Below are 55371 nucleotides of genomic sequence, written 5' to 3'. Positions count from 1 at the left end.
GCACTACGGAGCCATCGCCACCGACGACTATTACCTGGGCATCTTCTGGCGCACCTTCTGGATCTCCGCCCTGGTGACGCTGATATGCGTGGTGATCGGCGCGCCGGAGGCCTATGTCCTGAGCCGCATGCGCGCGCCATGGCGCTCCATCCTGCTGCTGGTCGTGCTGGCCCCACTGCTCGTGTCGGTGGTCGTTCGCGCCTTTGGCTGGAGCATGCTGCTGGGACCGCAGGGAATCGTGAACAACGCGTTCCGCTGGCTTGGGCTGCCGGCGATGCGCATCCTGTACACGGAGGCGGCCGTCGTCATCGCGCTGGTGCACATCATGCTGCCGTTCATGATCATCCCGGTCTGGACTTCGCTGCAAAAACTTGATCCGGGCGTGGAGGACGCGGCGCTGTCGCTGCGCGCGTCGCCGTTCACGATCGTGCGCCGGATCATCTTTCCCCAGGTGCTGCCCGGCATTCTCTCGGGCAGCCTCATCGTGTTCGGGTTGAGCGCCAGCGCGTTCGCGATTCCCGGCCTGCTCGGCGGGCGAAGGCTCAAGATGGTGGCGACGCTGGTGTACGACGAATACCTGCACGAGCTGAACTGGCCGCTTGGCGCCGCGCTGGCGCTGACGCTGCTGGCGGCCAACCTCATCGTGATGCTCAGCTACAACCGCGTGGTGGAGCGCTCCTACAAGAAGGCGATGGGCTAGCCATGTCGAGAAACGGTCCCCTGGCCCTGCTGTTCAACGCGCTCGTCGTGAGCTTCATGCTCGCGCCGCTGGTCGTGGTGTGCGTCGTCGCATTCACCCCGGAAAACACGCTGACGATTCCGACCACGCATTTGTCCCTGCGCTGGTTCAAGGCGGTGTTCGCCCACCCGGATTTCGTCCAGTCGTTCAAGAACAGCCTGGGGCTGGCCGCAGTAGCCGCCACGCTGTCCACCGCGCTGGCGGTGCCGGCCGGCATCGCCATCGCGCGTTACAGCTTTCCCGGCCGGGACTTCCTCAATGCGCTCTTCCTGTCGCCGCTGATCATTCCGCACCTGGTGCTCGGGGTTGCCTTGCTGCGCACCTTCACGCTGATCAACGCCACCGGGAGCTTCTTCTGGTTGACGCTGGCGCACGTGGTGATCATCACGCCCTACGTGCTGCGGCTCGTCATCGCCGCCGTGGAAGGTACCGACCGCAGCGCCGAGCAGGCGGCGCTGTCGCTCGGGGCGAGCCATGCCACCGTGTTCCGCCGCGTGACGCTGCCGATGATCCTGCCCGGAGTGACGGGCGGCTGGCTGTTGGCTTTCATCAACAGCTTCGACGAAGTGACCATGTCGATCTTCGTCACCTCGCCCGCAACCGTCACGCTGCCGGTGCGCATGTACATGTACGCCACCGAGTCGATCGATCCGCTCATGGCGGCGGTGTCGGCACTGATGGTGGCGCTCACGGCTGTCGCGATGCTGGCGCTCGACCGCGTGTACGGCCTCGACAAGATCCTGGTGGGGCAGCGGTGAGCCAGCGCAATGCAAGGGAATCCATGAGCTTGTTCAAACGCCTGGCCGAGCGCAGCCGGCCGGCGGTTCACTTCACCCTGGACGGCCAGCCGCGTACCGCGCTGCTCGGAGACACCGTCCTGACCGCGATGCTGACGGGCGGCGAGCAGGTGCGCCGCAGCGAATTCAGCGGCCAGCCGCGCGCCGGCTTCTGCCTCATGGGCGCCTGCCAGGACTGCTGGGTCGACACCGAGGCCGGCGAGCGCCTCCGGGCCTGCTCCACGCTCATCCAGGACGGCATGCGGCTGCTCAGCGGGGGAGCGCCGGCATGACGCCTGCGCTGCCGCCGGTCATCATCGGAGCCGGGCCTGCCGGCGTGCGGGCCGCCCAGACGCTGCTCGCGCACGGCCTGCGCCCGGTACTGCTGGACGAGGCGCCGCGCCCCGGCGGCCAGATCTACCGGCAGCCGCCGATCGGCTTCGACCGCCCGCGCTCTTCGCTGTACGGGTTCGAGGCGGCGCGCGCCGCCTCGGTTCACCAGGCGGCCGAGAGGTTCATCGAGCAGATCGACTATCGGCCGGACACGCTGGTGTGGAATGCCGCGCACGGGCGGCTCGATCTGCTGCGCGGCGGCAGCACCGACAGTCTCGCGTACGGCCAAGTGATCGTCGCCACTGGCGCCACCGACCGCGTCCTGCCGTTTCCGGGCTGGACGAAGCCGGGCGTCTACGCCCTGGGCGGCGCCCAGGTGGCGCTGAAATACCAGGGCTGCGCAATCGGCGAGCGGGTGGTGTTCGCCGGCACCGGCCCGCTGCTCTATCTGGTGGCCTACCAGTACGCCAAGGCTGGAGCCACCGTAGTGGCCGTGCTGGATACGGCACCCTGGGGCGCGAAGGTGGCGGCGCTGCCGGCGATGGCGCGCAATCTGCCGGTGCTCGCCAAGGGCCTTTACTACCGCGGCTGGCTGCGCCTGCACGGCGTGCCAGTCCACGAAGGCGTGACGCTCGAGGGCGCGCGTGGCGGCGGCCGGGTTGAATCGATGCACTGGCGCCGTGGCGGCAGCGCTCATTCAGCAGGCTGCGACGCCGTCGCCTTCGGCCATGCGCTGCGGCCGGAGACGCAACTGGCCGACCTGCTTGGCTGTGAATTCGCGTACGACGAACTCCAGCGGGCGGCCGTCCCGCACCGCGACGCCGCCGGACGCACAACCGTTGCGGGCGTATACGTCGCCGGTGATGGTGCCGGCATCATGGGGGCGGACGCTGCGGAGTGGGCGGGCGAGCGCGCGGCACTGGCTCTGCTGGCAGACAGAGGCACCGCCGTTGACGCGGCGCGGGCTGCAACGCTCGAGGCGAAGCTGGCCCACGCGGGGGCGTTCCGGCGCGGGATCGAGCGCGCGTTCCCGTTTCCCGAGCAGTGGGCGGCACAGGCCGCCGACGACCTGGTGGTCTGCCGCTGTGAGGAAGTCACGGCAGCCGAGCTGCGCCACTGCGTGCGCGAGACGGGCACCTCGGAGATCAACCGGCTCAAGGCGCTGACTCGGGTGGGCATGGGCCGCTGCCAGGGGCGCATGTGCGGCACCGCGGCAGCCGAGATCCTGGCGCAGGCCTGCGGCCGCCCCGCCGGCCAGGTGGGGTTCCTGCGGGCCCAGATGCCGATCAAGCCGCTGCCGTTTGCCGCGCTGCGGCCGCGCGGGGGAGACGTCGAATGAAGGAGCGCATCAGCACCGACGTCGTGGTGGTCGGCGGCGGCATCGTCGGAGCTTCCGCGGCACTGTTCCTGCGCCGCCTGGGCGTTGCCGTGGTGCTGCTGGAACGTGATTTGTGCGGCTCGCGATCCAGCGGCGTGAACTACGGCGGCGTGCGGCGACAGGGCCGGCCGGTCGCGCAGCTGCCGCTTTCACAACGGGCGCACATGATCTGGGCCCAGCTGCCTGAGCTCGTCGGCGGCGACGGCGAGTACCTGCGAACCGGTCACCTGAAGATCGCGCGCAGCGAGTCCGACATGACGGTGCTGGAGCGTTACCGCGACAGTACGCGCGATTTCGACATGGGGCTGCAGCTGGTGACCGGGCGCGCGCTGCGCGAGCGATGCCCGTGGCTCGGCGCAGCCGCAATCGGCGGTTCGCTGTGCCCCGAGGACGGGCAGGCCAACCCGCGCCTGGTCTCGCCGGCATTCGCGCAGGCGGCGCGCCGGCTGGGGGCCGACATCCGCGAGGGAATGCGGGTCGACGAGGTGGGCCACGACGGGAGCGGTTTCGTGACGCGCTGCGGGGCCGCGCTCGAGGTGCGCAGCCAGTTCCTTCTCAATTGCGGTGGTGCCTGGGCCGGGGCGATCGCAGCGCAGTTCGCCGAGCCGGTGCCGATGCAGAGCGGACATCCGCAGATGGCCGTGACCGAGCCGCTGCCGTTTTTCATGGATGTCAGCCTCGGCGTGGAGGGCGGGGGCGTCTATGCGCGGCAGATCGCGCGCGGCAACTGCGTATTCGGCGGTGGCCGCGGGTATGCGCTGGACGAGCTGCGGGCTCGCACCAGCAGCGCCGAGCTGAGCCACCTGATGCAGCAGGCAGTGGCCTTGGTGCCTCGATTGCGGGAAGCCTGCGTCATTCGCACCTGGAGCGGGACCGAAGGCTACCTGCCCGACCGGCTTCCGGTGATCGGCCCGAGCGACAACACCCCGGGCCTGCTGCACGCCTTCGGCTTCGCCGGCGGCGGATTCCAGCTCGGTCCGGCCGTGGGAGCCGTTCTTGCCGACCTGGTGCGCTACGGCAGCACGGAAACGCCGATCGGCGCCTTCTCGATCTCACGATTCTTTCCGGGCAGCGGCACGATCCCGGTCGGGCCAGCCCATTTCGCAACGGCCGCAACTCAGGAGACTCCATGAACACCGGCATCCGCTTCCCGTCCGCTCGCATCACCTCCACCTCCCTGGCCCTGCTGGCGGCCACGCTGGTCGGCGCCGCCCATGCCCAGCCCAGGACGCTCTACATCGGAATGAACGGGGGCACGATGGAGAAGACCTACACGGAGCACGTGTTCGGCCCGTTCGAGAAGGCCAACGGCGTGAAGGTCGTGGTGGTCCCCGGCACGTCTTCGGACATCCTCGCCAAGGCCCAGGCCAACAAGGACAAGCCGCAGATGCACGTGATGTTCCTGGACGACGGCGTGATGTACCGCGCCATCGGCATGGGCCTGTGCGAGAAGATGCAGCCCAACCCGGCGCTGTCGGACCTGTACCCGACCGCCCGCTTCAAGGGCGACATGGCAGCCGGCGTGAACGTAGGCATGACCGGGATTGCCTACAACACCAAGATGTTTGCCGAGAAGGGCTGGGCCGCGCCCACTTCGTGGATGGACTTCGCCGATACCAGGTACAAGGGCAAGGTGGTGTTCCAGTCGCTGTCCTCGTCCACCTTCGGGCTGCACGGCTTCCTGCTGTTCAATCGCATCCAGGGCGGCAATGACAAGAACGTCGAACCGGGCTTCAAGGCCTGGCAGAACACCATAGGCCGCAACGTGCTGGAGTACATCCCGAGTTCGGCCAAGATCGCCGAGATGGTGCAAACCGGTGAGGCGGCAATGTTCCCGCTGACGCCGACGGCCGTGGGCGTGCTCAAGGGCAAGGGCCTGCCGGTCGAGTACGTCCAGCCCAAGGAAGGCTCGGCCGTGCTCACGGTGGCCGAGTGCGTCATCGCCGGCAACAGCGAGCCGGCACTGGCCCAGAAGCTCGCGCAGTACCTGCTCACGCCGGAAGCTCAGGCGCTGGCCCTGCAGCACGGAGACCAGATTCCGTCGAATGCAAAGACCAAGGCCACTGGCGCCGCCGCGGCGCTCGTGGCGAAGATGACCGAGTACATGAAGACCGCGAACACCGTCGACTGGGATTCGATCAACGAGAACCGTCCCGCCTGGAACGCTCGCTGGAACAAGACGGTCGAACGCTGAAGCCAGTGGCACGCGCGGCGACCCGGTTCGCCGCGCTCTTTGAGTCCGGGAGGTCAACATGAGCTACGCCGCCGAGATCGCGCGCATCCTTCAACAACTTGGCGTCGCGCCTGGTGCCAGCCATGGCAGCGGCGAGTCGCTCAGCGTGCGCACGCCGATTGATGCCAGCGTGCTGGCTGTCCTGCCCGCAAGCACTGCGGCGGACCTGGAGCTGGCGATCTCTCGCGCCGCCGCGCACTACGCGACCTGGCGCGACGTTCCGGCGCCTCGCAGAGGCGCGGTGGTGCGTCGCTTCGGCGAGCTGGTACGCGCCCACAAAGCACCGCTGGGTCGTCTCATCTCGCTGGAGACCGGCAAGATCGCGCAGGAAGGGCTCGGGGAGGTGCAGGAGGTGGTCGACGTCTGCGAATTTGCCGTCGGCCTGTCGCGCCAGCTCTACGGCCTGACGATCGCCAGCGAACGTCCCGATCACAAGCTGCTCGAGACATGGCATCCGCTGGGCGTGGTCGCTGTCATTTCGGCGTTCAACTTCCCCATGGCGGTGTACGCATGGAACGCGGCGCTCGCACTGGTCTGCGGCAACACGCTGGTGTGGAAACCATCCGAGAAGACGCCGCTCTGCGCGCTGGCGCTCAATGGGCTGCTGCAGACTGCCTTGATGGAGGAGGGTTTCGACGGCGCAATCGCCGAGGTGGTCTTTGGTGACCGGACCGCCGGCGAGGCGCTCGTGGCGCACCCGGCCGTCAGGTTGGTCAGTGCCACCGGCTCCACTCGCATGGGACGTGACGTTGCCATGGCCTGCGCTGCGCGGTTCAAGCGTTCCCTGCTGGAACTCGGCGGCAACAATGCTGCCATCGTCTGCCCCTCGGCCGACCTCGAACTCGTTGTCCGCGGCGCCGCCTTCGCTGCAGTGGGCACGGCGGGGCAGCGCTGCACCACGCTGCGGCGCCTGATCGTGCACCGATCCGTCCATGCCGAGCTGGTGCAGCGGCTGGCCGCCGTGTACGCCCGCTTGCCCATCGGGAATCCGCTGGAGGACTCGACGCTCGTCGGACCGCTGATCGACGGCCATGCGTTCGAATCGATGCAGGCGGCGCTGGCCGCCGCTCGCGCGCTCGGCGCCACCGTTCACTTCGGCGAGCGGCTGGCTGGACTGGCGCCGGCCTGGTATGTCAGGCCGGCCCTGGTGGAGATGCCGCGCCAGGCCGGCCCGATGCTGGAGGAAACCTTCGCGCCGATCCTGTACGTTACGGCGTACGACTCCTTCGAGGAAGCGATCGCCATGAACAACGCCGTGCCGCATGGCCTGTCGTCCGCCGTCTTCACGCGTGACCTGCGAGAGGCGGAGCTGTTCACGTCGGCGCGCGGCTCCGATTGCGGCATCGCCAACGTCAACATCGGCACCAGCGGCGCCGAGATCGGCGGAGCGTTCGGCGGCGAGAAGGAGACTGGAGGCGGGCGCGAATCGGGCTCCGACGCCTGGAAGGCCTACATGCGCCGTGCCACCAACACGATCAACTACGGATCGAGCCTGCCACTTGCCCAAGGCATCCGCTTCGACGTGACTGGCTGACGAGAACTGCGCGCCGCCCGAACCGGCGGCGCCGCATGCCGGGGGGTCGGCCCGGCGCGGGGAACCGGCGTTCCGCGATTGCGGGCATCATGGCGCATCACAGGGAGAAAGCCATGGACGAGGAAGAGCTGAACAGCAGCATCCGCAAGTTCCTGAAGATGGTGGGCGTCAGCTCACAGCGCGAGATCGAACACGCCGTCGCGCGGGCCGTGCAGCAGGCGGCGATCTCGGGCACGGAAACCTTTCCCGCCCGCATGACGCTGGAGATCGATGGGCTGCGCCTGAAGGCCGAATTCGATGGAGAGATCCGACTGGGGGCGCCCGGCGCCGCGCCCTGAAGTCGTTCAGCGCTGCACCAGCACGCCAAGGACCACCGCGCCATTCAGCAGGATCCAGCCGATGCAGGCGACGTAGATCGCCTTGTCGCGCCGGGCCAGCCCGTGGATGAACCAGAGGCAGGCTCCCAGCAGGTACGTGCCCCAGGACAGCAGCGACACGCCGGCGACCTGCCCGTCAACCCACACCGTCCAGATCTGCGGCAGTGTCATCACCATCGTCGCAACGGACACGAAGGGCAGGATCTTCGCGACCGGGCTGGCCGGTGCGTCCGCTGTCTGCGGGGCGCCAGGTCCGTGAGCCATGTGACGCTCCTTGATACCGAAATGGCGACATCATGCCGCGGCCTCCGATTGGCTGGGAGCAGCGGGCAGCGGCAGCTTCGGGTCCGGCAACCGTGGAGGACGGGCCACTCTCCGACTGGCAGAAAGTGTTCGACATCAACGTCCTGGTTATGTGCGCGTCATCCGCGCGGCCCTGCCATGGCTGCGCAGATCGCAGAATGCGGCCATCGTGAACATGTCATCCTGCACCGCCGGTACGGGCCTGCGCCGGCGGGTGCTCTACCCGGCGACCAAGGGCGTCATTCCGCGCGGTTCGCCCGTCGGGCGCGCTCGGACAGCACTCGCGGCAAGCTCTCCTCGATCCAGTCGGAAAGGCTGCGCACCCGCGCGGCGGCCTCGCGGCCGAGGGCGGTCAGGCTGTATTCGACGTGCGGGGGCACGACCTCGTAGGCGATGCGGTCGAGCAGGCCATCGCTCTCCAGGCGCTGCAGCGTCTGCGCCAGCATGCGCTCATTGATACCGCCGATGGCCCGTTTCAGTTCGCTGAAACGCAGGGTTCCGGTTTCCAGCACGAGAAGGACCAGCACACCCCAGCGGCTGGTGATGTGCATGAGGATCTCCCGCGAGGGGCACGCGTCGGCCAGCACATCGCCCTTGCGGAGCAGGCGCGCGCCCGACCGCGGCGGTCTCTTCGCTGCGGCCGTGAATCGGAGTTCCTGACTTACCTTCATGTAAGTACTTCCGTAAAGTAAGCGTTGATTCTACAGTGGTGTCATCATTCACGAAGGAACAAGACATGACTACAGGGATCACCGGCGCCACCGGGCAACTCGGCCGCATCGTCGTGGACAAGCTGAAGATGAAGCTTCCGCCGTCGGACATCGTCGCCCTGGTCCGCTCGCCGGAGAAGGCGGCAGATCTGGGCGTGCAGGCCAGGGCGGCGGACTACACGCAGCCCGGAGCGCTGGCGGCGGCCTTCGCCGGCATCGACACCCTGCTGCTCATCTCCTCGAGCGAAGTGGGTCAGCGCACGAGCCAGCACCGCAACGTGATCGAAGCCGCGAAGAGGGCGCACGTGAAGCGGATCGTGTACACGAGCCTGCTGCACGCGGACACCTCGCCCCTGAGTCTCGCGGGCGAGCATCGCGAGACGGAGAGCATGATCCGCGGCTGCGGAATCCCGTTCACGGTGCTGCGCAATGGTTGGTACATGGAGAACCACACGGCATCCGCAAAGGCCGCGTTGTCCGCGGGCGCCCTCATCGGAGCGGCGGCGGACGGCCGGATCGCCGGTGCAGCTCGCGAGGACTACGCCGAGGCGGCAGTCGTCGTGCTGACGACCCTCGGTCATCAAGGCAGGACGTACGAGCTGGCCGGCGATGCTCCCTACACGCTGGCCGACCTCGCTGGGGAGATCGGGCGGCAGGCAGGCAGGAACATTCCGTATCGCGATCTCGGGGAGGCCGGCTACGCATCGGCCCTGGAAGCCGCCGGGCTGCCGGGATGGCTGGCGCAGGCACTGGCCGCGTGGGATGCGGACGCATCGCGTGGCGCCCTTGACGAACGCGGCCATGCGCTGTCCCGGTTGATCGGGAGACCGACTACGCCGCTTTCTGCCGCAGTGGCACGCGCGCTCGCGTAGCGCCGCAAGCTCGCGCCCGTGCGAGCGCGACGTGGGCGCGAGCTCCGACGGTCTTCCGAAAGCGCTGGCTCAGGAGGAACGCGCCAGGTTGGTCTTGCGACCGGAGCCACCAAGGGGGCCGGAGGGGAGTTTGTTCCTCGAGGCAAATTTCTTGCCTCCGCTGTGGAGCTTGTTGGCAGCCGCCCATGCGCGCGTCCCAACCTCGGGAAGGGCTACGCCCTTCTTCTCGCGGCCTTTCCTGATGGCGCCCGCTTGGCGCTCTTGCTGGTCGGTGTCGACGGACTTGATCCCTCGCGACATGTCGGTCTCCTCAGGTTGACTTTCCGCAGTGCCGCACATCGCGGGTCGCGCAAGCCCCGGCAGCGCTCCAGCGTCGGTGCCATTTGCGCCCTCAGATGTTGGTCTGCTCGGGTGGTGTGTTCGGCGGCATGGATGGCACGTCCTCGGCTCCCGCGCTGCTCGACACAGGCGGCGCCATTCCCAGCAGGTAGCTTGTCATGCTGAGCGAGCCAAGCGTGCGACCCTCGGCGAAGGGGCTGGCCGTCTCGCCGCAGGCGACGCACAGCCCGGCCAGGTACGCCAGCGGCAGGAAGTGTTCGGGGGTGGGAACGGCCAGCGCGTAGTCGGCGTGCCGCTGCGTATCCGCCAGCGCGGCAGGCCGCGTCGTCATCGCCTCGCGCACATGGGCGTCGAATCGGTCCGCCCACTCGAAGCCGCGGTCGCCGTGACTCCAGGCGATACGCCGCAGGTTGTGGACCACGTTGCCGCTGCCGACGATGAAGACGCCCTTGTCCCGCAGCGGGTCCAGACGGGCCGCCAGGTCCATGTGGTATCCAAACGGCGCGGCGGCATGGATGGAGAGTTGCACGACCGGTATGTCGGCCTGCGGAAACACGTGCGCGAGCACGGACCAGGTACCGTGGTCAATCCCCCAGCTGTCCTGGTCGAGCCCGACATGCGAAGGCTTGAGCAGGTCGACGATTTCCTGCGCGACTTCCGGGCTGCCGGGCGCGGGGTAGTCGAAAGCGAACAGCTCCGGCGGGAAACCATAGAAGTCGTGGATCACGCGCGGCTGCGGCATCGCGGTGACAGCGGTGCCATTGATGAACCAGTGGGCCGAGACGGCAAGGACGGCGCGCGGGCGCGGCAGCGCCGCGCCGAGGTCGCGCCAAGCCTGTGTGAAAGCGTTCAGCTCGAGCGTGTTCATCGGCGACCCGTGGCCGATGAACGCGGCCGGCATGCGGGCGGGGAGCGATGCGTTCATGGTCGTCCCACTGTAGCTGGATCATCGCCGGCGTGGGGCTCAAACGCCTGCGGCCCTTGCAGCCACCCCGTTGCACCGCCCAGGTCGTTATGGAAGACCCGGTAACGCGGGCCCAGGCCAGCCCCAGCTGCGTTTGCCAGCGCGCTCGCCCTCGGGGGTGCTTAGCGACTGATGCGCGACGCGACGGTCGCGGAAGCGAACGTCTCGCCGGCGGCGGCCGCACGGCCGGACAGGTAGCCGGAGCCGCTGTCTTCGCCGGTAAAGGCGCTGACCAGTTTGCGGTCTTCGAGGTACTCGGAGCGAACCTGCTCGCGTCCACGGTCGCTGCGGAACTGCAGCAGCGGGTTGTAGCTGGTGGACGAGGGATTCGTCACGGACGAGATCGCGGGGATGTCCCGCGCGAAAGAGGGAGGCACAGCAACGCGCAGGCTGCCCGAGAGCGCTTCGGGCGCCCCGGCGCCGAATCCCTGCGCTTGTTCAATGGCCGCGACGGAAAGCGAGCAGGCCGCCGGCGACGGCGCTGTGCTTGTTGAAGCTGACCTGCTGCATCATCTGCTGCGCCTCAGGAATGGCCCAGCAGTTGTGGAACAAGAGCGCGGCCACCAACGTGAACTACATTTTTTAGCCGAACAGCTTCGTCGCGATGGTCGCGACGTGTTTGCCCTGGTAGCGCGCCATCCCCAGTTCCTGCTGGCTCGGCATGCGCTCGCCCTGGCCGCCGGCGATGGTGGACGCGCCGTAGGGGCTGCCGCCCTTGATCTCGTCGAGCCCCATCTGGCTCTGCTCCGAATACGGCAGCCCGACCAGGATCATCCCGTGGTGCAGCAGGGTCACGTGCGTGGTGAGGATCGTGCTCTCCTGGCCGCCGTGCTGCGTGGCGCTGGAGGTGAAGACCGAGCCGACCTTGCCGATCAGCTTGCCCTGCGCCCACAGGCCGCCGGTCTGGTCGAGGAAGTTGCGCATCTGGCCGCTCATGTTGCCGAAGCGCGTGGGCGTGCCGATGATGATCGCGTCGTAATTGGGCAGTTCCGCCGGCTGGGCCTCTGGCGCCGCCTGGTTCTGCTTGCCGCCCGACGACTTGAAGACGTCCGCTGGAACGGTTTCCGGCACGCGTTTGACGTCGACCTGGGCGCCGCTGACCTGCCGGGCGCCTTCCGCGATCGCGTTTGCCATTGCTTCGATGTGGCCGTAATAGCTGTGGTACAGGACAAGAATCTTTGCCATGCTGTTCTCCGCTTCGATGGGTCGAAAGAGGCAGTCTATGGGGTTCGGCACACGCGGTGGTCACCGCCACGCGCATGACATTGCTACGATCCGCGTACGAATGACGCGCGCTCGGCGGCGCCGGTTTCGAGAGGATGCGTATGGCATTCCGCTCCACACCGATTTTTCGCCCAATCTCGAGTGAGCGGTCTTTGTCGTGACTGACGCCCCATGAACGAAGCCTCCGTGATTGTCTCGCGACCCGTGCGCCCGGAAGCGCTCGTACTGCTGTTCCATGGGGTCGGGTCGACAGCCGACAACCTGGTGCCGCTTGGCGAACTCGCCGCCCGCGAGCGGGCGCACGCGATGGTCGTCAGCGTCTCTGCGCCACACCCGTCAACGCCGGGTGCGGGCCGGGAATGGTTCTCCGTGATCGGCGTGACCGAACAGGGCAGGCCGGATCGCGTCCGCGACGCCATGCCGTCGTTCCTGGAGGTCGTTTCCATGTGGCAGGCCGAGGCCGGCGTCGACGCGTCGCGCACCACGCTCGTGGGATTCTCGCAAGGCGCCATCATGGCGCTGGAGGCAACGCAGGTCGCTGACTTGTCGGGTCGTGTCGTGAGCCTCTCCGGACGGTTTGCGCAGCTGCCGCGGCGCGCCCCTGACGGAGTCGTCTTCCGCTTCGTCCATGGCGCCGTGGACCCTGTCATCGACCCGCGGTTCAGCGTGCAATCTGCGCAGACTCTGCGGGCGCTGGGCGCGGACGCGACGGTCCAGCTGCTGCCCGGCCTTGCCCACGGCATCGACGCGCGGGCGGCGCGGCTTGCGATGGAGGCTTTGGCATGAAGCTCGAATTGCGCGTTGATGCCCAAGGCTATCGGCTGTCGCTGGATGGTCAGCTGCTGGCACACCTGGGCGGTGGAGCCGCGGCGCTGCTTGCGGGTGCGGGTCCGCGGCTGCGCGAGGCCGACCTCGAAGCCGCCATCGAGCGGGCGGAAGATTGGCTCATGCCCAGTAGCAGGTCCTGGCAGGGCATGGAAATTTGGGTGAGGGACGACGCTGGACGCCTGCGGGCCGGCATGGGCGGGGCGCAGTCGCTCACGTCGGACGAGGTGGAGCGCGCCTTCTCGTGCGCCGTCGATGATGCCACCCGGGGTCGCGCCATCTCCGCGGAGTTCGTGGCAGACCTCCTGCTGTTGCGCGAGTTGGTCCACCACGGCAAGGTCACGCGCGTGCATCTGGAATGACTCGCGCCGTAGGTGAACCGTGGGCGCCGCGCGTGCCCGCGGTGCGGCTGCAAAAGGCTCAAGCTCCGCCGCCGCCGCCGTACGCCGGGTCAGGCTTCGAGCCCTAGTCCCACCCCAGCGCAGACTTGAAAGTTCGCCATCCCTGTGGCGCCAGTTGCGGATGTGACAGTCACCTTGGCGGCGACTGCGACACATGGAGCGGGGGGTTCAACAGCGAGCGATGGCGGCAGTTCAAACACATACTTCAGCTGCGCGGTGTCCCTGGGCTGGAAGTTGGGCGCATCCAGTCGCTGCGCTGGAAAACCGGCGAGTTCGAGCTCCGCGCGCACAGGGCCGTCGTCTGAAATGGACCTGCGGCCATCTGGCGGAGAAATGACGATGGATCCTGCCGGATAGGAGGGCGACTGCGGCATTGCGTATCCGAGGATGAATGCGAGGGGGGACGCGGGCGGCGCTGCGGCAGCGGACGATTCGCCGCCCCCACCGCACGCCGTGATCAGCACGAGACCAAGCGTCGCGGTGCCCAGTGCCCTCGCAAGGTCGGAACGTCTGCAGCCTCTCATATCGACCCTTCAATGCATGAACAAATCTACAGCCAGCGCGTTGGCGAACATTGTTCAGACTCAAACACCGGCCGCTCACCGTGTGCGGTTGTTGTGATCTTCCTTCCCTGCGCCTTTTCTTGATGCGGCTGTCATCCATTCGGCGCACCGGGAGCCGCGCCAGTCTTGCTCCCCGGTCAGATCGTCGTCGCAGGTTGGGTGGCGTTGCCTTGCGGCGAGGGATTGAGCCAGGTGAACGACAGAGCCAGGGCGCTGGAAGCGAGCAGTGCGCCCAGGAAAGGTGCGAGCGTGGGTACGCCATTCGGAAACGTTGCGGCGAGCACGCCGGCCGCCAGGCTGCCCGCGCTCACCCATCCGGGCAGCACCGCGCCCACCAGGCCGGCCACCATGCCTGCCACGGCCGCCGTCGGGGTCATGCGTTGCCACAGCCCGAGCAGCACCGGCACCACCGCTGTGGCGCACAGCAAGTCGGCAATCAGGAACAGGCGCAGCACCGAATGGCCTTGCAGCGACACCGCCGCCACCGGCACCATGAGCAGCACGGTGACCCAGCGCGCCGCCGAAAGCGACACCTTCGGCCGGGCCGTGACCACCAGCGAGGCGATGGCGCTTTGCAAAGTGTCCACCGAGGACGCGACCAGCGCCACGGCCAGCAGGAGCACGGGCAGCGCCAGCCAACCCGGTGCGCCGGACAGCAGCGCGAAGAACGGGATGGGCGGGGTACCCGGGTTCTTGCCCAGGGCGATGCACAGCATGCCGAGCGCGCCCATGGCGAGCATCACCGGAACGATCAGCAGCGCGCCAAGGCCGGCGCCGCGCCGCAGTTCAGCGTCGCTTCGGGCGGACCACACGCGCTGCCAGTAGCCCTGGTGAAAAATGTTGGCCGCCGTGACCGCGATCACCAGGGTCAGGGCCACGCTCAGCGAAGCCTCCAGGGGTGCCGCAGGCCAGGGCTGGACCAAGCCACTTTTTGGCAGATGGAACAGCAGCACGGCCAGCACCACGATCAGCAGGCCCAGCAACAGGCCGCCTTGCCAGCGGTCGGTGGTGAGGCTGGCGCGCAGGCCTCCCCAGGTGGTGTAGGTCAGCGTGGTGACAGCCACCGCGACGATGACGGCGCTGCCCGGGAGCTCCGACAGCATCGCCGTGATCGCGCCGATGGCGGTGAGTTCGGCCGTGATGAAGCAAAGCATGTACAGGACCGATAGCGCGGTGACCCACAGGCGCAGCGCCGCGCCGAAACGTTCCTGCGCGTATTCGGCAATGGTGCGACCTTGCGGCAGGCGCCGTCGGATGGCCGGGCCGCAGGCCGCCAGCACCAGCAAGGGCAATGCCGCCGCCAGTGCGTAGCCGACCACGGCCACGGGCCCGACGAAGGCACCGATCTCGGGCGGCACGAACAGGATCCAGCCGCCCATGCCAGAGGCCAGGAAGGACAGTCCCAGCGTGAGCGCCCCCTGGGAGCCGCGCGCAGTCAGGTAATCGTCCACGCTGCCGACGGGTGTGCGGTCACGCACGGCGATCCAGACGAAAAACAGGAGAGACGCGGCTAGGGCCGCAATGGTGGCGTACAGCATGTCGCTCTTCCTCCGCCGGTATGAGCCGGATCAGGTTCCAGGGTCAGCGTCGAATCAGACGCAGTCTCAGCCTCTTTCGAGGCTCCCCTGGCGACGGGTTGATGATGATGTTGGATGCTTCGGTGCTTGCGAAGCCACGCCATTCTAGGCTGCCGCGGAGACACAGCGCGAGGCACCGTTCAGACGACTGGGCGCGCCAATCAGCAAGTCCCCTTCCGGCCAGGAGCAACCCCACCGTCAGCGCCCAGCGCCGTCAGGCCAAAGGCGGGCGACGCCGATGCCAGTCCGACCTGGACTGGACTGCCGCCGCGATCTCGAGGATCTTCCGCTCCGCGTACGGCGCGCCGAGCAACTGCATGCCGATCGGCAGGCCCGCTTCGAACCCGCCCGGCAGCGACACCCCGCAGGCACCGAGGTAGTTGGCCGCCCGCGTGAAGGCCGCCAGCGGCGTGGCGGTCTCGTCGACCTCCGCGACCGGCGCCGCCGCCATCGGCAGCGTCGGGGTGAGCAGCGCATCGCGCGACTGCATCCAGTCGCTCCACAGCGCGCGCTGGTGCTGGTGGTGCGCGAGCGCATCGATGTAGTCCGCGGCGCCGATGGCCCGGCCCGCCTGGATGCGCCGGCGCACATGGGGGCCGAAGGGCCGTGCCTCGTCGTCGATGTACGAACGATGGATCGCGAATGCTTCCGCGGCAATCAGTGAACCGTTCCTCAGCATCAGGTCATGGAAGTCGAAGGGGAACTCAACTTCCTCGACGATGGCCCCGAGCTCCCCGAGCAGTCCCTGGAATTCGCGGTACGCGCGCAGCACGCCCTGGGCCACCTCGATGGGAAAGCGCTCGACCGGCAGCACGGAGATGCGCGCGCCCCGCAGATCGCCCGCGCTTTCGCGGGCGGCATGGAACGCCGGAACTCCGCGGGTGCGCGGATCGTTCTCGTCTTCCCCGGACAGAACCTGGGTCAGCAAGCCGGCGTCCAGCGCATCGCGGGTCATCGGCCCGATCGAGTCGAGCGTGCCCGACAGCGGAAAGGCGCCATGCAGGCTGATCAGGCCCGTCGTCGTCTTCAGGCCGGTGATGCCGTTCAGGGACGCCGGGATGCGGACTGACCCGCCGGTGTCGGACCCGAGCGCCGCAGGCGCCAGGCCGGCAGCCACGGCCACGCCCGAACCGCTGGAGGAGCCTCCCGGGATCCGCGCCACGGCGGCATCCCACGGATTCACCGGCGTGCCGAGCACCGGGTTGGTTCCCCAGCCGCCGAACGCGAACTCCACCATCTGCGTCTTGCCGAGCACCACCATGCCGGCGCCGAGCAGCCGGCGCACGGCCGTGGCCGTCACGGTGCTGCGGCGGTCCGCGAACGCCGCGGAGCCGGCGCCGGTGAACTGGCCCTCGACCTCGAACAGATCCTTGACGGCGATCGGCACCCCGTCGAGCGGCCCCAGGCCATAGCCGGCACGCCGGCGGCAGTCCGCCGCCTGCGCCTGCTGCATCACCGACTCCTCGTCCACCCGGACGAACGCATTCAGGCGTGGATCGAGACGGTGAATGCGGTCTACGAAATACCGCGCGAGCTCCGTGGACGAAAGCTCGCCGCGGGCCAGGGCCTGCGACAGGTCGCGCAGCGTGGCGTACGCAAGCTCCGTCACTGTCAGCGCTTGCTCCACTCGGGGATCGGGTACACCGGCTTGCTGTTAGCCACGTCGAAGGGGTACACGGCCATCATCCCCTTGCCGGGCTGGTTCTGCACGACCGGGAAGGGCATCTGCAGCTGCTTGCCGGTCTCGTCGATCTGGTAGGGACCGGCCATCACCACCAGCTTGCCCGAGAGGTCCATGGCCGCCTTCTTGAGCGCCACGGCTTCCGTGGATCCCGCGGTGGCAATGAGCCGCTCCACGACGACCCCGGCGCCATAGGCGAGCGCCGTCTGGAAGTCGGGCGGGAACTCCGCCTTGGGAAAGAGCGCCTCGTAGGCTTTGGCAAACTGCTCGCGCGTGAGACCGGCGTTCACCTTCCAGTTGATCGACGGGTGGTAGTTGGTGTGGCTGTAGATGAAGTCCGCGTCCTTGCCGATCTCCTGGAACTGCGGCGTGGACGCGTAGACCATGAATGCGAAGGGGAAGCTCAGGTTCAGCTGCTTCATCTGCCGGACCATGCTGATCAGGTCGCCTTCGTACGAGGTCGGGAAGAAGACGTCCGCGCCCGATGCCTTGGCCTTCTGCAGCAGGGTGCTGAAGTCCTTCTGGCCCTTCGGGTACTTCTCGAACATCACCACCTGCATGCCGTTCTTCTCGGCCTGCACCTTCGCGCCGTCCGCCAGGCCGGCGGGGAACGGCTCATCGGAGAAGACGATGGCCGCCTTCTTGCCGCCAAGCTTGCCGGCCAGCTCCATGCCGGCGCGCGGCATCGCCGAAACGGGCATCTGCGTGGCCGAGACGACGTACTTGAAACCCTGCTGGTACAGCGCGTCGGAAGCCGCCGACCAGACGCCCATGAACTTGCCGAACCGCTCGGTCACCGTCGCGGCTGCCGACGTCAGCGTCGAACCAAACGGCGCCATGAGCAGGTCGACCTTGTCGTCGACGATCAGTTTTTCGTAGACCCGGGTGACCATCTGCTTGTCGCTGCGGTCGTCGAGCTTGACCAGTTCGACCTTGAGCTTGCGGCCCTTGACGTCGATGCCGCCGCGGCGGTTCACGTCGTCGACCCACACCTCCACGCCCCGCACGCCCGATTGCGATGCCAGCGCGAAGCTGCCGGTGGACGACACCGTCATCCCGATGCGGATCTTGTCCTGCGACTGCGCCAGCACACCGGCGGGGGACGCCAGCATCGCGACGCTGCCCGACGCCAGCAGCCGCTGAATGAAGTCGCGCTTGGTGATCATGCCCATGGTCCTTGTCTCCTGTGTTGAGGTGCGCGGCCATCGTAGCGACACCCGCCACCGGTGTCGAGCATGAGCTTTTCTGATAAAACCATGCCCTCGTGTTATACCGTCCCCGAGGAACCGCCATGCCGTTGAACTTGCGCCAGATGGACGTGATCCGCACGGTGATGTCGGCCGGCACCATCAGCAGCGCGGCCAGGGAGCTTTCGGTCACCCAGCCAGCCATCAGCCGGATGATCTCGCTGACCGAGCAGCAGCTGCGGCTGCGGCTGTTCCAGCGCGTGCGCGGCCGGCTGCACCCGACGCCGGAGGCGCACGAGCTGCTGGCCGAGATCGAGCGGGCGCGCGACGGGGTGCAGCGGGTAAACGAGCTGGCCCAGGCATTGGCCGAGCAGCGCGCGGGCGACCTGAGGGTGGCGTGCAGTCCCAGCCTGGCCCAGTCCCTGGTGCCGCGGGCACTTGCACGCTTCGGCAGCGAGCATCCCCAGGTGACCATCCGCCTGCGTTCCTCGCTGGTCGAGCGGCTGGTGCCCGAGGTGCTGAACGACGAGGTTGAGGTCGGCGTCTGTTCGGTGCCGGCGGAGCACCCGAACCTCAGCGTGGCCTCGCTGTGCGTCGGCCGCATGGTTGCCATCGTGCCGCGCGACAGCCCGCTGGCGGCCAAGCAGCGGCTGTCCCTGCGCGACCTGTCCTCCCATCCGATGATCATCGTGGGCCGGCAAATGCATTTCGGACGACTGGTCGCCGACGCCTTCCACCGCGCCGGGCACCCGTTCCGGCTCTGGGCCGACGTCCCGGCCGCCCACCTGGCCTGCGCGCTCGTCAACGCGGGGGCCGGCGTGGCCGTCGTCGATCCCTATTCGGTGCTGGGAGCGCCATGGCACAACGTGGCGGCGCGGCCGCTGCGGGAGGCCATCCCGATCTACGTCACGGCGCTCACCTCGCGCACGCGCCCGCGGTCGCTGGTCGGTGCGACGTTCTCCCGTCTCCTGCACGAGGTGGCGGCGGCGCACGGGTTCCGGCGCGGCAGCCCGGCCGCCGAGTTTTCGCCGATGGATTAATTTCGGGTTATGGGTTAATCTGCGCCGCCATACGTCATCCAGGACGCCGCACGGGCGTCGACCAGCGTGAGCACAACCACGGCCCTCATCCCGGATACGCAAGCCGCCACGCGCGCGCAGGACCGGCGCATCGAATCGCTGCGCACGCGCATCGCCGGCGGCGTGTTCGCCCTGTTCCTGGCGGGCGCGCTGGCGGTGCCGCTCGTGACCAGCAACATCTCGCTGGCTTTCTACCTGCTGCTGTGGGTCACGATGGCGAGCGCGCTGAACATCTCGGCCGGTTTCACCGGGTACCTGCCGTTCGGATTCGTCGTCTTCTACGGCATCGGCGCGTACACGACCGGGATCCTCTACAGGATCGCCGGCTGGCCGATCGGCCTGGCGCTCGCCGCCGCCGGCGCGGCGGGCATCCTGCTTTCGCTGCTGCTGGCACCGACCCTGCGGCTCAAGGGCGTGTACTTCGGCATCGTCAGCCTCGCTCTGGCCAGCATCGTGCGGCTGGTGCTGGCCAACCTGCCCGACAGGATCACGGGCGGCAGCAACGGGATCATCCTCTCGGGGGCCAACAACCCGATCCTCAGCTACTACGCCATGTGGGCCGTGGCCGCGATGACGCTGGCGACCGTCCTGTGGATCTCCGCGTCGGCCCTGGGCAAGGCCCTGAAGGCGATCCGCGACGACGACGAGGCAGCGGCCGTGGTCGGCATCCGGGTGGCCCGGACCCGGCTGCGGGCATGGGTGCTGGCCGCCTTCTTCCCGGCGCTCGCCGGCGGGGTCGAGGCCTGGTACACGAACGTCGTCGATCCGGAGGCGGCTTTCAGCGTGCTGATCACGGCCAAGAGCATCATCTATGCGATGGCCGGCGGCTTCGGCACCGTCCTCGGCCCGTTGGTGGGCACCGGCGTGCTGCTGGGCATCGACCACGTCATCTGGCAGCGCTTCCCCCTCGTGAACCTGCTGCTGCTCGGCCTCTTCATCGTGCTGCTGATGCTCTTCCTGCCCCGCGGCATTCTCGGCAGCCTGGTGCAACGCAAGCCCTGGCTGCGCCGCTACATCGCCTGAGGACGACGACGATGACCCAACTCGCCGTCCAGGCCCTCGTCAACGGGATCATCCTGGGCGCCATCTACGGGCTGATCGGCCTCGGCCTGAACGTCATCTTCGGCGTGCTGCGCGTGGTGAATTTCGCGCACGGCGAGTTCCTGGTGCTCGGTGCCTACTTCGCATTCCTGGCGCTGCACTTTCTCGGGCTGAATCCGTTCGTCGCGCTACCCCTGGTGTTCGCGGTCTTCTTCGGCATCGGGTACCTCCTCTACTTCGTCCTCATTCCCCGCCTGGGCCGGTCCGATGACCCCGAGACCGCCTCGCTGCTGGTGATGTTCGGCGTGTCGATCATGCTCGGCGCCGGGATGCTGCTGGCGTTCGAGGCGGACGCGCGTTCCCTCAACTACAGCATCGAGCCGGTGTTCCTGAAGCTCGGACCGATCCTGATCCCGACGGTTCGCCTGATCGCGCTCGGCGTCGTGCTGGTGCTGGTCGGGCTGCTGGCCTTCTTCCTCTATCGCACGACCGTCGGCAAGGCACTGCGCGCCATCACCATGAACCGCGACGCGGTGCAGATCGTCGGCATCAACGCCTCGCTCCTGTCGGCCGTTGCGTTCGGTATCGGCATCGCGCTGGCCGGGGTGGCAGGCGTGCTGGTGGCCATGATCTTCCCGGCCTTCTCGCCGTTCTCGGGGAGTGACTACACGCTGATCGGCTTCATCGTCATCGTGCTCGGGGGGCTCGGCCATCCGGTCGGCGCGCTGCTCGGCGCCCTCCTGTTCGGCGTGACGGAGCAGGTCTCCGCGGTGTACTTCAGCCAGTCCATCGCCCTGATCATCGGTTTCGCGCTGCTGGTGCTCACCATCTTCATCCGGCCGGAAGGCATTCTCGGCCGGCGCGCCGCACGGTGACGCGATGACCAAGGAACTCCGCATCCAGGGCCTGCAAAAGCGCTTCGGCGGCCTCACGGCGCTCAACGGGATCGACATCGTGGTGCCGCCCAGGAGCGTGCTGGGCGTGATCGGCATGAACGGCTCCGGCAAGACGACCATGCTCAACTGCATCGGCGGCCTGTACCGGGCCGACGCGGGCAGCATCAAGCTCGATGGCAGGGAACTGGTGGGGCTCGCCCCCGAGCGGGTGGCGCTGCTGGGCGTCGGGCGCACCTTCCAGGTGCCCCGCGTGTTCCCGCGCCTGACGTTGCTGGACAACCTGGAGGTGCCGCAGATTCCGCTGGGCCGTTCCGCCGACGAGGTCGCGGACCAGACCGAGCACTGGCTGCGCGAAGTGGAGCTCTTCGACCTGCGGCACAACTACGGCGAGGAACTCTCCGGCGGCCAGCAGAAGCTGCTGGAGCTGGCCCGCATCATGGTGACCCGGCCGCACCTGATCCTGCTGGACGAACCGTTCGCTGGCGTCAATCCGCGCCTGGCGCAACTCCTCATCACCGTGATCCGCAAGATTCCGGCCGAACACGACTGCTCGGTGGTGCTGGTGTCGCACGACCTGACGTCGATCTACCAGCTGTCCGACCACATCGTCGTGATGAACGAAGGCGCGATCCTGAGCCAGGGCGACGCCGACCATGTCCGCCGCGACCCCGCGGTGGTCGAAGCGTACCTGGGAGCCTGACCCGTGCCGCAGTCCCTCTGCCTCGAAGGCGTGACCGTCGCCTACCACGGCGACATCACGGTGCTGGACGGCGTCACGGTGCGCGCGGAGCCTGGCCGCGTGACCGGCATCATCGGCCCCAACGGTGCCGGAAAGTCCACGGCGCTCAAGACGATGTTCGGCTTCCTGCGGCCGCGCGCCGGCAGCATCCGCCTGGGCGACGCCGACGTCACCGACTCGCCTTCGCACGCCCGTGCCGCCCTGGGCGTCGCCGTCGTGCCGCAGAACCGCAGCCTGTTCGGCGGCCTGTCGGTGGAGGACAACCTGCTGCTCGGTTGCTGGTCGTTTCGCCGCGACAAGCCGCTCGTGAAGCAGCGCCTGGAAGGGGCTTACGAGCGCTTTCCGGCCCTCGCGCAGAAGCGCGCCGCGCTCGCGGCCAGCCTGAGCGGCGGGCAGCAACGGTTCGTGGAAATCGCGCGAGCCCTGCTGCTGGATCCATCGGTCGTCCTGTTCGACGAACCCACGGCGATGCTCGCGCCCAAGATTTCACACGAGATCTACCGGCTCATCCGGCAACTGGCGGACGAAGGGCGGACCGTGGTGCTGGTCGACCAGAACGTGCGGCGCTGCGCGGAAGTTTCGGACTACATGTACATCCTGGAGCTGGGCCGCAACAAGGCCGAGGGCAGCCGCGAGGCGTTCGCGGAAGGCACCGCCCTGCGCGAAACGGTGGCGTCCTGGATGAATTACCGGATCGACTGAGTCGCGCCAAGTCGACCGCGGCGCGCCTTTGCCGCCCGCGGGAACGGCACCCGCCTCGCGAGCGCGCTGCACTACTTCCATTGGGCAAGTACGGTGTCGGCCGTATCGGAATCAAGCGGTGTCTTGCGCCATCCGGCCTGCTGCTTTGCCGCCTCAACTGCGTCCGCGGCTACCTGCATGGCGCGGGCGAGGGCGAGGGAATCGAACCCCGCTTCTGCCGGCAGCAAGCGTGCTATGCCGCGTTCAAGCGCTTCTTCGGTCCGGGCGACCTTGACCGACTCTCGCCGAGCCCCTGCCGGAGCATCCCGGCCAGGGCAACGCGGGCGGCCCGCTCGGGCCGCCCGCGATGCGCGTCATGTGCGGATCAGAACACCACGCGGGCCATCGCCAGCCCGGTGACCACGGCCACGCCGGTGGCGACGATGCCGGGAATCATGAAGGAGTGATTCAGCACGTACTTGCCGATGCGCGTGGTCCCCGAGAGGTCGAAGTTGATCGCCGCGATCAGCGAACCGTAGGTGGGAATGAAGAAGTAGCCGTTCACGGCCGGGAACATGCCGATCAGGAACTGGGGCGGCAGGCCGAGCGCCACGCCCAGCGGCATCAGCGCACGGGTGGTCGCCGCCTGGCTGTACAGAAGCACCGACGCGAAGAACAGTCCCAGCGCGAAGGTCCACGGCGCGAACTTGGCCCATTCGCCGATGGCGGGCACGATGACTTCCTTGTTGGCCGCAATGAAGCTGTCGCCGAGCCAGGCCAGGCCGAAGATGCCGATCGTCGCCACGACGCCGGCGCGCAGCGTGGCCGTCTTCGGCACGTCGTCGACCGCCACCCGTGTGGCCAGAAGCATCACCGCGGCGACGGACAACATGACCAGTTCGATCACGACCGGCATGCCCAGCGCCGACTTGGCCCCCGGCAGCGTGCGCAGCGACGGAAAGAAGCCGAGCACCACCACCAGCGCCACGCCGGCCAGGAAGATCAGCGCGGAGCGCTTCGCGGCCGGCTTGAGCGGCGGGCGCGCGGCGATCGCCTGCGGCGGCGGGATCAGGCCGTCCTTCAGGCGTTGCTGGTAGACCAGGTCGTTCTTGAGGTCCTTGCCCATGAACATCGAGACGACGGCGGCGACCACCACGCCGGCCAGGGTCGACGGGACACAGATCATCAGGATCTGCGCGAGGCCCCAGTCGGCCATTCCCTTCTCGGCGAACAGGCCGATCATCGCGGCGGTGGCCGCTGCCACCGGGCTGGCGGTGATGGCCTGCTGCGACGCGATGGTGGCCACGGCCATCGGGCGCTCGGGCCGGATGCCGTTCTGGTGCGCCGTCTCGTAGATCACCGGCAGCAGCGGATAGACGATGTGGCCGGTGCCGGCGAGGAAGGTGAAGGTCCACGTGGTCAACGGCGCCACGATGGTCACGTACTTCGGGTTCGCGCGGATGATGCGCTCGGCGATCCGCACCAGGAAGTCGATGCCCCCGGCGGCGTCCATCACCGAGGCCGCCATGATCACGGCCAGGATGATCAGCATCACGTCGACCGGCGGCGACGTGGGGTTGATGCCGAAGGCCACCACCAGCACCAGCAGGCCGACCCCGCCCCATAAGCCAAGGCCGACGCCGGCCGAGCGCGCGCCGAGCCAGATGGCGCCCAGCACGACGGCGAATTGAAGAAGAATGATGGATGTCATAGGCTCCGCCCTCCTGTTTTCAGTTGGTGAATTCGGGACGGATCAGGTTGTCGAAGGAGAAGACCTTCTCCCATTCAGCCTGCGTGAGCAGCCCGCGCTCGGTCACCACGATGTCGTGCAGTGACTTGCCCGTGTTGAAACCCTCGCGGGCGACCTCGGCGCACAGCTTGTAGCCGAGCCTGGGCTTGAGCACGGTGACGATGCCCAGCGAGTTCAGCACCATGTCGCGCGTGCGCTCGGCGTTCGCGGTGATGCCGTCCACGCAGTTGACGCGCAGGCTGTTGACCGCGTTCTCCATCGTCGAGATCGAGGTGAAGAGCGCGTACGTGATCACCGGCTCCATTACGTTCAGCTGCAACTGGCCAGCGGAGGCGGCCAGGGTCACCGTCAGGTCCAGGCCGATCACGAGGAAGCCGACCTGGTTGACCACTTCCGGGATCACCGGGTTGACCTTGCCGGGCATGATCGAGGAGCCGGGCTGCATCTGCGGCAGGTTGATCTCGTTGAAGCCGCAGCGCGGGCCGGAGGCGAGCAGGCGCAGGTCGTTGCAGATCTTCGTGAGCTTGGACGAGGTGCGCTTCAGCACGCCGGAGAGCAGCACGTAGGCGCCGGTGTCCGAGGTGGCCTCCACCAAGTCACCGGCCAGGATGAATTTCTGGCCGGTGAGCTCGGACAGGTAGCGCGTCGCCAGCTCCGGATAACCCGGGGCGGCGGTCACCATGGTCCCGATCGCGGTGGCGCCCAGGTTGATTTCGTGCAGCAGTTGCCGCACCTCCGCGATCCGCTGCACCTCCTCGCCGAGGGTGGTGCCCCAGCCGTGGAATTCCTGGCCGAGCGACATGGGCACGGCGTCCTGCAGGTGCGTGCGCCCCATCTTCAGCACCCGTTCGAACTCCCTGCCCTTGGCGAAGAAGGCTTGCTGCAGGCTCGTCAGGGCGTCCATGTAGCTCGCGAGCCGCAGGATCAGCGCGAGGCGGAACGCCGTGGGGTAGACGTCGTTGGTCGACTGGCCGAAGTTGACGTGATCGTTCGGGCTCACGAACTGGTATTGGCCTTTCTCGCGGCCCAGGTGTTCCAGCGCGAGGTTCGCGATGACCTCGTTGGCGTTCATGTTGGTCGACGTGCCGGCCCCGCCCTGGATGAAGTCGGTGAGGAACTGGTCGCGCATCTCGCCGGCGATGAGCCGGTCGCAGCCGGCCACGATCGCATCGGCGATGGCGGGCTCGAGCACGCCGAGATCGCGGTTGGCGAGCGCCGCGGCCTTCTTCACGTAGCCGAAGGCGCGCACGAATTGGGGCTCGGCCGACATCGGCACGCCCGTGATGCGGAAGTTGTCCATGCCGCGCTGCGTCTGCACGCCGTAATAGGCGCCCCCGGGAATGGCGCGCTCGCCCAGGAAGTCTTTTTCGGTCCTCACATTGCCCTTTCGCTGTGTCGTTGTCCTGATTCTTGGAGAGGGAATGCGGGGGCCATTTGCCTTGCCTCAAGCGCCCGGCCGCCGGGCGCAGCCGATTGGGCATGGCCTTATGTTGGCCGCGCATGCGGGCGCGCGCGGGCGCCGCCGATGTCTGGATGGCGACGATGAGGAGTTTGCGCGAGGTTCGCTTTGGGCCGGGAGCGGAACTGTGGGGCGCACGCTGCATGTGAACCCGTCCGGCGTCTCCGAATGTGGCGGTTCCCGTCCGCCCCCGCTAGCATGAGTCGTACTGAAGCGAAGGATGCGGTATGTCAGGTGCAGAAGGTCGTGTCGCTGTCTTGGTGGACTGCGAGAACTTGGAGCCGGGAGCTGCGGAGCACGCACTGCGAGTGGTCGCGCAGTTTGGGAGGGTGGTTCTGCGTCGCGGATACGGCAACCATCAGGCGCTGGCGAATAGGTGGCAGGCGGCACTAGTACGTCTGGCGTTCACTCCATGCCTGCAGTACCAATACGCCGCGGCCAAGAACACTTCCGATATAGCACTGACCCTTGACGCGATGGAAGCAATGTTCGACGGTCGCGCGGACACGTTCTGTCTCGTAACAAGTGACTCCGACTTTGCCTACCTTTGCAGGAAGCTTCGCGAGCGTGGGGCAACCGTGTACATCGTCGGCGAGGCAAAGACTCCGGATGCGCTCAGAAATGCCAGCGACCAATTCTTCGAATGGAGTCCTTCGATCGCCTCGCCAGCGGAGGCCTCGGCAGCCGCGGAGACGGTAAACAAGCAGCCGGTGGAGGGGGCGGAGCCAGCCAAACTTGTGGTCAAGCGCCGCCCGAAGTTCGTGGTGGATGCAGTCGACCTGCTCGCGGGCGGAGCATCCGAAGGCAAGGTGAGCTTGGGCGCGCTCGGCTCGTACCTGAAGCGCACCGATCCCGCGTTCTCGCCTCAGACCTACGGGCATTCGGGCCTACTCAACATGATCAGGACCTATGACCTGCTCACATTGCAGCAGGAGGCAGGCGGCCATTGTCGGTCGTGAAGTCTCAGGGGACCGAACCGAACGTCACGGCGTAGATGTCTCGCTGGAGTACGGCCGCTTCCGGCCATGAGCTGCCCGTCGTGGCGCCAACTTGAATGTCCGTTGAAGACTGAACTCGGACGTTCGCGATCCGCGCCTAAACGACAGCGATCGAGGTCATCCGGTCCCTCGCCAAGCGCTGTCTTGGGTGACTGCATGACCTCCTGAGGCACACCACCGGCATCAAACTGCAGAGCGCATCCGAAGGATGGCTTCGGCGCCTTCATCAAGTATTGAGGCAGCACCTCTTGTACTTCTTGCCGCTGCCGCACGTGCACAGATCGTTACGCCCGATCTTCGGTTCCGTGCGTACGGGCCGCACAACGGGTGGGGCGAGCGAGACATGGGACTTGCGCCGCATGGACGCCGTGCGCGCCTCCATGTCCGGAGAATGCTCCCAGGGAAAATCCAGCGCTAACCCAAACTGAAGCTGGCCCGCAGGGTCAATGGATAGGCCAAACCACCGATCCGCCTTTTGAACGTATTTACGTCCGTAACAGTAGGCCGCCATCACATCGCGGTCCTCGTCCTTCGGAGCCGGATTGCAATGGAACGTGACGCCCTCTCTGGCGGAACCGACTCCGATCGTGAAGTCGTGCCGCCGGCCATCTCTTCGCGACATCTGAGTGATGATTCCCAGCCGCTCGTCGATTGAGCGGCAGGTTTCTTCCCCGATCGTCATCAACAACATCCCCATGTCCACCAGGCCTTCGTCGGCCTTGCCTTCCAACTGCTCAAGTAGGTTTCCGAACCGGGTGCCGGCGAACTTGGTCAGGATCCCCGGCGGACTCCATGGGCCGATGACCCCATCGCGGCGCACGGACATGGACAGATCTAGATCGGCTGCCAAGTCGTCCTGCAGCATGGCCATAGACACACCTTCTTCCAGCCACAAATTCATCTTCAGGTGATAGCCGAGGGCCGTGAGTTCGTGGCTGATGACCAGACGGTCGGCGTGTCGGGCGCGCAGAGCGACATAGGTTAAAAACCGCAGCGGCGACTCCAGCATTTCGGTCATCGCGTCGAGCAGGAACACGTCCATCACGAACGGCGAGCGGACCTTGGGATGCTCCCGCGTCTTTAGGAACTGGCCTGCCTGGAATGAGAGAGCGGGGTAGTGGTCGGCCACCACTGTGAACAGGAATATCTCTTGAGGTGGCGCCGGTAAGGCTAGCGCCTGGCCGTCCGGCAACGTGAGATCACAATGACCATCAAGGATTAGCTCCGCGCATGACTGGCCCTGGTCATATGCCTCCTGGATTGCCTTGGCAAAGTCATCCTGCAGCTTTTGGTCATTGCCCTTTCGTGCCTCCTGCGTGAGACGCTTGGACTTGACCTGCACCACTATCAGCCGGTTACCGTAGACCACAAGGGCGTCGATCTCGCCGGCTAGCTCACCTTTTTTCTTGACCAGACGAACACTGTGATGCACCCGGCCGTCCCCGAAGACCTTCCGCAAGCGCCTTACCGCGAATGCCTCGGTGAACTCTCCACGATGAATCGCTGCGGTGGCACGGTACGTCTTGTCCTCCATCATCCAGTAGTAGGGCGATTCGTACAGCGCCTCGGCCGAGGCATATGGCAGGAACTGCAAGACCGACTCGCTACCGGCGGCCAGCAGCGGCTGGGCGTAGATGGCATTTAGTCCCGCCAGAGATGTGAAGGACGCGTTGTCATCGGCAAGGGTGAAAGCTGCCAGCACAGCCTGCACGCGCGCCACCGGCACCGCGCTGCGTTGGGCGATTTCGGCCTCGCTGAACGTATAGGAAGCCAGCAGGTCGACGCCGAGCCAGTCGCCCGGGTGGCGGGATGCATTCCACAAACGGGTGGCTTTCTCGTCCTGCAGTCGTGCGATCGCTTGAACCACCGCATAAGCGTCCGCGATCTCGAAACCCTTGTTGGCCAGCATCCAGGCGTTGTCGGCGGCGTACTTGGGGACGCTGAGGTCGCGGTACTGGAAAATGTACGCTGACTCACCGCCGTAGAAAATCGGCTCACGCAACGCCGCGCCGCGCCTGTAGGCGTCCAGCATGTCCGGCAGCCCGTCCTTATCAACCGCCCACTGGCCCAGACTGCCCGGCATGCTGTAGTGCAGTTGGTGCATCAACGTGTCGGTTTGCGCGATCAGCGCGCGTACTGCGTCGGCGCCGGGGTGTGGGCCCTGCCACGGTGCCTGCACCATCTGGCCCAGCAGAGTCGACAGTTCGGTACGGATCAAACGATCCGGGGCGAACAGCTTTTGCATGTCCTCCGGCTTCATCTGGCCGGCGTAGCGAACTAGGTTGTCGCGCCAGCACAGGTGAGCGAAGGCGTGGACGTATCCTGGGCTGCGGCACAACCGTGCCAGGTCGGCAAATACGTCAGCTTCGGACCGGATGTCTTGAGGAGTCATGTCGACATTCTCCCGCGCCCCGCCTGCGAGGTTGCGCACCCGGATGACCGCAATGTGACAGAGACGGTGGGTTCAAGGTGCGCCCATCACCGGCAGCAACCGCTGCAAAGCGGTCTTTCGTGCCGTCTGCAAGATCGGCAGCGAGAGGACCGCAGTCGCAACCCGGAGACGTCCGCTCCCGGCCGAGGCTGTCGCCACATGTCGGTAGTGAACCGAGCCTCTCGCGCCTATAGGACCTGCGAGCCTTCAGCCGGCTAATACAGCGTCGCCGCCTGCCGCCCCGGCAGTTGCTCGTCGTATGGCCCGGCCTCGATGCCGCCGTCCGTGAGCGCCTCCAGGATCGCTCCCGCGCTCGGCACCTTCCGCCGCGGCAGACCCGCATCCCACAGCCGCGACCGCTGGATCGCCCGCGCGCACTGGAAGAACACCGTCTGCACCTGCACCACCAGTACGCACTGGGGCCGCTTGCCTTGCATGGCGCAGCGGTCGAGGAGTTCAGGATCGACCGAGATCGTGGCGGTGCCGTTCACGCGCAGCGTCTCGCCGTTGCCTGGCACCAGGAACAGCAGCGCGACGCGCGGATCGGTGAGGATGTTGCGCAGGCCGTCGATGCGGTTGTTGCCGCGCCGCTCGGGCACCAGCAGCGTGTGCTCGTCCTGCACGATCACGAAGCCCGGCGGATCGCCGCGCGGCGACGCGTCCAGCCCTTCCGGTCCCGAGGTCGCCAGCACCGCGAACGGGGAGGCCTCGATCAGCGCACGATACAGCGGATGCACGTGGTCGACTTCCTTGCGGATCGACGCTTCGCCGACGGGCGCGTAGAGCGCCTGCAACTGCTCCAGTGTGCGGATGGTGTGCGCGGACATGACGGCCTCCTGTGCCTGCCATGATAGCCAGCGCACCGGGGGGCGCGAGGTCCGCCGCCGCGCGGCGAGTGCCGCCCGCGTCGGCTACAACTGCCGCGCCAGCAGCACCGCCGCGTGCACCGCCTCGCGCTGCGCGCCGTCGCGGATCTGGTGCCGGCAGCTGGTGCCGTCGGCGACCACCACCGCGCCGGGGTCCTTGCGCAGCGCCGGCAACAGGCTCAGTTCGGCCATCGCCATGGACACCTCGTGATGGGCGGCCTCGTAGCCGAAACTGCCCGCCATCCCGCAGCAGCTCGATTCGATCATCTCCGGCTGCGCGCCGGGGATCAGGCGCAGCACTTCCAGGATGGGCGCGGTCGCGGCAAACGCCTTCTGGTGGCAGTGACCGTGCAGCAGCACGCGCTGCTCCAGGGGCCGCAGGCGGCCCTTGAGCCCTTCGAGCTTGCCGTGCTTCGCTTCGCGCGCCAGGAACTCCTCGAACAGCATGGCGCCCTTGGCCAGCCGGGCCGCACCGTCGCCCAGGCCCATGGACAGCATCTCGTCGCGCAGCGTGAGCAGGCAGGAGGGCTCCAGGCCGACGATCGGGATGTCGCGTTCGGCAAACGGCAGCAGGGCGTCGAGCACCTCGCGTGCCTTGGCCTTGGCCTTGTCGACCATCCCGCTGGACAGGTAGGTCCGGCCGCAGCACAAGTGCTTGCCATCGGGCTGCAGCTTGGCCGCGACGTGCACCGTGTACCCCGCCGCCTGCAGCACCTGCAGCGCGGCGGCGGCATTGGGCGACTCGAAGTAGCCGTTGAACGTGTCGACGAACAACACCACCGGACGCGCGGCGACCAGCACCTGCTCGCGCGTGGCCGTGGGGGCGGGCGTGTTGAAGAAATGCCGCGACTGCCACTGCGGCAGGCTGCGCCGTGCCGACAGCCCCAGCAGCTTCTCGCCGGCCTTCGCGATCCACGGGCTGCCGTTGCGCAGGTTCAGCAGCCCGGCGAAGCGGCTGGCCTGCGCTGCGTAGTCGGGCAGCCCGCCGACCAGCTTGTCCTTGATCGTGAAGCCGTGCCGCGCCTTGTACTGGGCGAGGAATTCGACCTTCATCTTCGCCATGTCGACGCCCGTGGGGCAGTCGCGCTTGCAGCCCTTGCAGCTGACGCACAGGTCCAGCGCGTCCTTCACGGCCTCCAGCGCATCGTCGTCCCAGGTGCCGGCATGGCTGGGCGCCGCCGCGTCGAGGGCGCTGACGCTGTTGGCGAAGGACGTGGACTGCAGCCAGGTGTCCCCCTGCTGGCGGCCATTGCCGTTGCCCGCCGCCGGCCGCGTGCCGAGCTGGCCCGACAGCGCGAGCCGCAGCGTGTTGGCACGGCCGCGGGTGGAGTGCTTCTCCTCGCGCGTGACGCGGTAGCTCGGGCACATGGTCCCAGCGTCGAACTTGCGGCAGTGCCCGTTGTTGTTGCACATCTCCACCGCCTTGGCGAAGCCGAAGGACGGATCGCCGCCGGTGCCGGCGGGGCTGATGCGCTCGGTGGCCGGGTCGTTCTGCACGTTCCACCCGCTCCAGTCCAGGGCCGGCTGCAGCGCGATCACCCGGTAGCTGGGCGGAAACCGCATCAGCCGCGTGTCGTCCATGCGCGGCGGATTGACGATGCGCTGCGGGCACAGCAGGCGCGCCGGGTCGAACAGCGTCTTGATCCGGGCGAAGGCTTCGTTGATCTTCGGGCCGAACTGCCAGCCGATCCACTCGCCGCGGCACAGGCCGTCGCCGTGCTCGCCGCTGTAAGCGCCCTTGTAGCGGGCCACCAGCGCCGACGCCTCCTCGGCGATCGCGCGCATCTTGGCCGCGCCGTCGTGCCGCATGTCGAGGATGGGCCGCACATGCAGCGTGCCGACCGAGGCATGGGCGTACCAGGTGCCGCGGCTGCCGTACTTGCGGAACACCTGCGTCAGCGCGTCGGTGTATTCGGCCAGGTGCTCCAGCGGCACGGCGCAGTCCTCGATGAAGCTCACCGGCTTGCCGTCGCCCTTGAGGCTCATCATGATGTTGAGGCCCGCCTTGCGCACCTCCCACAGGTTCTTCTGCGGCGCGTCCTCGGTCATGCGCACGACCGAGCCGGGCAGGCCCAGGTCGCCCATCAGCTCCACCAGCTGGTCCAGCTTGCGCACCAGCACCGCCTTGTCGGCGCCGGCGAATTCCACCAGCAGCACGGCGTCGGGCTGGCCGATCACCGCCGTGCGGATCACGGCCGCGAAGGCGGGGTTCTGCAGCGACAGCTCGATCATCGTGCGGTCGACCAGTTCCACCGCCGTCAGCGTGGCACCGGCGTCGCCGGCCAGCTTCACGATGTGCTGCGCCGTGTCCATCGCCTTGTAGAAGGTCGGGAAGTTCACGACCCCCAGGACCTTGGTGCGGGGCAGCTCCGACAGCCTGAGCGTCAGCGACCTGGTCACGGCCAGCGTGCCTTCGCTGCCGACCAGCAGGTGCGCCAGGTTCACCGAACCGTCGCCGGTGTACGGCCGCTCGTTCTGGTTGTGGAAGATGTCCAGGTTGTAGCCGCCGACGCGACGCAGCACCCTGGGCCAGCGCCGCTCGATCTCGGGCGCCAGTTGCAGCGCGAGCTCGCGCACCTGCTCGCCGAGCCGGCGCGCCGTGCCGGAGCTCTCGTCGAAGCGTCCGAACCGGTGCAGCTCGCCGTCCGAGGTCCAGGCCTGGGCGCCCAGCACGTTGTGCACCATGTTGCCGTAGGCGATGCTGCGGCTTCCGCACGAGTTGTTGCCCGCCATGCCGCCCAGCGTCGCCTGGGCGCTGGTGGACACGTCCACCGGATACCACAGGCCGGACTGCTTCAGCGCCGCGTTGAGGTGGTCCAGCACGATGCCCGGTTCCACCTCCACGGTGCGATGGTCGGCGTCGAACTGCAGGATGTTGCGCACGTGCCGCGAGTGGTCGATCACCAGTCCCGCGCCCACGGTCTGGCCGCACTGGCTGGTGCCGCCGCCGCGCGGCACGATCGGCACCTGCAGGTCGCGGCAGATGTCCAGCGCCAGCTTCACGTCGGCGCTCGCGCGCGGCACGAACACGCCGACCGGCAGCACCTGGTAGATCGAGGCGTCGGTGGCGTAGCGGCCCCGGTCGGCCGCGGAAAAGAGCACGTCGCCTTGGGTTTCCGCCGCCAGGCGCCGCGCCAACTGGCCCGCGACTTCGTTGCTGGCCCGTGCGACGGTCTCGTAGGCACCCGCGGCGCCGCCCGCCGCGACGTTGACCGGCAGCGGGGCGTTCATGACCGGCCTCCCGCGGCCGGCGGCGGGGCTTCCCGGCGCAACTGCTCCAGCACGACGTCGCGCTTGTTGCACAGGTGGGTGAGCAGGACCGCGCGCATGGCGGCCGGATCCCGGGCGGTGAGGGCGTCGATCATCTGCTCGTGCTCCTTGACGGCGCGCTTCCATTTCGCGCCGTCCTGGTTGGACCGGAACCGCAGGGCCTGCAACCGGGCGTTGACCTGGTTGTACGTGGCACCCAGCACCGGGTTCTTCGCGGCCGCGTTGATGGCACGGTGGATCTGGGCATTGATGCGATAGTAGGCGGAGAGGTCGGCGCGGGTGTAGGCGGCCAGCATCTCGAAGTGCATCGCCTTGATCTCGGCGAGCTCGCTGGCGGTGATGCGCTGCGCCGCCAGTTCCCCCGACAGCGCTTCCAGGCCGGCCATCACCTCGAAGGTGTTCAGCACGTCCTGCTCGCTCAGCGACACCGCCACGGCGCCCCGGTTGGGCAGCAGTTCGACCAGGCCCTCGGCCGCCAGCATCTTGATGGCCTCGCGCAAGGGCGTGCGCGACACCTGCAGGCTCTCGGCGAGTTCGCGCTCGTTCAGCTTCGCGCCCGGCGCGATCCGTCCTTCCACCAGCATCTCGCGCAGGCGCATCGCGACCTGCTCGTGCAGCGCGGCCCGCGGAATGGAGATGACGTCGGCACTCATGCGGCGGATTGTATGCAAAAAGGTTCGAAAAGGCGCGCCACGGCAAGAGCTACCCCGCTTGACAACTGAATTTTGTATGCAAAAAATGACCAACCCTCGAAAGCCCGCCATGCTGACGCTCGACTTCCATCCCACCGGCCGCCACTTCCTGCAGATTCCGGGCCCGTCGCCGGTGCCCGACCGGATCCTGCGGGCCATGAGCCTGCCGACCATCGATCACCGCGGCCCGGAGTTCGGCGCGCTGGGGCTGCGCGTGCTCAAGGGGATCAAGCAGGTCTTCCAGACGCAGCACCCGGTGGTGATCTATCCGGCGTCCGGTACCGGCGCGTGGGAAGCGGCACTGGCCAACACCATGAGCCCCGGCGACCACGTGCTGATGTACGAGACCGGCCATTTCGCGAGCCTGTGGAAGAAGATGGCGACCCGTCTCGGCCTGGAAGCCGAGTTCCTCGCGTACCGCGGCGGCGACGACCGGATGCCCGAGGCCGCGAGTTGGCGCCGCGGCGTCCAGGCCGACCTGATCGAGGAACGCCTGCGCGCCGACCGGCAGCATTCGATCAAGGCGGTGTGCGTCGTGCACAACGAGACCTCCACCGGCGCCACCAGCGACATCCTGGCGGTGCGGCGCGCCATCGATGCAGCCAAGCACCCGGCGCTGCTGATGGTGGACAGCATTTCCGGGCTGGCCTGCGCCGACTACCGTCACGACGAGTGGGGTGTCGACGTCACCATCAGCGGCTCCCAGAAGGGGCTGATGCTGCCGCCGGGCATCAGTTTCAACGCGGTGTCGCCCAAGGCGCTGGAGGCGAGCCGCAGCGCGAAACTCCCCAAGGCGTTCTGGGCCTGGGACGAGATCGTCGAGATGAACCAGGGCGGCTACTGGCCGTACACGCCCAACACCAACCTCTTGTACGGCTTGGCCGAAGCCTGCGACATGTTGCTGGCGGCCGAGCATGGCGGCCTGGCGGGCGCTTTCGCGCGCCACGGCCGCTGGGGCGAAGGCGTGCGCGCGGCGGTGCGCGCGTGGGGCCTGGACATCCAGTGCGCCGATCCGGCCGTCTACTCGCCGGTGCTCACCGGCGTAATGATGCCCGACGGCGTCGACGCGGACGCGGTGCGCAAGATCGTCTACGAGCGCTTCGACTGCTCGCTGGGGACGGGCCTGGGCAAGGTCAAGGGCCGGATGTTCCGCATCGGGCACCTGGGCGACTGCAACGACCTCACGCTGATGGCGGCGCTGGCCGGCTGCGAGATGGGCCTGAAGCTCGCCGGCGTCAAGCTGGCCGGCTCGGGCGTGCAGGCGGCCATGGAGTTTTTTGCTTCGCAGCCGGCGCCGAAGGCGGCATGATGGCGCCGCGGGCGAGGCCGGCTCTGAAAGCCGCCCGACCCGCCTCCGCCACGGCCCCTGCGGGGGCCGGAAACGATTGACAACCAAAGGAGACAAGACATGAAGACCATCGCATTCGCTGCACGGCGTTTCAGTGGCGCGCGGCGCACGGCGTGCCGCACCCTGGTGGCTGCCGCCGCGGGCCTCGCGCTCCACGGCACGGCGCAGGCCCAGGCCGAATTCAAGGTCGGCCACGTCGGGGAGCCCGGCTCGATCTTCCAGAAAAGCGCCGACGAATTCGCGCGCCGCGCCAACGCCAAGCTGGGCGGCAAGCTCAAGGTCGTGGTCTACGGCTCCAGCCAGCTCGGCGGCGACAAGGAGCTGATCCAGAAAGTGAAGCTCGGCACGGTGGACATGGCGGTGCCGTCCACGGTGATGACGTCGGAGGTCGACCAGTTCGGCGTCTTCGACCTGCCTTACATCGTCAAGGACCGGGCGCACATGGCGCGCATCGAGAAGGACGTCTTCTGGCCGAGCATCGCGCCGCTCGCCGAGAAGAAGGGGATCAAGGTGTTGGCCGTGTGGGAGAACGGCTCGCGCCACATCACCAACAACAAGCACCCGATCAAGGTGCCGGCGGACCTGAAGGGCATCAAGCTGCGCGTGCCGGAAGGCAAGTGGCGCGTGAAGATGTTCCAGGAGTACGGCGCCAACCCGAGCCCGATGAAGTTCTCCGAGCTGTTCACGGCGCTGCAGACCGGCGTGATGGACGCCCAGGAGAATCCGTTCACGCAGATCTACTCGGCCAAGCTGCAGGAAGTGCAGAAGTACCTGTCGCTCTCGGGCCACGTGTACACGCCGGCCTATGCGATCGTCGGGCTGCGCAAGTTCAATGCGCTGCCGGCCGACGTGCGGCAGGTGCTGGAGCAGACGGCCAAGGAAACCCAGGCCTATGTGTACGAAACCGCCGCGAAGGACGAGACCGAGCTGCTCACCAAGCTGAAGCAGGCCGGCATGCAGGTCAACGAGGTCGACAAGGATGCGTTCATCGCGGCGAGCCGGCCGATCTACGACGAGTTCGCCAACGAAGTCGCCGGCGCCAAGCCGCTGATCGACAAGGCCGTGGCGCTCGGCAAGCAATGACCGGCGCGCAACCACAGGCGGTCGCCGGCGTCGCCGGCGGCGTTCGCGGCAGCGCGATGCACCGCTTCCGCGGCGCCTACGAGCTGTTCCTCGAGCGCATCGTCATGGCGCTGATGGTGGGGCTGTCGCTGGAAGTCACGCTGGGCATCGTGTTCCGCGTGGCCGGCAGCTCGCTCGTCTGGTACGACGAGCTGGCTTCGGTGCTGCTCGCGTGGCTCACGTTCTACGGCTCGGCGCTGGCGTCGGTCAAGCGCTCGCACATCGGCTGCCCGGAAGTGGTGGAGCAGTGTTCGCGCCGGACCCAGCGCGGGCTGGGCATCCTCGTGCAGCTGCTGGTGATCGGGTTCTTCGCCCTGCTCGGGTGGATGGGCGTGGCGATCATGCCGGCGCTGGTCGGCGAGTCGCTGGTGAGCCTGACCTGGATCCCGATGAACTTCGTCCAGTCGGTGATCCCGGTCTCGTCGGCGCTGATCATCGTGGCCGAGGCCATGCACCTGGTCGACCTGGTCCGCGGCGATGGCGCGGCGGACGCGGCGGCCGCCGGCGGCGCGACGCACTGAAGGAGAGCCTCCATGGCAACCATGATGACCGTCTTCACGGCGGTGCTGGGGCTGGTGCTGCTGAACGTGCCGATCGCCGTTTCGCTGGGCATGGTGGCGGTGATCGCGATGGTGATCAGCCACGGCACGGACTCCCTGCCGAACATGCCGCTGGTGATCTACAACGGCGCCACCAACTTCCCGCTCCTGGCGATCCCGCTGTTCATCCTGGCCGGCGCGATCATGAACGCGTCCGGCATCTCGCGCCGGCTGATTGCCTTCGCCTCGGCCATCTTCGGCTGGGTGCGCGGCGGGCTGGCGCACGTGTCGATCGGCGCGTCGCTGTTCTTCGCGGAGATCTCCGGCTCCGCCGTCGCCGACGTGGCGGCACTCGGCTCGATCCTGATCCCCGGCATGAAGGCCAAGGGCTATCCCAGCGCCTTCGCGGCGGCTTCGATGTCCTCGGCGGCGACGCTGGCCGTGATCATCCCGCCGTCGATCCCGATGATCCTGTACGCCGTGATGGCGGAAACGTCGGTGGTGCAGATGTTCGTCGCCGGCATCGTGCCGGGCCTGATCGGCGCCGCGGGGCTGATGGGCATGGCCACGTTCCTCTCGCGCCGCTACAACCTGCCGCGCGAGGCCGCGTTCTCGCTGCGGCGCGTGCTGCAGACCGGCCGCGACGCGCTGTGGGCGTTCGCCCTGCCGATCATCATCCTGGGCGGCATCTTCGGCGGACTGGTGACCGCGACCGAAGGTGCGGCGCTGGCGGTGGTCGCCGCGCTGTTCATCGGGCTGGTGGTCTACCAGGAGCTGGACATGAAGCACCTGCGCGCGGCGGTGATGGAAGGCGGCGTGCAGACGGCGGTCGTCATGCTGCTGGTCGCCACCAGCGCGCTGCTGGGCGCCTACCTGACCGAGGTGCAGGCGCCGCAGGCGCTGGCCAAGGCGGTGTCCGACTTCACGTCGAACAAGTGGGTGGTGCTGGCGCTGCTGAACGTGCTGTTCCTGTTCCTCGGCATGTTCCTGCACTCGGCGGCCGCCATCATCCTGGTGGTGCCGATCGTGATGCCGCTGGTGCGCGCCGTGGGCATCGACCCGATCCACTTCGGGCTGATCGTGACCGTCAACCTGGGCCTGGGCCAGCAGACGCCGCCGGTCGCCAGCGTCCTGATGGTGGCCAGTTCGATTTCCAAGTCCTCGGTCTGGGAAGTCACGCGGGTCAACGTGTGGTACATCGGCGTGCTGTTCGCCGTCCTGATGCTGGTCACCTACGTGCCCGTCACCGGGCTCGGCCTGGTCGAGCTGTTCTACCGCTGAACCCAAACAAGGAGTGAAACGCCGATGACCGCAGGAACAGTGCGCCTCAGCATCGAAGGACCCGTCGCGACGGTCCTGTTCGACCGTCCCGCCGCCCGCAACGCGATGACCTGGGACATGTACCAGGAACTGGTGGCGATCTGCGAGCGGCTGCCCGGGGAGCCGGGCGTGCGCGTCGCGTGCCTGCGCGGCGCCGGCGGCGAAGCCTTCGTCGCCGGCACCGACATCGAGCAGTTCAAGACCTTCGACGCGGAGCGGGGCGTGGAGTACGAACGCACCATCGATGCCGGCATGGGGCGCCTCGCGGCGCTGGACATTCCCACGGTCGCCGTCATCGAGGGCTGGTGCGTCGGCGGCGGCCTGGCCATCGCGACCGCTTGCGACATCCGCATCGGCACGCCTTCCGCGCGGCTGGGCGTGCCGATCGCGCGCACGCTGGGCAACTGCCTGTCGAGTTCCAACATCACCCGCCTGATCGCCGCCTTCGGCCTGCCGCGCGTGCAGCGCATGCTGGTCGGTGCGGAGGTGCTGCGCGCCGACGAAGCGCTGGCGTGTGGCTACCTGGCGGAGGTGGTCGCGCCGGACGCGATCGATGCCGCCGCCCGCACGCTATGCGAGCGGCTGGCGGCGCTGGCGCCGGTCACGCAGGCCGTGACCAAGGAAGCGTTGCGGCGGATCCTGCGGGAGAACACCCCCGACGTGGAAGACCTGATCCGCCGCACGTACGGCAGCGAGGACTTCCGCGAAGGCGTCACGGCCTTCACCGAGAAACGCCCCCCGGTCTGGCGCGGCCGGTAGCTTCCCGCCGCACTGCCGCACTGCCGCACTGCCGCACTGCCGCGCTTCCGCGCTTCCGCGCTTCCGGCGCAGCGCGCGCGGCACCGTTCGCCCGCGCCCCACCCGTGGCTCGGCCACGGCGTTACGCCCGCCCGATCTTGTTGCATCGGCTCAAGCCTGCGGCGCGCGATCTGCGTTGGAATGAACTGAAGCGCCGGGGCCGCCGCTGCCGCTCGCGGCAGCGGGCATGGCTGTTGCCGCCCGGCTTCGCGTTCAACACCGGCCACGGGAATTGCATGACGATCAATCTCTTCGACAAGGGAGGGTGTCCGCTGGAGCGCCAGCGCTTCACCTGGAAGGAACTGGTCCAGAGGCCCATCAGCAAGCTCGACGACGACGCCTTCACGCGCGTACGCATCATCCTGATGAACGGCGTGGAGCACGACGCGTTGCGCATGAAGCAGGTCATGCTGCGCATGAACCGCAACGCGCGGGTCGCGCTGGCCGAGCTGATGCGGGTGGAGCACGAGCAGGCGACCATGGTCAACTGGCTGCTGTCGTCCGACCATTCGCCGCTGGAAACCACCATCGGCTTTGAGCAGACCGCGATCGAGGTCACCGCTTCGGTGGCGTCCGTCGACCTCGCGCTGCCCGCCGGCGCGCCCGGCACGCCCGCCACCGGCAAGGACGCGTGCCCGCGCGGCGGCGGCAGCGGCCGGCTGGGTGGGCGCAGCTGTCCCGGCTGCCAGGCGAGCGGCAAGGTCAATGTCGGGATCGGCGGGGCGTGACCGAGCCGGCGCCAGACGGCGTGGACGCCATGCCGCCCACCGACACCATCGCGACGCGCAAAGGCGAGCTGGAATACACGCTGTCGGGCGACGGCCCGGCGACCATCGTGCTGCTCAATGGCGCCGGCGTGACGCTGGACGGCTGGAGCGCGCTCTATCCGGGGATCGAGCAACTGGGGCGTGTGTTTGCCTGGAACCGGTTCGGCGTCCAGGGCAGCGCGGACCCGCCGGCGATGCAGGACGGCGCGGCCGTCGTGGCATCGCTGCGTGAGTTGCTCGCCCGGGCCGGCCTGCGGCCGCCGTACGTGCTGGTCGGCCACTCGCTGGGCGGGCTGCACGCCAATCTCTTCGCCCGCCTGCATCCGTCCGAGGTGGCCGCGGTGCTGTTCCTCGAAGCCACCCACCCGCGCGACCAGGACGTGCTGGAGCAGGACGAGCAGCGACTCAAGCGCGGCTTGAGCAAGGTGCTGGCGCAGCCGCCGCGGGAATTCGAGGCCAACCTGCATGCCGAGATGGAAGCGGCCGCCGATACCGTGGACGAAGTGGCCGCGGCCGGGCCGTTCCCGCCGGTGCCGGTGGCGGTGGTCACGGGCGGCATGGATCCGCCGAAATCGCTGCTGTCGCCCGACGCCGCGCAGGCCAGGCGCGAGCGCCAGCTGGCGCTGGTGCGGCTGTCGCCGCACGGGGAACACGTGGTCGCCACGCGCAGCGGCCACTTCCCGCAGCGCAGCGAGCCGGAGCTGGTGCTGCGCGTGCTCCGGCGGCTGGTCGAGCGCGCGCTGCCGCCGACCCGGTGACCCCTGCCGGCCCAGGGGCCGCCGCTCGACAAGGCGCGCCGCGCTGGCGACACTGAGGGCCCCCGGCTTTCAGCAAGGATCCCCCATGGCCCGCTACACGGCGCAAGTGCTCTGGCAGCGCGACGGCGCCGACTTCACCGGCAATCGCTACAGCCGCCGCCACCGGCTGCGCTTCGATGGCGGCGCGGACGTCCTCGGCTCGGCGTCGCCGCACGTCGTGCCGCAGCCGATGTCGGACCCGGCCGGGGTCGATCCCGAGGAGGCGTTCGTCGCCGCGCTCGCGAGCTGCCACATGTTGTGGTTCCTCGCGCTGGCGGCGCGCCGCGGCTACACGGTGGAGCGCTATACCGACGACGCGGAAGGCGTGATGGCGCGCAATGCCGCCGGGAAGATGGCGATCACGCAGGTGACCCTGCGGCCGCGCGTCGAGTTCTCGGGCGAGGCTCGGCCCGCGAGCGAAGACATCGCCGCGCTGCACCACGAGGCGCACGAGGAGTGCTACATCGCGAACTCGGTGACGGCGCAGGTGCGCTGCGAGCCGGTGCCCGCGCAAGCCTGAAGGACTGGAGCCGACATGCTTGCCGTCATTTTCGAAGTCCGCCCTTATCCGGAGCATCGAGCCGGCTACCTGGAATGGGCCGCCCGGCTGAAGGACGAACTCCTGCAGATGGAAGGCTTCATCTCGATCGAGCGGTTCCAGAGCCTGACCGATCCCGACAAGATCCTGTCGCTGCAGTTCTGGCGCGACGAGGAATGCCTGGCGGCGTGGCGCAACCTGGAGGCGCACCGGGCCGCCCAGGCCGCCGGCCGTCGCACGATGTTCAAGGAATATCGCCTCCACATCGCGCAGGTGGTGCGCGGCTACGGCCTGGACGACCGCGAGCAGGCGCCCGCGGATTCGCGCGCGCGCCACGGTTGACGCAGGGATCGATCGGACGCGCGGTCCCGCCCGATCCCCCAGCCCGGCGCGCTCAGAAGCTGTGAATGAATTGATCGCAGGGCGAGCCGCGGCCCGGACGCAACGACACCTGCGCCTCGAACAAGGCTCGCGCGGCTGTGAGGAATTCGTTCGCAGCTTCTCAGGCGACGGCCGTGAGGGACATGTTGTCCACCACGCCGATCGCCGCGTTCTGGTTCTTCCAGACGTAGACCTGGAAGCCGGCCGCGCCTTGCGGGGCGGTGAAGGCGATCGAGACGGCCGCCGGCGTCAGCGAGCTGACCACCTTGACCTGGTCCAGCAGCACCGCACCGGTGCTGCCCAGGACCTTGACGCCCACGAAGACGCCTTCGGCGGCGGTGGTGATGTTGGCGGTGGCATCGAACTGGTACTTGGCGCCGGCCGTGGCCTTGGCAGAGATGTTCTGGCCCGCGCCGCCGGCGCCGGTGCCCACCTGCAGCGCGCCGGCCACGACCGCTGCATTGCCCCAGTTCTGCCAGCCCGTCATGCCGCCGGCGAAGTCGCCGTTGGCCACGATGCTGGCACTGGTGGCCGGAGCCGTCGTGTCGGTCGTGGGCGTGGTGGTCGGCTCGCTCGGCGCTGGCGTGCCGCCGGCCGGCGCGCCCGGGGTCCACCAGTTGCCCGAGGCGACGACCATCGACAGCAGCTGGATCTCGCCGTCGTAGTAGCCGGTGGTCATGTGGCTGGCGTTCCAGTTCCACATCGTGTCCAGGAAGCCCTGGAAGCGCGCGTCGACGCAGGCGCCGGCGCAGATCGGGCCGTGGTAGGCCGGGCTGTTGCCGCCGGTGAGCATCTTGCCGGCCAGGTCGTAGCCGGTGCCGATCCTGAGCGGATCGCCGCCCGAGCTGGCCTTGAAGAAGTCGATCATGCGGCTGGTCACCAGCTGGAAGCGCGCGTCACCCGAGAGCAGGTAGTCCGACGCGAAGCGCCAGGGATTGCGGCACGCGTTCCACCAGAAGTAGCCTTCCTTGTCGTTGCCGTCGCCGATGTAGCCGGTGGAAGGCGAGGGCGTGGCCGTGTTGGTGTTGATCACGAAGTCGGGCATCAGGCCCACCCCGGGCGAGTACACGGTCTGCATGCGATCGAGCAGCCAGTACGCGCGGTCCACCGCCTTGTCCCACAAGGTGTCGCCGGTGGCGGCCTTGAAGGCGCGGAAGTGGCCGATCATGTAGTCGGAGGTGCGGTTGTTCTCCGGGTTGCGCAGCCCCTTGAGGGTGCCGTCGGTCCACATGTTCCAGCTCTTGATGGCCGCGATGGTGTTCCTTGCTTCCTGCAGGTAGTTCCAGGTGCCCGCCGAGCCCCACTGGCGGTCGGCCATCAGCAGCGCCATGGCGATGTCCAGGTCGCCGTCCACCGCGTTCCAGCCCTCGCCGGCGGAGCTGCCGTTGGCGTTGAGGCGCCAGTCCATCAGCCACTTGCCGTTGGGGTCGAACGGCACGATGGCAAAGGCCGGGCGGGCCCGCACCACGGCCAGCAGGCCGTCGAACAGCTCGCGCGCCTTGGGGTCGTGGCCGGCGAACAGCACGGCCAGCAGCATGCCGTAGCCCATGCCTTCGGACACGGTGAGATAGGTGGTGTTGGAGAACTGCACGGCATAGCCGCCGGCCACGATGGAGGTGGCCGGCACGATCGCGTGCGCCTTCCAGGCGTCGTAGTGGTTCTTCAGCAGCGTGTCCATGCTGGAGGCGCTCTGGGTCGGCTTGATGCCGGCCTTGTAGGCGGCCAGCCGCGCGCCGAACGGGTAGGCGATGGCGAGGGTGGCCGGGTCGGTCGTCGGGGCCGGCGCGGGCGTCGGGGTGGGCGTGGGCGTGGGAGCCGGTTCCGCCGTCGCGTCTCTTGGCGCCCTGGGGCTCGACTTCCTGCGCGTCCGCAGCGGCCCGGCCCCTGCGTCGTTCGCGGCGAGGTCCTCCTCTTCTGCACCACCTCCGCAGCCGGTCAATGCAAGGGTGGCGGCGGCCGAGCCGGACAGCAGAAAAAGTCGTCTTTTCATGATGACTGCATGTAACGCTTTGCGAGGCGGCGGGAATCGTCGTGCCCCTCGCGGGTCCGAGGCCCCGGTAGCGACGCCTCAGCAGGAGGAGTCACTCTAGTAGGACGGGTCCCACACGCCAATCAGCCATTGCCTACACATGTAAGGCGCGTGTTCCCACGAACCGAGGCGAGATGCGTGAAGTTGTCACGAAGATGGCGCGGTCGTCGCAAAGACTGACTGGTGCCGCGTTACCAGAAGCGACAAGCTCGGCAATGAAAACAGTCACTTAGCGGGCGCAATTCGCGCCTGCGTGCGGCAAGCCCCAGGTCGGGCTGTGCGCTTACATTACAGATCTCCGGTCGCAGAAGTTACTTGTGGTCGCAAGCCGGCATCGGCGCCGGCGTGGTGTGGGCGCCATGGCGGCGCCGGCGTGATTCGTGCCGAGCGCGGCACCGGCGAAAAGGGTGGCACGGCGTTGCCGCGACAATCGGGCCTCGATGACACCACTGCCGCTGCCCTGCCCATGCTGAAGTACCAGACCATTCCCGTGACGCCCTTCCAGCAGAACTGCTCCCTGGTGTGGGACAGCGAGACGAAGCAGGCCGCCGTGATCGACCCCGGCGGCGATCTCGAGACCTTGCTCGGCGAGGCCCGGCGGCTGGGGCTGAAGCTGGAACAGATCTGGCTCACCCACGCGCACATCGACCATGCGGGCGGCACGGCGGAACTCGCCGAGCAGCTGCAACTGCCCGTGATCGGTCCGCACGCGGCCGACCAGTTCTGGATCGACGCGCTGGCGCAGCAGGGCGCGATGTTCGGCTTTCCCGAGGCCCGCCCGTTCCGGCCGACGCGGTGGCTGCAGGATGGGGAGACGGTGGAACTGGCCGGCCACGTGCTGCACGTGCGGCACTGTCCCGGGCATACGCCGGGGCACGTGGTGTTCCATTCGCCGGAGATGAAGCGCGCTTTCGTCGGCGACGTGCTGTTCGCCGGCAGCATAGGCCGCACCGACTTTCCGCAGGGCGACCACGACACGCTGATCGCCAGCATCACGCAGCGCCTGTGGCCGATGGGCGACGACACCGTGTTCATTCCCGGCCACGGACCGGAGAGCACGTTCGGGCGCGAGCGGCGCAGCAATCCCTACGTGGCGAACACCTGAAGCCGCTACGTCAGGCTGCCAGGCCCTTGGCGAGCATGTAGACCGCCAGGAGGTACAGCATGCTCGCGAAGATCTTCTTGAGCTTCGGGACCGGGAGCGCGTGGGCCGCCTTGGCACCCAGCGGCGCCGTGACCACGCTGGCGACGGCGATGATCGCCAGTCCCGGCAGCCAGATGTAGCCGAAGGAGGCCGGCGGCAGGCCCTGCGCCGACATGCCGCTGATCACGTAGCCGACCACGTTGCTGAGCGCGATCGGAAAGCCCAGGGCCGCCGACGTGGCCACCGCGTTGTGCATCGGGACGTTGCACCAGGCCATGAACGGCACGCTGATGAAGCCGCCGCCGGCGCCCACCAGCCCCGACAGGAAGCCGATGAAGCCGCCCGCGCCGAGCTGCCCGCCCACCCCCGGCATCCCGCGCGAGGGTGCCGGCTTCCTGTTGCGGAACATCTGCGTCGCGGAGAAGGCAACGAACACGCCGAAGATCAGCGCCAGCCACGATCCCTTCAGCAGGGCGAACACGCCCAGGCTCGCGATGATGCTGCCGATGACGATGCCCGGCGCGAGCCCGCGCACCAGGTCCCAGCGCACGGCGCCGCGCTTGTGGTGGGCCCGCACGCTGGAGATGGAGGTGAAGATGATCGTCGCCATCGACGTGGCGATGGCCATCTTGACGGCGAGGTCCGCCGGCACGCTGCGCTGCGACAGGATCAGCGTGAGGAACGGCACCAGCACCATGCCGCCGCCGATGCCCAGCAGGCCGGCGAGAAAGCCGGTGCCGATGCCGAGCACGGCGAGTTCGAGAACGAGGAGGGGTTCGAGGGGCATGCTTCGTTGTTCTGCCCCGCCTGGCGCGGGGTTGCGCCCGATTGTGCCGGATGCGCAACCCGCTTCGAAAAAGGTGTCTGCCGTGCCGCCGGACCCTCAGCCTGAACCGGGGTTCAGGTGGGCGAGGTCAGCTTGGCGTTGGGTTCATCTGACGCGAGACGATCACGCTCACCAAGCGATGGTTCCAAGCCCGTGCTCGAAGAGCATTGGTTCAAGGACATATAAAGCCCGGCGCACTGCAGACGAAACCATTGTAGGGGCTGGACCCGCCCCGCGGGGCCGAAAAAATCGCAATACCGCGCATCGCGCAGTGCCAACCTGGCGCGGCTTGACACAGGTCGAAAACAGCACCACTCGACAGTGGCGCGGCGCTCAGAGGAGGCGGCCGTCCTGGCGCAGCGCGCGATCGAGGCGTTCGAGCAGGCCGGCCAGGCGCGGATCATTGCCGTTGGCGCCGTTGATGCCGGCGCTGGTGAGATCCGCCGAGGCGAGCGCGGTCGCCGCCTGCGGCGCGCTGTGACGCCCGGCCGCGTCGAAGGCGAGGTTCAGCGCGGCGAGCACGGCGATGCGGTCGCGCGCCTTCACCTTGCCGGCGTCGCGGATCCTGCACATCGCGCCGTCGACTTTCTCCACCGCCTCCAGCATGCGCTGCTCTCCGCCCTCGGGGCAGCCGAGCAGGTAGCTCTGGCCCATGATCTGGACTTCCAGCTGCTTCATGGTCATGCGGCGCTCTTGATGTCCGGCAGGCGTTCCAGCAGCGCGTCGACGCGCGAGCGCGCGGCCGAAAGCCGCGACTTCAGCGAGTCGCGTTCCTGCGTGAGCGCGTCCACCTGCTGCGAGAGCAGGGCGTTGGTGCGCTGCAGCTCCTCGTAGCGCACGAGGAGGCGCTCGACGCGCTCCGCAATCTGCTCGATCTGGCCGGCACTCATGAAAAAGATTGTAGGGTCTTGTCACTGCGGGGGCCCTAAAATGGCGGCGTTGGTGCTCGCGGTGTGGTTCACATGCCGCAGTTCAACGGGAAGCAGGGTGCTCGCGGCCGTTCGCACGGCACGGGCCAACCTGCGCTGCCCCCGCAACGGTAAGCGGATGAATTCCCGCAAGGGAATTCCGTCCCGTCACACACAGCCACTGGGCGCGTGCGAACAGCGCGCCTGGGAAGGCGACGGGAATGCTCCGCCAGCCCGGATACCGGCCAACATGGTGGCCGCGCCTTCCTTCCGGAAAGCGCGGCTGTGGCGCCCACTTGACCGGCGGGGAAGCTGGTCCGGGTCTTTGACATGTCCGACTCCTTCATGACTGCCTCCAGGTCCATCCGGCGCGTGGCGCTCCCGCTCGCGCTCGCCTGCTCTTCTTCCACCCTCGTCGCGCAGACCCCGGTCTCGCTGCCCGACATCGTCGTCACCGTGCCGCGCTTTTCCGAGCTCGCCGCGCCGCTGCCGTTCGGCGTGAGCGTGCTCACGGCCGACCAGATCCGAGCCAGCGGCGCCGCCACCGTGAACGAGGCCTTGATGCGCCTGCTGGGCATCGTCGGCCGCCAGGACTTCTTCGGCGGCGGCGAATACGGCCTCGACCTGCGCGGCTTCGGCAGCACGGCCGACGTCAACCAGGTCGTGGTGGTCGACGGCGTCCGCGTGAGCGAGCCTGACCTGGGCGGCACGCGCCTGGCCGGCATCCCGATCGAAGCGGTGGAGCGCATCGAGGTGCTGCGCGGCAGCGGCGCGGTGCTGTACGGGGAGGGCGCCACCGGCGGCGTGATCGTCATCACCACCAAGGCCGGCGCGGCGCGGGAGCGCCGGCCCGCGGCGTCGCTGTACGCCGGCGCGGGCAGCCATGGCCTGCGCGACGTGCGTGCGAACGGCACCGTGGCGAGCGGGGCGTTCGCGCTCGACGCCGCGGCCCAGCGGCGCACCAGCGACAACCACCGGGCCAACTTCCGCTCCGAACGCGACGCCGTCTCGGCGGCCGGCGAGTGGGCCGGCGAATGGCTTCGGCTGGGCGCGCGCGTCGCGCGCGACGACCTCGACTCCGGCCTGCCCGGCGCGCTGACGGCCGCGCAGTACGCAGCCGATCCCGCACAGAGCACGACGCCGGGCGACCGCGCCAGCATCCGCCATTCCCGGGCGAGCGTGCATGCGGCGGCGGACCGGGGCGCCTGGCAATTCGCCGCCGACGCCGGCACCCGCGCCAAGGAACTGCGCAGCACCAACAGCGGGTTCGCCTTCGACTACGACACCGAGGCCGAAAACGCCTCGCTGCGCGCGCGCCACGAAGGCAAGATCGGCGGCGCCACCAACATGGTGACGTTCGGCACCGACCATGCGCGCTGGACGCGCGAAGTGCTGGGCGCATTCGGCTCCACGGCGCGCCAGTCGACGCACGCGTGGTATGCCAAGGACGACCTGACGCTGGCCGGCGGCACCCGCCTGGCCGCCGGCCTGCGCACCGAACGCATGGCCAAGGACGCCAGCAACGCGGGCACGGGCCTGGCCGATCGCCTCAATGCGTGGGAACTGGGCGCCAGCACGCCGCTTGCCTCCGGCGTCACCGTCTATGGCCGCGCCGGCCGCAGCTTCCGCCTCGGCAACGTCGACGAATTCAGTTTCACCGCGCCGGGGCGCGCGCTGGCGCCGCAGACCTCGCGCGACCTGGAACTGGGCGCGCGCTGGTCCTACGCCGGCGGCAAGGCGGACGTGAGGGCCTGGCGCAGCGCGCTCGTCGACGAGATCGGGTTCGACCCCGGCGCGGCGGGACCGTTCGGCATGCTGGGCGCCAACGTCAACTTCGATCCGACCCGCCGCCAGGGCGTGGAGCTGGACGCGACGCACGCCGTCGCGCCCGCCGTCACCCTGCGCGTCAACGCGGCGCTGCGCGAGGCGAAGTTTCGCGCCGGCGCGTACTCCGGGCGCGACGTGCCGCTGGTGCCGCGCCAGACCCTGGCGCTGCGCGCCGACTGGACGCCCGCGGCCGCGCACCGGGTCAGCGGCGGGGTGAACTGGGTCGGCGCGCAGCATCCGGACTTCGCCAACGCGTGCACGATTCCTTCGTACACGACGGCCGATGCACGGTACGCGTACGAGTGGCAGCGGCTGGAGCTGTCGCTGGCGGTGGCGAACCTGTTCGACCGCCGCTATTACACGCAGGCGTTCGGCTGCGCGGCGGGCGCGACGACTTCCATCTACCCCGAGCCGGGCCGCACCGTCACGGCGGCCCTGCGGGTGAAGTTCTGACGCCATGACCGACCTCGCGCTGCCCCGCGGACCGCAACGCATCGTCTGCCTCACCGAGGAGACGACCGAGTGGCTCTACCTGCTCGGCGAGGAAGCCCGCATCGTCGGCATCTCGGGCTACACGGTGCGGCCGCGGCGGGCGCGCGAGGAGAAACCGAAGGTCAGCGCCTTCACGTCGGCCAAGATCGGGAAGATCCTCGAGTTGCGGCCCGACTGCGTGTTCGGCTTCTCCGACCTGCAGGCGGACATCGCCGCCGAGCTGATCCGGCGCGGCGTGCAGGTGACGGTGTTCAACCAGCGCAGCATCGAGGAGATCTTCTCGATGCTGTACCAGGTGGCGGCGATGGTGGGGCAGGAGGCGCGCGGGCTGGTGCTGCTGGAACTCATTCGCGCCCGGCTGCAGGAGATCGAGGCCGCCGCGCGCCGGTTGCCGCGGCGGCCGAAGGTGTTCTTCGAGGAATGGGACGAGCCGCACATCAGCGCCATCCGCTGGGTCTCGCAGCTGCTGACGATCGCCGGCGGCGACGACTGCTTTCCCGAGCTGGCGGGCGAGCCGCTGGGCAAGGATCGCATCATCGCGGACGGTGCCGAGATCGTGCGGCGCGATCCGGACATCGTCATCGGCTCCTGGTGCGGCAAGAAGTTCCGCCCGGAACTGGTGGCGGCCCGTCCCGGCTGGGACCGGGTGAAAGCGGTGCGCGAAGGCCAGCTGTTCGAGATCAAGTCGGCCGACATCCTGCAGCCGGGGCCGGCGGCGCTCACCGACGGCGTCGAGCAGTTGCACCGCATCGTGCTGCGCTGGAGCGAAAGCCATGGTTGACGCGGCGCGCCGCATCGCCTGCGCCGCGCTGTGTTTGTGCGCGCTGGCGTGGCCTGCGCACGCGGCCACCGTGGTCGATGATCGCGGCGTGGCCGTGACGCTGCCGGCCCCGCCGCAGCGGGTGATCACCATGCTGCCTTCGCTCGCCGAGACCGTGTGCGAGCTGGGCGCCTGCGGCCGGCTGGTGGCGGTCGACAGTTTCTCGGACTGGCCGGACAGCGTGCGCCGCCTGCCGCGCGTGGGCGGCGTGGCGGACGCCAACATCGAGCGCATCGTGGCGCTGGCCCCCGACCTCGTGCTGTTGTCGGCCACCTCGCCGGCCATCGGCCGGCTGCAGTCGCTGGGCGTGCCGGTGTTCGGCGTCGAGCTCAAGACCGTGGCCGACGTGAAGCGCAGCGTGCACGCGATCGGCCGGGTGCTCGAAGTGCCGGGCGCGACAGCGCTGTGGCAGCGCATCGAGGCCGGGCTCGCGCACGCGGCCCGGGCCTTGCCCGCGCAAGCGCGCGGGACCACCGTCTATTTCGAGGTCTCGGCGGGGCCTTACGCGGCGGGCGAAGCGTCCCACATCGGCGAGCTGCTCGCGCGCCTGGGCGCCGTCAACATCGTGCCGGCCCGCCTGGGCAGCGTGCCCAAGCTCAATCCGGAATTCGTGGTGCGGGCCGATCCGCAGGTGATCATGCTGGCCGCCGAGAGCGACGGGCCGCTGGCCGAGCGCCCCGGCTGGAACCGCATCCGCGCGGTGCGCGAGGGGCGGGTCTGCCGGTTCACGCCGGCCGAGTCGAACGTGGTGTCGCGTCCCGGGCCGCGCCTGGTCGAGGCCGCGCAGATCCTGGCGCGCTGCCTGCGCGACGCGGCCGCAAGGAGCAAGGCGTGAGCGCGGCCCGTGCGCGGTCGCCGGCGCCGGTGGCGCTGGTGCTGGTCGCGGCCAGCCTGCTGCTGTGCGTGGCCGGCGCGGCCGTGGGCAGCGCCGGCTGGGAGCCGCTGTGGCGCGCGGGCGGCGAGTCCGCGTCGGCGGTGCTGTGGGAGATCCGCGTGCCCCGCACCTTCGGCGCGTGGCTGGCCGGCGCGCTGCTGGGACTGGCCGGCGCCGTGGCGCAAGGGCTCTTTCGCAACCCCCTGGCCGACCCGTACCTGCTCGGGAGCGCGACCGGCGCGGGGCTCGGCGTCGCGCTGCTGCTGGCGCTCGCGGGCACGTCGCCGCTGGATGCCGGCGGCTGGGTGGCCAGGCTGGGACTGGCCGGCGCGGGGTTCGCCGGCGCCGTGCTGGCCGTGCTGGTGACGCTGGCGCTCGCGAAGGGCGTGCAACACACGCTGCGCCTGCTGCTGGCGGGCGTGGTCGTCGGCATGGTGTTCGGTGCACTGGCTTCGCTGGTGATGTTCTGGGTGCCCGAGGTCATGCGCGCGATGCAGTCGTTCCTCCTTGGCACTACCGCGCTGCTCGGGTGGCCGGGCGTGGCGCTGCTCGCCGCCGTGCTGGTGGCGGGCCTGGTGGCGGCGCTCGCGTTCAGCCGCGGGCTCGATGCCTTGTCGCTCGGCGAGGACACGGCCGCGAGCCTCGGCGTGGCGCTGGGGCCGGTGCGCACGGCGCTGGTCGGGGTGATGGCACTCGCCACTGGCGCGGCCGTCGCGCAGGTGGGCCTGATCGCCTTCATCGGCCTGGTGGCGCCGCACCTGGTGCGGGCCGCGACGCGCGCGACCTCGCGCTGGCTGCTGCCCTTGTCCGCGCTCACCGGCGGCGCGCTGCTGCTGGCCGCCGACGTGCTGGCGCGCGGCGTGATGGCGCCGCAGGAACTGCCCGTGGGGGTCCTCACCGCGGTGCTGGGCGGCGGTTACCTGCTGTGGTTGATGTACCGGAGGCCGGCATGACGGGAGCCGCATGATCACCATGGCCATTGCCGCCGAACGGCTGCAGGTCGCGCGCGGCGGCACCGAGGTGCTGCACGGCGTGCGGCTGGCGCTGCCGGCCGGACGCTGGACGGCGGTCGTCGGCCCCAACGGCGCCGGCAAGACCACCTTGCTGAAGGCGCTGGCGCGCCTGTTGCCGTACCGCGGCGAGGTCCGGCTCATGGGACGCGAGGCCGGCGCCTGGAGCGGCCGCGAACGGGCACGCCTGCTGGCGTGGCTGGGCCAGAACGAAGGCGCGGCGCACGACCTGCTGGCCTGGGACGTGGTGATGCTCGGGCGGCTGCCGCACCAGTCGTGGCTGGGCGCTGCGAGCGCCGCCGACCGCACGGCGGTGGAAGAGGCGATGCGCGAGACGCAGTGCTGGCACTGGCGCGAGCGCGCGCTGGGCAGCCTGTCCGGCGGCGAACGCCAGCGCGTGCTGCTGGCACGGGCGCTCGCGGTGCGGGCGCCCCTGCTGCTGATGGACGAGCCGCTGGCCAACCTCGATCCGCCGCACCAGGCCGACTGGCTGCGCATCGTGCGCAGCCACGTGCAGCGCGGCGGCACCGCGGTGACGGTGCTGCACGAGATCACGATGGCCTTGCACGCCGACGACATGCTGGTCATGGACGGCGGCCAGGTCGTGCACCAAGGCGCGTGCTCGGAGCCGGCCACGCACCGTGCGCTGGAGCAGGTGTTCCAGGGCCGCATCTCGGTCCACGCGATCGCCGGCCAGTGGGTGGCGCTGCCCAACGAGTTCATCGCGCTCGACGGCGTCGCCGACTGGGGGCAGGCCGTGATGCAGGAGGTGCTTCGGTCATGAACGTGTTCAACGTGTGCGTCATCGCGTATCCCGGTGCGGCCGACCTCGACGAGTTCCGGCCGCTCGAGCAGGTGCCGGGCGTGCGGCTGGTGCGGGCCGCCAGCCGCGCGCAGGCCGAGGACGCCGAGTGCATCGTGCTGCCCGGCACGGCGAGCACCGCCGCGGACCTGGCCTGGTTGCGGGCGCAGGGGCTCGACAGCGCCATCGCGCTGCACGCGCAGGCGCGCCGGCCGGTGCTGGGCCTCGGCGGTGGCATGCAGATGATCGGCGAGGCGCTGATCGACACCGGCGACATCGCCGGCAACGCCCCGGGGCTGGGCCTGCTGCCGCTCGTGTCCGTGCTCGACCGCGCCAGCGCCCTCGTGCCCGCGCGCCTGCGGTTCGGGGAGGTGATCGGGCATTGGGCGCCGCTCTCGGCGCTCGAGCTGCGGGCGGCGGAGGTGCGCCAGGGGCGCACGGTGCAGCACGCCGGCATGGGGGCGGGCCGGGTCGTCCTGCCGGACGGCATCGGGTGGCAGAACGACCAGGGCAACGTCCTCGGGCTCGCCGTGCATGGCCTGTTCGGCGACCCGGCGGTGCTGCAGGCCCTGTTCGGCCCCTTCTGACCGGTATTTCCCTTGGGGGGAATCCCGCGGTTGTGGCGATCCGCGGCAGCGTCTATGCTCGGTCGAACACGCAACGGAGTACCTTTTTATGTACAAGCGAATCCTGCTCGCCTACGACGGTTCCGACGCGGGGCAGAGGGCCCTCCTCGATTGCCAGGACATTGCGCAGTGGAGCCAGTCGGAGCTGTTCCTGATCGCGGTCATGCCGTCGGCGATGAGTTTCGTCGGGCTCGAGGGCGGCGTGTACGACATGGAGCTCGAGGAGCGCGAGAAGAAGAAGCACCGCGCCGTGCTCGACGATGGCCTGCGCCGGTTGAGCCAGGCCGGGTATGCGGCCAAGGGCGAGGTGCTGGTCGGCGAGGCCGTGGACGAGATCACCAAGTACGCCCGCAAGATCGAGGCGAACCTGATCGTCGTCGGCCACAAGCACCTGGACAGCTGGGCCGCCCGCTGGTGGCGCGGCTCGATTTCCGGGGCGCTGATCGAGCACGCGCCGTGCAGCGTGCTGTGCGTCATCACGCACTGACCCGCCCCATGCCATGGCCACGCCCGTCACGCGGCGCCGGCCGGATCCGGCGGCGGCGCTGGCCCAGTACCGGCGCCGCGCCGCTTGCTACGACTTCGAGCTCGCCCCGTTCGAGCCGGTGCGGCTGCAGGCGGTGGCCGCGCTCCACCTGCAGCGCGGCGCCACCGTGCTGGACGTCGGCTGCGGCACCGGCCTGAGCTTTCCCCTGCTGCACGGCCGCATCGGCGCGGGCGGCCACATCGTCGGCATCGACCAGTCGCCGGCCATGCTGGCGCGCGCCCGCCAGCGCGTGCGCGAACACGGGTGGGGGCAGGTGCAGCTGGTGTGCGCGCCCGCCGCCGCCGCGCGCCTGGCAGGCGGCGCCGACGCAGCGCTGTTCCACCTGGTCCACGACGTGCTGCGCGACGACGCGGCCCTGGTCAACGTGCTGCGCCACCTGAAGCCGGGGGCGCAGGTCGTGGCCACGGGGTTGCACTGGGCGCCGCCGTGGCTGTGGCCCGCCAACGCGTTCGTGCTGCTGGCCGCGCTGTACTCGGCCACCTCCCTGGAGGGACTGGCCCGGCCCTGGGACAAGCTGGCCGCCCGGCTGGACGAGGTGGCCGTGCGGGAGGTCCTCGGCGGCGCCATGTTCATCGCGAGCGGCTCCTGCCGCGCGGGCCGCCGACGGGTCAAACCCTGATGCCAGCCGCGGCGGCGGGACTTACCCTCGCCGCCATGAAGAAACCACAACTGCTTCGAGTCGCAGGCGCCGTCCTGCTGTCGGTCGCCGCGGCCGGCTGCTCCGTGATGCCGTCCGCGCCGACGGCGCAGGCCAGGCCGAAGCTCGTGGTGTTCATGGCCGTCGACGGCTTCCCGCAGCGCCAGGTGCTGGCGTACCGCGACCAGCTCGCGCCCGACGGGCTGGCCCGCTTCCTCGACCGCGGGGCCTGGTTCGCCAACGCGCACTACGGGCACTCCGTGACGGCGACGGCGCCCGGCCACGCCACCATGCTGACGGGCGCCTACCCGCATCGCACCGGCATCATCAACAACGAATGGCGCGACGTGAACACCGGCGCCGCCGTCTACAACACCGGCGACACGCAGCACACCTACATCGGGCACCAGACGCGACCGCTCGACGGCACCAGTCCGCGCAACCTGAAGGTCGAGACCGTCGGCGACGTGCTGCGCCGCGTGGATCCCCGATCGAAGGTGATCGCCATCTCGGGCAAGGACCGCGGCGCGATCCTGCCGGCCGGCAGGACCGGCACCGCCTACATGTACATGAGCCAGACCGGGCAGTTCGCCTCGAGCACCTACTACATGAAGGAGCATCCGGCCTGGGTCACCACCTTCAATGCCGGCAAGCCGGCCGACCGCTACTTCAAGACCGAATGGAAGCCGCTGTTGCCGGAGGCCGCCTACGCACGGTCGCTGCCCGATGCGCAGCCGTGGTTCGGCAAGCGCGTGGGCAAGCTGCCGATGATGATGGGGGCGCCGAACGACGACGCGCCCGGCCTGTCCTACTACAGCGGGCTGCTGCCCAGCCCCTTCGCCGACGCGCTCGCGCTCGACTTCGCGCGTGCCGCCATCGCCGGCGAAGGCCTGGGCCGCGACGACGCGCCCGACATCCTGTCCGTGAGCCTGTCCGGCCACGACTACGTCAACCATTACTGGAGCGCGGAGTCGCGCCTGTCGCACGACCACGTGCTGCAGCTCGATCGGCTGTTCGAGGCCTTCTTCCGTGACCTCGACGCCACCGTCGGCCGCGACAACTACGTCGCGGTGCTCACGGCCGACCACGGATTCATGCCGGCGCCGGAATACAGCCAGTCGCAAGGGCGGCAGGCCGGCCGGCTCACCCCGGCGCAGCTGCTGACCCGCATCAACGCCGACCTGCAGCGCCAGTTCGGCGAGCCGAAGCTGGTGCCGTTCATCTCGGCGTCCACGGCACTGGTCGTCGATCGCAAGGTGGTCGCGCAGAAGGGGCTGGACCTGAACGTCGTCGCCGAAGCC

The 55371-nt window shown here is 68.8% G+C and carries 55 protein-coding genes, 1 pseudogene and 2 riboswitches (2 of these 58 cut by a window edge); of the genes and pseudogenes, 36 read left to right on the top strand and 20 right to left on the bottom strand.

Annotated features, from left to right (window positions below; all coding sequences use genetic code 11):
- The 8 genes from RAMLITH_RS07615 to RAMLITH_RS07580 form a co-directional block, all read left to right on the top strand.
- Positions 1–700: the 3' portion of an ABC transporter permease gene (locus tag RAMLITH_RS07615; protein ID WP_168106776.1), read on the top strand. Its footprint begins 188 nt before the window's first position; 700 of the gene's 888 nt are visible here — the last part of the coding sequence; its start codon lies off the left edge, out of view; it ends in the stop codon at positions 698–700.
- A 2-nt stretch (positions 701–702) separates the two neighbouring features.
- Positions 703–1497, top strand: coding sequence for an ABC transporter permease (locus tag RAMLITH_RS07610; RefSeq protein ID WP_168106775.1), 795 nt, complete (start codon positions 703–705; stop codon positions 1495–1497).
- Between the two features lie 23 nt (positions 1498–1520).
- Positions 1521–1808 carry a (2Fe-2S)-binding protein gene (locus RAMLITH_RS07605; RefSeq protein ID WP_168106774.1) on the top strand — a complete coding sequence of 96 codons (288 nt, stop codon included), beginning with the start codon at positions 1521–1523 and terminating at the stop codon, positions 1806–1808.
- On the top strand, positions 1805–3187 hold the full coding sequence (locus RAMLITH_RS07600; protein WP_168106773.1) for an FAD/NAD(P)-dependent oxidoreductase: 1383 nt from the start codon (positions 1805–1807) through the stop codon (positions 3185–3187). The genes RAMLITH_RS07605 and RAMLITH_RS07600 overlap by 4 nt, the downstream gene beginning before the upstream one ends.
- The gene (locus RAMLITH_RS07595) at positions 3184–4359 is read left to right on the top strand and encodes an NAD(P)/FAD-dependent oxidoreductase (protein ID WP_168106772.1); all 1176 of its coding nucleotides are present in this window, start codon (positions 3184–3186) and stop codon (positions 4357–4359) included. The genes RAMLITH_RS07600 and RAMLITH_RS07595 overlap by 4 nt, the downstream gene beginning before the upstream one ends.
- The gene (locus RAMLITH_RS07590) at positions 4356–5420 is read left to right on the top strand and encodes an ABC transporter substrate-binding protein (RefSeq protein ID WP_168106771.1); all 1065 of its coding nucleotides are present in this window, start codon (positions 4356–4358) and stop codon (positions 5418–5420) included. Before RAMLITH_RS07595 ends, RAMLITH_RS07590 begins: the two co-directional genes overlap by 4 nt.
- Before the next feature lie 58 nt (positions 5421–5478).
- Positions 5479–6993 (top strand): L-piperidine-6-carboxylate dehydrogenase, encoded by a 1515-nt coding sequence (gene amaB / locus RAMLITH_RS07585; protein ID WP_168106770.1) that lies wholly within the window; start codon positions 5479–5481, stop codon positions 6991–6993.
- A gap of 113 nt (positions 6994–7106) precedes the next feature.
- Positions 7107–7331 carry a DUF6494 family protein gene (locus RAMLITH_RS07580; protein ID WP_168106769.1) on the top strand — a complete coding sequence of 75 codons (225 nt, stop codon included), beginning with the start codon at positions 7107–7109 and terminating at the stop codon, positions 7329–7331.
- Between the two features lie 6 nt (positions 7332–7337).
- On the opposite strand, the gene RAMLITH_RS07575 is transcribed toward RAMLITH_RS07580, so the two are convergent.
- Entirely contained in the window at positions 7338–7634 is a 297-nt protein-coding gene (locus RAMLITH_RS07575) for a PQ-loop repeat-containing protein (RefSeq protein WP_168106768.1), read from the bottom strand.
- Between the two features lie 278 nt (positions 7635–7912).
- The gene (locus tag RAMLITH_RS07570) at positions 7913–8344 is read right to left on the bottom strand and encodes a winged helix-turn-helix transcriptional regulator (protein ID WP_168106767.1); all 432 of its coding nucleotides are present in this window, start codon (positions 8342–8344) and stop codon (positions 7913–7915) included.
- 65 nt (positions 8345–8409) lie between these two features.
- Between RAMLITH_RS07570 and RAMLITH_RS07565 the strand changes: the two genes are divergently transcribed.
- On the top strand, positions 8410–9255 hold the full coding sequence (locus RAMLITH_RS07565; protein WP_168106766.1) for an SDR family oxidoreductase: 846 nt from the start codon (positions 8410–8412) through the stop codon (positions 9253–9255).
- A 69-nt stretch (positions 9256–9324) separates the two neighbouring features.
- Here the strand turns inward: RAMLITH_RS07565 and RAMLITH_RS07560 are convergent, their stop codons facing one another.
- The 5 genes from RAMLITH_RS07560 to wrbA form a co-directional block, all read right to left on the bottom strand.
- Positions 9325–9555 carry a hypothetical protein gene (locus RAMLITH_RS07560; protein ID WP_202883247.1) on the bottom strand — a complete coding sequence of 77 codons (231 nt, stop codon included), beginning with the start codon at positions 9553–9555 and terminating at the stop codon, positions 9325–9327.
- A 91-nt stretch (positions 9556–9646) separates the two neighbouring features.
- A complete protein-coding gene (ygiD, locus tag RAMLITH_RS07555; protein WP_168107200.1) occupies positions 9647–10495 on the bottom strand; it encodes a 4,5-DOPA-extradiol-dioxygenase in 849 nt (282 codons plus the stop codon).
- Between the two features lie 185 nt (positions 10496–10680).
- Positions 10681–10893, bottom strand: a complete 213-nt coding sequence (locus RAMLITH_RS07550) for a hypothetical protein (protein WP_168106765.1) — start codon at positions 10891–10893, stop codon at positions 10681–10683.
- 103 nt (positions 10894–10996) lie between these two features.
- The gene (locus tag RAMLITH_RS26045; protein WP_272954161.1) at positions 10997–11122 is read right to left on the bottom strand and encodes a hypothetical protein; all 126 of its coding nucleotides are present in this window, start codon (positions 11120–11122) and stop codon (positions 10997–10999) included.
- Between the two features lie 18 nt (positions 11123–11140).
- Complete coding sequence (wrbA, locus tag RAMLITH_RS07545) at positions 11141–11743, bottom strand: NAD(P)H:quinone oxidoreductase (RefSeq protein ID WP_168106764.1); 603 nt, start codon at positions 11741–11743, stop codon at positions 11141–11143.
- A 210-nt stretch (positions 11744–11953) separates the two neighbouring features.
- Here wrbA and ypfH point away from each other — a divergent pair, with 210 nt between their 5' ends.
- Entirely contained in the window at positions 11954–12568 is a 615-nt protein-coding gene (gene ypfH, locus RAMLITH_RS07540; protein ID WP_168106763.1) for an esterase, read from the top strand.
- A complete protein-coding gene (locus tag RAMLITH_RS07535; RefSeq protein ID WP_168106762.1) occupies positions 12565–12969 on the top strand; it encodes a hypothetical protein in 405 nt (134 codons plus the stop codon). Before ypfH ends, RAMLITH_RS07535 begins: the two co-directional genes overlap by 4 nt.
- Positions 12970–13708: 739 nt before the next feature.
- On the opposite strand, the gene RAMLITH_RS07530 is transcribed toward RAMLITH_RS07535, so the two are convergent.
- From RAMLITH_RS07530 to RAMLITH_RS07520, 3 genes are all read right to left on the bottom strand, one after another.
- On the bottom strand, positions 13709–15109 hold the full coding sequence (locus RAMLITH_RS07530; RefSeq protein WP_168106761.1) for a sodium:solute symporter family transporter: 1401 nt from the start codon (positions 15107–15109) through the stop codon (positions 13709–13711).
- Positions 15099–15208, bottom strand: a riboswitch (TPP riboswitch). Its footprint overlaps the gene before it by 11 nt.
- A 154-nt stretch (positions 15209–15362) precedes the next feature.
- Positions 15363–16757 carry an amidase family protein gene (locus RAMLITH_RS07525; protein ID WP_168106760.1) on the bottom strand — a complete coding sequence of 465 codons (1395 nt, stop codon included), beginning with the start codon at positions 16755–16757 and terminating at the stop codon, positions 15363–15365.
- Positions 16758–16759: 2 nt separating this feature from the next.
- A complete protein-coding gene (locus tag RAMLITH_RS07520; protein ID WP_420376897.1) occupies positions 16760–17941 on the bottom strand; it encodes an amino acid ABC transporter substrate-binding protein in 1182 nt (393 codons plus the stop codon).
- 179 nt (positions 17942–18120) lie between these two features.
- Between RAMLITH_RS07520 and RAMLITH_RS07515 the strand changes: the two genes are divergently transcribed.
- The 5 genes from RAMLITH_RS07515 to RAMLITH_RS07495 all read left to right on the top strand — a co-directional run bounded on the left by RAMLITH_RS07515 (position 18121) and on the right by RAMLITH_RS07495 (position 22473).
- Complete coding sequence (locus tag RAMLITH_RS07515) at positions 18121–19056, top strand: LysR substrate-binding domain-containing protein (RefSeq protein WP_168106759.1); 936 nt, start codon at positions 18121–18123, stop codon at positions 19054–19056.
- 87 nt (positions 19057–19143) lie between these two features.
- Positions 19144–20118: a branched-chain amino acid ABC transporter permease gene (locus RAMLITH_RS07510; protein ID WP_420376896.1), complete on the top strand. Its 975-nt coding sequence runs from the start codon at positions 19144–19146 to the stop codon at positions 20116–20118.
- An 11-nt stretch (positions 20119–20129) separates the two neighbouring features.
- Complete coding sequence (locus tag RAMLITH_RS07505; protein WP_168106757.1) at positions 20130–21011, top strand: branched-chain amino acid ABC transporter permease; 882 nt, start codon at positions 20130–20132, stop codon at positions 21009–21011.
- A 4-nt stretch (positions 21012–21015) separates the two neighbouring features.
- The gene (locus RAMLITH_RS07500) at positions 21016–21732 is read left to right on the top strand and encodes an ABC transporter ATP-binding protein (protein WP_168106756.1); all 717 of its coding nucleotides are present in this window, start codon (positions 21016–21018) and stop codon (positions 21730–21732) included.
- Positions 21733–21735: 3 nt separating this feature from the next.
- Positions 21736–22473 (top strand): ATP-binding cassette domain-containing protein, encoded by a 738-nt coding sequence (locus RAMLITH_RS07495; RefSeq protein WP_168106755.1) that lies wholly within the window; start codon positions 21736–21738, stop codon positions 22471–22473.
- Positions 22474–22837: 364 nt separating this feature from the next.
- On the opposite strand, the gene RAMLITH_RS07490 is transcribed toward RAMLITH_RS07495, so the two are convergent.
- Together RAMLITH_RS07490 and RAMLITH_RS07485 are read right to left on the bottom strand one after the other, a co-directional pair.
- On the bottom strand, positions 22838–24163 hold the full coding sequence (locus RAMLITH_RS07490) for an anaerobic C4-dicarboxylate transporter family protein (protein ID WP_168106754.1): 1326 nt from the start codon (positions 24161–24163) through the stop codon (positions 22838–22840).
- 19 nt (positions 24164–24182) lie between these two features.
- On the bottom strand, positions 24183–25580 hold the full coding sequence (locus RAMLITH_RS07485; RefSeq protein WP_168106753.1) for an aspartate ammonia-lyase: 1398 nt from the start codon (positions 25578–25580) through the stop codon (positions 24183–24185).
- 308 nt (positions 25581–25888) lie between these two features.
- Here RAMLITH_RS07485 and RAMLITH_RS07480 point away from each other — a divergent pair, with 308 nt between their 5' ends.
- Entirely contained in the window at positions 25889–26620 is a 732-nt protein-coding gene (locus RAMLITH_RS07480) for an NYN domain-containing protein (protein WP_168106752.1), read from the top strand.
- Between the two features lie 265 nt (positions 26621–26885).
- Here the strand turns inward: RAMLITH_RS07480 and RAMLITH_RS26040 are convergent, their stop codons facing one another.
- From RAMLITH_RS26040 to RAMLITH_RS07460, 4 genes are all read right to left on the bottom strand, one after another.
- Positions 26886–29051, bottom strand: coding sequence for an SEC-C metal-binding domain-containing protein (locus tag RAMLITH_RS26040; RefSeq protein WP_272954160.1), 2166 nt, complete (start codon positions 29049–29051; stop codon positions 26886–26888).
- A 254-nt stretch (positions 29052–29305) separates the two neighbouring features.
- Complete coding sequence (locus RAMLITH_RS07470; RefSeq protein ID WP_168106751.1) at positions 29306–29917, bottom strand: pyridoxamine 5'-phosphate oxidase family protein; 612 nt, start codon at positions 29915–29917, stop codon at positions 29306–29308.
- A gap of 84 nt (positions 29918–30001) precedes the next feature.
- Complete coding sequence (locus RAMLITH_RS07465) at positions 30002–33187, bottom strand: FAD-binding and (Fe-S)-binding domain-containing protein (protein WP_168106750.1); 3186 nt, start codon at positions 33185–33187, stop codon at positions 30002–30004.
- Positions 33184–33879: a GntR family transcriptional regulator gene (locus tag RAMLITH_RS07460; protein ID WP_168106749.1), complete on the bottom strand. Its 696-nt coding sequence runs from the start codon at positions 33877–33879 to the stop codon at positions 33184–33186. The genes RAMLITH_RS07465 and RAMLITH_RS07460 overlap by 4 nt, the downstream gene beginning before the upstream one ends.
- A 109-nt stretch (positions 33880–33988) precedes the next feature.
- On the opposite strand from RAMLITH_RS07460, the gene RAMLITH_RS07455 reads away from it, so the two are divergent.
- From RAMLITH_RS07455 to RAMLITH_RS07415, 9 genes and pseudogenes are all read left to right on the top strand, one after another.
- Entirely contained in the window at positions 33989–35227 is a 1239-nt protein-coding gene (locus RAMLITH_RS07455) for a pyridoxal-phosphate-dependent aminotransferase family protein (protein WP_168107197.1), read from the top strand.
- A gap of 99 nt (positions 35228–35326) precedes the next feature.
- Positions 35327–36349, top strand: a complete 1023-nt coding sequence (locus RAMLITH_RS07450) for a TRAP transporter substrate-binding protein (RefSeq protein ID WP_168106748.1) — start codon at positions 35327–35329, stop codon at positions 36347–36349.
- Positions 36346–36909 (top strand): TRAP transporter small permease, encoded by a 564-nt coding sequence (locus RAMLITH_RS07445; protein ID WP_168106747.1) that lies wholly within the window; start codon positions 36346–36348, stop codon positions 36907–36909. The genes RAMLITH_RS07450 and RAMLITH_RS07445 overlap by 4 nt, the downstream gene beginning before the upstream one ends.
- A 12-nt stretch (positions 36910–36921) precedes the next feature.
- Positions 36922–38208 (top strand): TRAP transporter large permease, encoded by a 1287-nt coding sequence (locus RAMLITH_RS07440; RefSeq protein WP_238344073.1) that lies wholly within the window; start codon positions 36922–36924, stop codon positions 38206–38208.
- 24 nt (positions 38209–38232) lie between these two features.
- A complete protein-coding gene (locus tag RAMLITH_RS07435; protein WP_168106746.1) occupies positions 38233–39006 on the top strand; it encodes an enoyl-CoA hydratase/isomerase family protein in 774 nt (257 codons plus the stop codon).
- A gap of 275 nt (positions 39007–39281) precedes the next feature.
- A pseudogene (locus tag RAMLITH_RS07430) lies at positions 39282–39626 on the top strand (hypothetical protein); the annotation flags it as partial.
- A 176-nt stretch (positions 39627–39802) separates the two neighbouring features.
- On the top strand, positions 39803–40570 hold the full coding sequence (locus RAMLITH_RS07425) for an alpha/beta fold hydrolase (RefSeq protein ID WP_168106745.1): 768 nt from the start codon (positions 39803–39805) through the stop codon (positions 40568–40570).
- Positions 40571–40655: 85 nt separating this feature from the next.
- Positions 40656–41129 carry an OsmC family protein gene (locus RAMLITH_RS07420; RefSeq protein WP_168106744.1) on the top strand — a complete coding sequence of 158 codons (474 nt, stop codon included), beginning with the start codon at positions 40656–40658 and terminating at the stop codon, positions 41127–41129.
- A gap of 15 nt (positions 41130–41144) precedes the next feature.
- Positions 41145–41489 (top strand): antibiotic biosynthesis monooxygenase family protein, encoded by a 345-nt coding sequence (locus RAMLITH_RS07415; RefSeq protein ID WP_168106743.1) that lies wholly within the window; start codon positions 41145–41147, stop codon positions 41487–41489.
- A gap of 160 nt (positions 41490–41649) precedes the next feature.
- Here the strand turns inward: RAMLITH_RS07415 and RAMLITH_RS07410 are convergent, their stop codons facing one another.
- Positions 41650–43518, bottom strand: a complete 1869-nt coding sequence (locus RAMLITH_RS07410; protein ID WP_168106742.1) for a family 8 glycosyl hydrolase — start codon at positions 43516–43518, stop codon at positions 41650–41652.
- Between the two features lie 505 nt (positions 43519–44023).
- Between RAMLITH_RS07410 and RAMLITH_RS07405 the strand changes: the two genes are divergently transcribed.
- Positions 44024–44662, top strand: coding sequence for an MBL fold metallo-hydrolase (locus RAMLITH_RS07405; protein ID WP_168107195.1), 639 nt, complete (start codon positions 44024–44026; stop codon positions 44660–44662).
- Between the two features lie 10 nt (positions 44663–44672).
- On the opposite strand, the gene RAMLITH_RS07400 is transcribed toward RAMLITH_RS07405, so the two are convergent.
- From RAMLITH_RS07400 to RAMLITH_RS07390, 3 genes are all read right to left on the bottom strand, one after another.
- The gene (locus RAMLITH_RS07400) at positions 44673–45488 is read right to left on the bottom strand and encodes a sulfite exporter TauE/SafE family protein (RefSeq protein ID WP_168106741.1); all 816 of its coding nucleotides are present in this window, start codon (positions 45486–45488) and stop codon (positions 44673–44675) included.
- Positions 45489–45860: 372 nt separating this feature from the next.
- Positions 45861–46205 carry a cell division protein ZapA gene (locus RAMLITH_RS07395; RefSeq protein WP_168107194.1) on the bottom strand — a complete coding sequence of 115 codons (345 nt, stop codon included), beginning with the start codon at positions 46203–46205 and terminating at the stop codon, positions 45861–45863.
- 2 nt (positions 46206–46207) lie between these two features.
- Complete coding sequence (locus RAMLITH_RS07390) at positions 46208–46417, bottom strand: cell division protein ZapB (RefSeq protein ID WP_168106740.1); 210 nt, start codon at positions 46415–46417, stop codon at positions 46208–46210.
- 33 nt (positions 46418–46450) lie between these two features.
- Positions 46451–46699: riboswitch (cobalamin riboswitch) on the top strand.
- Between the two features lie 81 nt (positions 46700–46780).
- Here RAMLITH_RS07390 and RAMLITH_RS07385 point away from each other — a divergent pair.
- From RAMLITH_RS07385 to RAMLITH_RS07345, 9 genes are all read left to right on the top strand, one after another.
- Complete coding sequence (locus tag RAMLITH_RS07385; protein WP_168106739.1) at positions 46781–48715, top strand: TonB-dependent receptor; 1935 nt, start codon at positions 46781–46783, stop codon at positions 48713–48715.
- A 4-nt stretch (positions 48716–48719) separates the two neighbouring features.
- Positions 48720–49535, top strand: coding sequence for an ABC transporter substrate-binding protein (locus RAMLITH_RS07380; RefSeq protein ID WP_168106738.1), 816 nt, complete (start codon positions 48720–48722; stop codon positions 49533–49535).
- Complete coding sequence (locus tag RAMLITH_RS07375) at positions 49528–50409, top strand: ABC transporter substrate-binding protein (protein ID WP_168106737.1); 882 nt, start codon at positions 49528–49530, stop codon at positions 50407–50409. Before RAMLITH_RS07380 ends, RAMLITH_RS07375 begins: the two co-directional genes overlap by 8 nt.
- Positions 50410–50438: 29 nt before the next feature.
- On the top strand, positions 50439–51401 hold the full coding sequence (locus tag RAMLITH_RS07370; protein WP_168107193.1) for an iron chelate uptake ABC transporter family permease subunit: 963 nt from the start codon (positions 50439–50441) through the stop codon (positions 51399–51401).
- Positions 51402–51411: 10 nt separating this feature from the next.
- Entirely contained in the window at positions 51412–52242 is an 831-nt protein-coding gene (locus tag RAMLITH_RS07365) for an ABC transporter ATP-binding protein (protein WP_168106736.1), read from the top strand.
- A complete protein-coding gene (locus RAMLITH_RS07360) occupies positions 52239–52847 on the top strand; it encodes a cobyric acid synthase (RefSeq protein WP_168106735.1) in 609 nt (202 codons plus the stop codon). The genes RAMLITH_RS07365 and RAMLITH_RS07360 overlap by 4 nt, the downstream gene beginning before the upstream one ends.
- 88 nt (positions 52848–52935) lie before the next feature.
- Positions 52936–53373: a universal stress protein gene (locus tag RAMLITH_RS07355; RefSeq protein ID WP_168106734.1), complete on the top strand. Its 438-nt coding sequence runs from the start codon at positions 52936–52938 to the stop codon at positions 53371–53373.
- Positions 53374–53386: 13 nt separating this feature from the next.
- Complete coding sequence (locus RAMLITH_RS07350) at positions 53387–54052, top strand: class I SAM-dependent methyltransferase (protein ID WP_168106733.1); 666 nt, start codon at positions 53387–53389, stop codon at positions 54050–54052.
- A gap of 35 nt (positions 54053–54087) precedes the next feature.
- On the top strand, positions 54088–55371 hold the 5' portion of the coding sequence (locus tag RAMLITH_RS07345) for an alkaline phosphatase family protein (protein ID WP_168106732.1). It continues 381 nt past the right edge of the window; only the first 1284 of its 1665 coding nucleotides appear in the window; it begins with the start codon at positions 54088–54090; the stop codon falls past the right edge of the window.

The organism is Ramlibacter lithotrophicus (assembly GCF_012184415.1).
GTDB classification, from domain to species: domain Bacteria; phylum Pseudomonadota; class Gammaproteobacteria; order Burkholderiales; family Burkholderiaceae_C; genus Ramlibacter; species Ramlibacter lithotrophicus.
Note: the sequence above shows the minus strand (reverse complement) of the source record. Positions and strands in the feature narration are given on the sequence as shown.

Coding starts and splice junctions, on each gene's coding strand:
- RAMLITH_RS07610 (WP_168106775.1), top strand. CDS start 703: ATGTCGAGAAACGGTCCCCTGGCCCTGCTGTTCAACGCGCTCGTCGTG.
- RAMLITH_RS07605 (WP_168106774.1), top strand. CDS start 1,521: ATGAGCTTGTTCAAACGCCTGGCCGAGCGCAGCCGGCCGGCGGTTCAC.
- RAMLITH_RS07600 (WP_168106773.1), top strand. CDS start 1,805: ATGACGCCTGCGCTGCCGCCGGTCATCATCGGAGCCGGGCCTGCCGGC.
- RAMLITH_RS07595 (WP_168106772.1), top strand. CDS start 3,184: ATGAAGGAGCGCATCAGCACCGACGTCGTGGTGGTCGGCGGCGGCATC.
- RAMLITH_RS07590 (WP_168106771.1), top strand. CDS start 4,356: ATGAACACCGGCATCCGCTTCCCGTCCGCTCGCATCACCTCCACCTCC.
- amaB (WP_168106770.1), top strand. CDS start 5,479: ATGAGCTACGCCGCCGAGATCGCGCGCATCCTTCAACAACTTGGCGTC.
- RAMLITH_RS07580 (WP_168106769.1), top strand. CDS start 7,107: ATGGACGAGGAAGAGCTGAACAGCAGCATCCGCAAGTTCCTGAAGATG.
- RAMLITH_RS07575 (WP_168106768.1), bottom strand. CDS start 7,634: ATGGCTCACGGACCTGGCGCCCCGCAGACAGCGGACGCACCGGCCAGC.
- RAMLITH_RS07570 (WP_168106767.1), bottom strand. CDS start 8,344: ATGAAGGTAAGTCAGGAACTCCGATTCACGGCCGCAGCGAAGAGACCG.
- RAMLITH_RS07565 (WP_168106766.1), top strand. CDS start 8,410: ATGACTACAGGGATCACCGGCGCCACCGGGCAACTCGGCCGCATCGTC.
- RAMLITH_RS07560 (WP_202883247.1), bottom strand. CDS start 9,555: ATGTCGCGAGGGATCAAGTCCGTCGACACCGACCAGCAAGAGCGCCAA.
- ygiD (WP_168107200.1), bottom strand. CDS start 10,495: ATGCCGGCCGCGTTCATCGGCCACGGGTCGCCGATGAACACGCTCGAG.
- wrbA (WP_168106764.1), bottom strand. CDS start 11,743: ATGGCAAAGATTCTTGTCCTGTACCACAGCTATTACGGCCACATCGAA.
- ypfH (WP_168106763.1), top strand. CDS start 11,954: ATGAACGAAGCCTCCGTGATTGTCTCGCGACCCGTGCGCCCGGAAGCG.
- RAMLITH_RS07535 (WP_168106762.1), top strand. CDS start 12,565: ATGAAGCTCGAATTGCGCGTTGATGCCCAAGGCTATCGGCTGTCGCTG.
- RAMLITH_RS07530 (WP_168106761.1), bottom strand. CDS start 15,109: ATGCTGTACGCCACCATTGCGGCCCTAGCCGCGTCTCTCCTGTTTTTC.
- RAMLITH_RS07520 (WP_420376897.1), bottom strand. CDS start 17,941: ATGCTGGCGTCCCCCGCCGGTGTGCTGGCGCAGTCGCAGGACAAGATC.
- RAMLITH_RS07515 (WP_168106759.1), top strand. CDS start 18,121: ATGCCGTTGAACTTGCGCCAGATGGACGTGATCCGCACGGTGATGTCG.
- RAMLITH_RS07505 (WP_168106757.1), top strand. CDS start 20,130: ATGACCCAACTCGCCGTCCAGGCCCTCGTCAACGGGATCATCCTGGGC.
- RAMLITH_RS07500 (WP_168106756.1), top strand. CDS start 21,016: ATGACCAAGGAACTCCGCATCCAGGGCCTGCAAAAGCGCTTCGGCGGC.
- RAMLITH_RS07490 (WP_168106754.1), bottom strand. CDS start 24,163: ATGACATCCATCATTCTTCTTCAATTCGCCGTCGTGCTGGGCGCCATC.
- RAMLITH_RS07480 (WP_168106752.1), top strand. CDS start 25,889: ATGTCAGGTGCAGAAGGTCGTGTCGCTGTCTTGGTGGACTGCGAGAAC.
- RAMLITH_RS26040 (WP_272954160.1), bottom strand. CDS start 29,051: ATGACTCCTCAAGACATCCGGTCCGAAGCTGACGTATTTGCCGACCTG.
- RAMLITH_RS07470 (WP_168106751.1), bottom strand. CDS start 29,917: ATGTCCGCGCACACCATCCGCACACTGGAGCAGTTGCAGGCGCTCTAC.
- RAMLITH_RS07465 (WP_168106750.1), bottom strand. CDS start 33,187: ATGAACGCCCCGCTGCCGGTCAACGTCGCGGCGGGCGGCGCCGCGGGT.
- RAMLITH_RS07460 (WP_168106749.1), bottom strand. CDS start 33,879: ATGAGTGCCGACGTCATCTCCATTCCGCGGGCCGCGCTGCACGAGCAG.
- RAMLITH_RS07455 (WP_168107197.1), top strand. CDS start 33,989: ATGCTGACGCTCGACTTCCATCCCACCGGCCGCCACTTCCTGCAGATT.
- RAMLITH_RS07450 (WP_168106748.1), top strand. CDS start 35,327: ATGAAGACCATCGCATTCGCTGCACGGCGTTTCAGTGGCGCGCGGCGC.
- RAMLITH_RS07445 (WP_168106747.1), top strand. CDS start 36,346: ATGACCGGCGCGCAACCACAGGCGGTCGCCGGCGTCGCCGGCGGCGTT.
- RAMLITH_RS07440 (WP_238344073.1), top strand. CDS start 36,922: ATGGCAACCATGATGACCGTCTTCACGGCGGTGCTGGGGCTGGTGCTG.
- RAMLITH_RS07435 (WP_168106746.1), top strand. CDS start 38,233: ATGACCGCAGGAACAGTGCGCCTCAGCATCGAAGGACCCGTCGCGACG.
- RAMLITH_RS07425 (WP_168106745.1), top strand. CDS start 39,803: ATGCCGCCCACCGACACCATCGCGACGCGCAAAGGCGAGCTGGAATAC.
- RAMLITH_RS07420 (WP_168106744.1), top strand. CDS start 40,656: ATGGCCCGCTACACGGCGCAAGTGCTCTGGCAGCGCGACGGCGCCGAC.
- RAMLITH_RS07415 (WP_168106743.1), top strand. CDS start 41,145: ATGCTTGCCGTCATTTTCGAAGTCCGCCCTTATCCGGAGCATCGAGCC.
- RAMLITH_RS07410 (WP_168106742.1), bottom strand. CDS start 43,518: ATGAAAAGACGACTTTTTCTGCTGTCCGGCTCGGCCGCCGCCACCCTT.
- RAMLITH_RS07405 (WP_168107195.1), top strand. CDS start 44,024: ATGCTGAAGTACCAGACCATTCCCGTGACGCCCTTCCAGCAGAACTGC.
- RAMLITH_RS07400 (WP_168106741.1), bottom strand. CDS start 45,488: ATGCCCCTCGAACCCCTCCTCGTTCTCGAACTCGCCGTGCTCGGCATC.
- RAMLITH_RS07395 (WP_168107194.1), bottom strand. CDS start 46,205: ATGAAGCAGCTGGAAGTCCAGATCATGGGCCAGAGCTACCTGCTCGGC.
- RAMLITH_RS07390 (WP_168106740.1), bottom strand. CDS start 46,417: ATGAGTGCCGGCCAGATCGAGCAGATTGCGGAGCGCGTCGAGCGCCTC.
- RAMLITH_RS07385 (WP_168106739.1), top strand. CDS start 46,781: ATGACTGCCTCCAGGTCCATCCGGCGCGTGGCGCTCCCGCTCGCGCTC.
- RAMLITH_RS07380 (WP_168106738.1), top strand. CDS start 48,720: ATGACCGACCTCGCGCTGCCCCGCGGACCGCAACGCATCGTCTGCCTC.
- RAMLITH_RS07375 (WP_168106737.1), top strand. CDS start 49,528: ATGGTTGACGCGGCGCGCCGCATCGCCTGCGCCGCGCTGTGTTTGTGC.
- RAMLITH_RS07365 (WP_168106736.1), top strand. CDS start 51,412: ATGATCACCATGGCCATTGCCGCCGAACGGCTGCAGGTCGCGCGCGGC.
- RAMLITH_RS07360 (WP_168106735.1), top strand. CDS start 52,239: ATGAACGTGTTCAACGTGTGCGTCATCGCGTATCCCGGTGCGGCCGAC.
- RAMLITH_RS07355 (WP_168106734.1), top strand. CDS start 52,936: ATGTACAAGCGAATCCTGCTCGCCTACGACGGTTCCGACGCGGGGCAG.
- RAMLITH_RS07350 (WP_168106733.1), top strand. CDS start 53,387: ATGGCCACGCCCGTCACGCGGCGCCGGCCGGATCCGGCGGCGGCGCTG.